The sequence below is a fragment of the Cellulosimicrobium sp. SH8 genome, from assembly GCF_025818875.1.
Classification (GTDB): Bacteria; Actinomycetota; Actinomycetes; order Actinomycetales; family Cellulomonadaceae; genus Cellulosimicrobium; species Cellulosimicrobium cellulans_D.
The window spans coordinates 287756-328173 of sequence record NZ_JAMXMH010000004.1; the positions used below are offsets into that span (position 1 = coordinate 287756).

The window sequence follows — 40418 nt, forward strand, 5'->3', positions numbered from 1 at the left end:
CCCGTCGTCCTCGACGTCGATCGCCACCCAGGCGCCGGCGTCCGACGCGCGGACCGTCACCCGGGCTCGTCCGTAGCGCAGCGCGTTCGCCACCAGCGGCGAGAGCGCCCTCGTGGCCACGTCCAGCGGGGTGGACGTGACGAGGCCGGGGGAGCCGTGCACGACCACCGCGGGGCCGCGCCCGGTCGTCGTGGGTCCGCTCGTCGCGGCGTCGAGAACCTCGTCGACCGGCGTGCGCACGTGCGCCGCGACCGAGCCGCGCGCGGCGGACATCAGGGTGTCGATGACCGCGTCCATGTGCGTCGTGGCGTCCACGATCCGCTCGAGGCGGTCGCGGTCGCGGTCCGCATCCTGGCCGGCGACCTGCTGCGCCAGCTCTGCCTCGGCGCGGACCACGGTCAGCGGGGTTCGCAGCTCGTGCGCGAGCTCGGCGGTGAGGCGCTGCTCCGCGCGCACGACCTGCGCGACGCGCTCCAGGAGCCGGTCGAGCACCGCGCCCAGCTCGGTGATCTCGTCGTGCGCCGGGCCGAGGGCGAACCTGCGGTCGAGATCGTGCTCGCTCCACCGCGACGCGTCCTGCGCCATGGACCGGACAGGCTGCAGCGCGCGACCCACGGCCGCCGCCGTCAAGGCCGTGACCGCGGCGACCACGAGGACCCCGAGCAGGCCCGACGTGAGCAGCGACAGGTGGCGAGTGGTCTCGTAGGGCTCCAACGACGTCGCTGCGACGATCGAGCCACGCCCCGCGGGCAGGTCGTCGCTGAGCAGCAACCACTCGTCGACCTCCCGGACCGTGCCGGACGGTTCCTGCGCCATCCGGGAGGCGGCGTCGCCCAGCGCCGTCGTCGGCGGGCCAGACCGCAGGTTGCCGACGGGATCGAAGAACCACACCAAGGGCCCCGACGCCTCGTCCGAGGCTGCCGGGTCGCCGTCCGCCGCCGCGTCGACGCGGGCCTGCAGCAGCTCGGCGACGCTGGCGTCGACGGAGCGGTCGAGGGCGAGGTCGACGAGCACGACCAGCACGGCCATGCCGACGAGGCTGAGGACAGCCGTGGCACTGACGATCCGTGCCCGGATGCTCCAGGTGCGCCACGAGAGCAGGCGCGAGGTAGCGCGTGTCACCGGAGCGTGTACCCGACGCCGCGCACCGTCTCGATCCGCACCGGCGAGCCGACGGAGGCGAGCTTCGCGCGCAGCCGACGGACGAACGAGTCGATCGTGTTCTCCTGCACCATCGCACCCAGCGGCCACCCCGCGGCGACGAGCTCACGGCGCCGGACGACGGTGCCCGGGCGTGCGGTGAGCGATGCCAGCAGACGGAACTCGGTGGGAGTGAGGGTGCACGCGCGGCCGTCGTAGCGCACCGCGAAGGTCGCGGGGTCGAGGACGAGGCCCGTGGTCGGTGCGGTCGCGAGGCGGCGTTGCGCGAGGGCCGCGACCCGGACCTGGAGCTCTGCCACGGCGAACGGCTTCGTCAGGTAGTCGTCACCGCCGGCGCTGAAACCCGAGACCAGGTCCGTGAGCGTGTCCCGGGCCGTCAGGAACAGGACCGGGACGCTCTGCCCGGCGGCTCGCAGCGCCTGGCAGACGTCGCGTCCGTCCGCGTCGGGAAGGCCGATGTCGATGACGAGGACGTCGAGGCCGGCGCCGGGCCCGAGGACGCGCATGGCTTCCGAGCCTGTGTGTGCGAGCACGACGCGGTGATCCGCACGCCGGAGCGTCTCTGCGACGGCGCGCCGGACCGCGGGGTCGTCCTCGCACACGCCTACTGCGGCCATCGGCTTCTCCTCCAGCGCTCATCGTCGCACCCGCTGCCGGCGCTGGCTCTCAGGGCCCGACGACGCGCCCGCACCGGACCGCACGATCAGGAGCGTCGCCACGGAGGTGTGTCGGGTGGGCGTGCCGCGCGACGCAGCCTCGTCGCGGCGGCCTCGAGGAGGTCGCGGAGCTCGGTGGGCTCCTCGACGCGCACGTCGGCACCGATCGCGGCGATGACGGGCGGGATCCACTCGAGGCTCTTCGCGCGGATCTCGATGCGGTGCCACGGGACCTCGTCCTCGGGCGGGACGCCGAGTGCCGCGACCGTCGCGACGGACCGGGGTAGGTGGGAGCGGACGAGCGTTTCTGTCGCGTGCACGTGGAGCACGACGTGCCACGGGTAGTCGGCCTGGGCGAAACGGCGGACGAGATCGTCTGCCGTGGGGCGTGACTCCGGCTCCGGGAAGACGGCGCCGGTCTGACGGACGCTGTCGATCCGGTCGATCCGAAACGTGCCCTCGGCTCGGAGCGTCACGTCGTGAGCGGCCAGGTACCACCGTCCCGCGTGCTCGACGACCCGGAGCGGGTGCAGCGTCCGCAGAGAGTGCGCGCCGTCGGCGTCACGGTAGGTGATCTCCACGGTCTGCCGGCTCGCGACGCCGTCCACGAGCGTGAGGAGCGTCTCCCCGGCGGGGCTCTCGGTGTCGCCCGCGGAGGTGACGGCCGCGTCCCCGAGGAGCGCGGCGACACGTCGCGACGCCTGGGCAGGAAGGACGCGACGGATCTTCGACAGCGCCGCGTGCGCGGCCTCGTCGTGCTCGCGGCTGGTAGCCCTCGCCCGGACGATGCTGGCGACGACGGCGGTCGCCTCGTCGGCGGACAGGACGAGAGGCGGGACGTGTCGGCCGGCGGTGAGGCGATAGCCCCCGTAGCGTCCTCGCACGGACTCCACGGGGATGTCGAGGTCCACCAGCCTCCGGACGTCGCGGCGGACCGTGCGCTCGTCGACCAGGAGGCGGTCGGCGAGCTCGGTCATCGTGCGCGAGGGCGCGGACTGCAGCAGCTCGAGAAGCAGGAACAGGCGGGGGGCGGAAGACACCCCGCCATCGTCGACCCATTCCGGTCAGTATCTGTCCAGAATCATTCGTACGGTGTGTCGGGTCAGTCCGTCCCGCGCATCCTCGAGGAGCCCCGCATGCAGCTCGCCGCAACCCGCATCGTCACCGACGACGTCGATCGGCTGATCGGCTTCTACGAACGCGTCACCGGACTCACGGCGGTCCGCCTCCACCCGCTCTTCGGCGAGCTGCGCACGGAACACGGCACCCTCGCGATCGCGAGCTCGGCGACGGTGTCGCTGCTGGGCGAGGGGGCTGCCGAGGGCGCGTCGAACCGCAGCGTCGTGCTCGACTTCCTCGTCGACGACGTCGATGCGGTCTACCCGGTCCTCCAGAGCGTGGTCGACGTCTTCGTGAACGAGCCGACGACGATGCCCTGGGGGAACAGGTCGCTGCTGTTCCGGGACCCCGACGGCAACCTCGTCAACTTCTTCACGCCGACGAGCTCCGCGGCCACCGAGCGCTCCGGGCAGGTGCCGAGGCCCTGAGCCGATCCCCGACGACCGCACGACGGTCACGGGGAGTCGAAGACGGTGACCGTGAGCGCTCGGTCCCACCGGGCGACCGCCAGATCGGCGCGACGGATCAGGAACCTCGTGCAGTGCTCCTCGTAGGCTCGACCGTGGTGGGCGAGCGGGGTCCACTCGCTCGCCGTGGTGACTGCGCGAGCGGATCGGGGCGCTCGCCGCGCAGGGGCTGGTCGTCCGCGTGACCGGACGATCCGTCCCGCCGCGCGGAGGCCTCTCGCGCCGAAGCCGTGGCCCGCGCGTCGTCCGCACCCGACAGCGGACGCGCCTACGCTCAGGACATGCCGACCGTCCTCCTCGTCCGCCACGGCCGCACCACCGCGAACTCCCGAGGCGTCCTCGCCGGGCGGACCGCCGGGGTACGACTGGACGCGGTCGGGCGTGACCAGGCGGCCCGCGCCGCCGCGCGCGTCGCGGGGGTGCCGCTCGCGCGCGTCGTGACGAGCCCGCTGGAACGGTGCCGGCAGACCGCGCGAGCCCTGCTCGACCGCCAGGCGGCCACGCCGGAATCCGTCACCGAGCACGGCATCACCGAGTGTGACTACGGGCGGTGGCAGGGGCGCGCGCTGAAGGACCTGGCGAAGGAGGCGCTCTGGACCGTCGTGCAGACGCAGCCGTCGGCGGCGACGTTCCCCGGCGGAGAGTCACTGGCCGCGATGCAGGCACGGAGCGTCGCGGCCGTCCGCCGCCACGACGCCGAGGTCGCGGAACGCCATGGCGCCGACGCGGTCTGGGCGGCCGTCTCGCACGGGGACGTGATCAAGTCCGTGGTCGCGGATGCGCTGGGGATGCACCTGGACCTGTTCCAGCGCGTCGTCGTCGGCCCGGCGTCGATCTCGATCGTCCGGTACGGCCCGCACCGCCCGGACGTGATGGCGGTCAACACCGACGCGGGCGACCTCTCGTGGCTGGGCGGTGCCGCGCCCGCCGGTGACGCCCCGGTCGGGGGTGGCGCCGGGCACGGACGGCCCGACGACCCGAGCGGTGACCCGCCGTCCTGACGCCCGGCCCGCGATCTTCTGACACGAAGGCGCCGACCGCTCGTAGAGTGGTCGCATGCCCACTCTCGTCCACGAGCACGACTGGCCCGACCGCGTCGTCGTGGGGACCGTCGGGATGCCCGGCTCCCGCACCTTCTACCTGCAGGCCCGGACGGGCACCCGGACGACCAGCGTCGCCCTGGAGAAGGAGCAGTCCGCCGTCCTCGCCGACACCATCCAGCGCCTGCTCGACGAGCTCATGGAGCAGACCGACAACCGGTACAGCGTCCCCGTCGACGTGGCGGCCGAGCTCGTCGACGACGACCCGCTGGACCTCCCCGTCGAGGAGGAGTTCCGCATCGGGTCGATGCGGCTGAGCTGGGACCCCCGCACCGCGCAGGTGGTCGTCGAGGCGTTCCCGCTCGTGGACGACGACGAGCTCGACCCCGACGCACCGGAGCCGGAGCCCGCCGAGTCGCTCCTCGTCCGCATGCCCGTCGGGACGGCCCGCGCCTTCGCGCAGCGCACGCGCTCCGTCGTGCAGGCAGGCCGACCGGCCTGTCCCCGCTGCGGTGCTCCGGTCGACCCCGACGGGCACGAGTGCGTGCTGCTCGACGAGGCGTGACGACCCCGCACGACGACGTCGCCACGACGCCGCCCGACACCGCGCCGCTCGACATCGTCGGACGCCTCCGCGCCGCCTCCAACGCGACGTTCCTGGCCCGGATCGGTGAGGTCGAGGTCGTGTACAAGCCGGTGGCGGGCGAGAAGCCGCTGTGGGACTTCCCGGACGGCACGCTGGCGTCCCGGGAGGTCGCCGCGTATCTCGTGTCGGAGTCGCTCGGCTGGGGCATCGTGCCGCGCACGTGGCTGCGTGACGGACCGTTGGGACCGGGCATGGTGCAGCTCTGGCAGGAGGTCGACGGCGCGCAGTCGCCGGTCGACGTCGTCCCGACGGACGAGCTACCCGGGGCCGGCGTGCGGACGGTGCTGGAGGGCGTCGACGAGGAGGACCGACCGGTGAGCGTCGTCCACGAGGACACGCCGGCGCTGCGTCGCATGGCGGTGTTCGACGCGGTCGTGAACAACGCCGACCGCAAGGGCGGGCACGTGCTGCCGCTGCCTGACGGGCGTCGGCTCGGCGTCGACCACGGCGTCACCTTCCACGTCGATCCGAAGCTGCGGACGGTGCTCTGGGGCTGGCTCGGGGAGAGCCTGGACGACGACGAGCTCGCGGGCGTCGAGCGCGTGCGCGCCGGCCTCGGCACCGGCGACGGGACCACCCACGACGGCGACCTCGGCCGTCGGCTGGCAGGGCTGCTGGCTCCCGACGAGGTGACCGCACTCGCCGAGCGCTGCGACCGGCTCCTGCGGGCGACGCGGTTCCCCGCACCGGCGGGGGACATGCTCGCCGTCCCGTGGCCGTTGTTCTGACACGCATCTCTCGGCGCCCCTCAGCAGGTCACGCTCCGTAGACTCGCGCGATGAGTCTTCTTGCTGCGGAGCACGCACTCCAGGCCGCCCAGCGGGCCGGCGACGTCGATGCCCTGGACGCCCTGTTGCACCCGCGGTGCGTCGGCGCCGGCCCGGACGGGTCGGTCTTCTCCAAGGAGGACGACCTGGAGGGCTACCGCTCGGGTGCGCTGCGGATCACCCGCCTGGAGGAGGCGTCTCTGGACGTCCAGGAGGACGTCGCGACCGGAGTGACCCGGCTCGTCGCCGCGGTGGAGGCGATCCAGGGTGGCACCGCGGTGTCCGCGCGGCTGGTCTACACCCGCCTCTGGGTGCGTGCCGACGAGCGGTGGCAGGTTCTCGCGGCCACGCTCGCACCGGCCGCCGAGACCGCCTGACCCGCTCGGCGAGCGTCACTCTCGCCGGAGCGCTCCGGCGAGCTGGTCGCGGCTCGTGATGCCGAGCTTGGCGAACGCCGAGTACAGGTGGGCGCCGACGGTACGGGGCGAGAGGAAGAGCCGCTCGGCGATCTCGCGGTTGCGCAGTCCCTCGACGGCGAGCCCGCACACGCGCAGCTCCTGCGGCGTCAGGACGTGCTTGCCCGACGGCGCGGCGTCGGGGAGGCGCTCGCCGGTCGCCCGGAGCTCGTCGAGGCACCGCTGGGCCCAGCGGGGAGCGGGGAACGCGGTGAAGGCCTCCAGCGCGAGGTGCAGGTGCCGCCGCGCCTCGTCGGGGCGACGGGCACGGCGCAGCCGTCGCCCGACGAGCAGTCGCGCCCGCGCCTGGAAGAACGGCATGGCGAGCGGTTCGCGGTCGAGCGCAGTCGCCGCAGTCTCCAGCCCCGCGTCCTCGACGAGCGCGAGGCGGGCGTACCGGAGCGCCGTCACGAGGACGGGAGCGTGCCACGTCGGGGCGAGGCGGGCCAGCTCCTCGACGTGCGACGACGCCTCGCGGCGGTGCCCGGCGAGCACGGCGGCCTCCACGAGGTCAGGGAGCGAGACGACGCGCCAGACGAGGGTGTGCGCGGCGTCGTCGGGGTCGGCGACGCGCAGGAACGCGCGCTCGGCGTCACGGGGCCGCCCGGAGACGAGCGCCGCCGTCGGCGAGGGTGAGCGTCGCGCGGAGCTCCCGTGCGGCCAGACGCTGGGCCCCGAGGTCGGAGCCTCCCGTGATCGCGTCGAGGTCGGGCGGAGACCCGTCGAGGGCGTCGAACCACGCGAGCACGGCATGCGCGGCGGCGAGGAGGCCCGGGTCGTCGACGTCGACGGCGACGGCTGCGCAGTCCTCGACCTGGGCGCGGGCCTCCGCGAAACGCCCGCGCAGGTAGTCGATCCACGAGAGGCCCAGGAGCGCGTGCGGCAGCAGCGCGACGTCCCCGCTCCGGCGCAGGCCGTCGACGGCGCGCTGCAGGTACGCCGCGGACGGCTCGATCTCGCCGCACCTGTTCAGCGCGTAGCCGAGCTGCCAGTCCCGCTGGGCGTCGGCGTCGTCCACGTCGGGGAGCGCACGGATCCGCGCGACGATCTCGTCGCCCCGTGCGACCGGCTCCGTCACGGCGGCGAGGAACAGCGCGCGCGGGTCGTCCGCGTCGAGGACGAGGCGCCGCGCGGCGTCGACGAGCGGACGGCCCGACTCGGCCTCCGTCGAGTGGTCCCACGCGATCGAGGCGAGCCGGAGCAGCGCGTCGAGCGCGCGGTCGGTCTCCCCGGCGCGCCCCAGGTCGTCGATCGCGCGCAGCGCCGGGCCGAGGTCGCCGCGCGCGAGGGCCGACGCCTCGACGGGCAGGAGCTCGCGCAGCCACGTGACGCGCGCCCGGACGGCAGGGTCGGCGGTGTCGGTCTCCACGCGGTCGAGCAGCGCGACGACGACGTCGGTCGCACCGGTCCCCGCGGCGGCCTCCGCGGCGCGCACGAGACGCACGGCGCGGACGCCGGGATCGGCGGTGAGCGTCGCCGAGCGACGCAGCGCCCGCACGGCCTGGGAGGCGTCCCCGGCGGCGAGGCTCCGGTCGGCGAGGGCGTCGAGCTCGTCGGCGAGCGCCGCGTCGGGCCCACCGGCGAGCTCCGCACGCCACCACACGGTCCGCTCGGGGCCTTCGCCACGGACCGCGAGGAGGGCGCGCAGCACGGCGGTGCGCTCCGCCGTCGTGCTCGCGCTCGTGACGGCGGACCGCACGAGCGGGTGGCGGAACGTCACGCGCCCCTCGTCGCGGCGCAGCAGGCCGGCGTCGAGCGCGGTGTCGAGCCAGCCCGGTCCGACGGCGCGGCCCAGCGCGTGGGACGCGACCCGGGTCGCGTCGTCGGCCGACGCGTCGGTGTCGAGGGCGACGGCCAGGACGGCGAGGCGCGCCGGCTCGGGGAGGTCGGCGAACCGCCCCGCGAAGGCGAGCTCGAGCCGGTCGGTGAGGGGGACGCGGCCGGGTTCGGTCAGCCCGGCGTCCGACGCCGTCAGCTCGACCAGGGCGAGCGGGTTCCCGTCGGCGAGCTCGAGGAGCGCCCGGCGGGTGGCGCCGCGGGGCGCGTCGGCCCGGGCGTCGAGCACCGCGTTGGAGTCGATGAAGGGCAGCGGTCCCAGGTGCAGGTGCCGGACGCCGACGGAGGCCGATTCGTGGTCACCGCCTCGGGTCGTCATCACGACGAGCACCGGGTCGGACGCGAGGCGGCGCGCGGCCATCTGCAGGGCCGACCGCGAGATCGGGTCGAGCCAGTGCAGGTCCTCGGCGACGACGAGGATCGGCCTGTCCTTCGCCGCGTCCGACAGCAGGGTCAGCGTCGCGAGACCGACGAGGAAGAGTGTCGGCGGGTTGCCCTCGCGCGCGCCGAACGCGACGTCGAGGGCCTCGTGCTGGGGTCGGGGCAGCTCCGTGAACCGGTCCCGGAGCGGGCGGAGCAGCAGGTGGAGCCCGGCGTACGGGACGGTGGACTCCGCGAGCGTGCCGGCGGTCCGCAGCACCCCCATGCCCCGCGCGCGGGCGCGGCGTTCCAGCTCGTCCACGAGCGCCGTCTTCCCGACTCCCGGGGCGCCCTCGACGAGCAGCGCGGCGCCGCCGTCGTCGATCCCCTCGCAGAGCGCGTCGACGAGCGCGAGCTCCGCGCGGCGGCCCACCAGCCCAGGTGTCACGCGAGGAGTCTCGCACCGGGGATAGGTACGCGGTAGGTCGGAACTCGGTAGGCGCGGCCGATGCGCCGCGCACCGCCCGGCTCCTAGCGTGCCGGTGGGCGCGGTCGCACGGCCACGCCGCGGGGGCACCGGACCGGGACACGACACGAGGCGGAGGCGACGACATGGCGCTCACCGAGCACGAGGTGGCCGAGATCGAGCGGGCGAACGCGAGCGGGCTGCGCCCCGTGCTGTTCGTCCACGGGCTGTGGCTGCTGTCGAGCAGCTGGGACCGGTGGCGCGCGCTCTTCGAGGAGGCGGGCTACACGACCGTCGCGCCGGGCTGGCCCGACGACCCGGCGACGGTCGCCGAGGCGCGCGAGCACCCCGAGACGTTCGCCCGCAAGATGGTCCAGGAGGTCACCGACCACTACCTCGAGGCAGCCTCCGCCCTCGACCACCAGCCGGCCGTCGTCGGGCACTCGTTCGGCGGTCTCATCGCGCAGAAGATCGCGGGGGAGGGTGTGTCCGTGGTGACCGTCGCCGTCGACCCCGCGCCCTTCCAGGGCGTCCTGCCCATCCCGGCGTCCGCGCTCAAGAGCGCGTTCCCCGTCGTCAGCAACCCGGCCAACACGCGGCGCGCGGTCACGCTCACGTTCGAGCAGTTCACGTTCGGGTGGGCGAACGCCCTCGACGAGCCCGAGGCCCGCGAGCTCTACGAGACGTTCCACGTCGCGGCGGCGGGGAACCCGATCTTCCAGGCGGTCACGGCGAACCTCAACCCGTTCTCCGAGACCAAGGTCGACACGAAGAACCCCGACCGCGGCCCGCTGCTGATCGTCTCCGGCGAGAAGGACCACACCGTCCCGCACGCCATCGCGCACAGCGCCTACACGATCCAGGCGAAGCACAACGAGGCGCTCACGGAGTTCACCGAGCTGCCGGACCGCGGGCACTCGCTGACCATCGACCACGGCTGGCGCGAGGTCGCCGCGACGGCGCTCGAGTTCGTCGACCGGGCCGACGTGAAGCACGTCGCCGCGGTGTCCGACACACCCTGAGCGCCCGGCCCTCGACCCGTACGCTGGTGCTCAGGATCGACGGGCGCGAGGACGTGGCGCTGGGGCGGGGGTCGGCGACGAGGTCGAGACCGTGGAGCGCAGCGTCACGGAGCCGTGCTGCCGCTACGAGAGGTCGTCTGGCGCGGACTGACCCGCGCCCGCGTCCGTGCCCGCCCCGGTACCCGCGGCAGCCCGTCGGGGCGGGAGGAGCGCGAGCGCCAGCGCACCCGCGGCGACCGCGACGACGGCCGCGAAACCGAAGCCGGCCTCGATGCCCTGGACCGTGCCGCCCGCGATGCCTGCCGCCGCGACGCTGGAGATCACCGCGGCGCCGAGCGCCGCGCCGAACTCGTGGAACGTGCTCACGATGCCGGACGCGACGCCCGCCTCGTGCGGCGCGACCTGGCCGAGCGCGGTCGCCGACGCCACGACGAAGAGCGCGCCGATCCCGGCGGACCCGACCACCATCCCGGTGACGGCGGCGGCGACCCCGTCGACGAGCGCGGGCAGCGCGAGACCCGCGGCCACCACGAGGGCCGCGACGAGCGTCATCGCCCGGGCCCCGGTCCTCCCGAGGAGAGTGCCCGCGAGCTGGGACCCGGCCATGGTCGCCGCCGCCACCGGGAGGAAGAGCAGCCCCGTGGTGATCGGGCCGAGGTCGTGGACGCGCTGCAGCAGGAACGAGCCGAGGAAGAGCACGGCGATCATGAGCGCGGTCGCCACCAGGATGAGGAACGTGCCCGCTCGGACGGGGCGACGGACCAGCAGCCGCAGGTCCATGAGGGGCGCGGCGGCGACGCGCTGCCACAGCGCGAACACGAGGTAGAGCACCAGGCCGGCCACGAGCCAGAGCACCGTGGTGGCGTCGGACCAGCCCCGGTCGCCCGCGCCGATCAGCGCGTAGAGGACCGCACCCGTCGCCGCGGTCACCAGCGCGGCGCCGAGCAGGTCGAGGCGACGACGGTCGGAGCCCACCGGCCCCGCGGGGAGGAGCCGCAGGAGCGCGGCGAGGAGCACGAGCCCGAGGGGCACGTTGACGAAGAAGATCCACGGCCACCCCGGACCGCCGGTGAGCAGACCACCGAGCAGCACGCCGAGCACCGCCCCGCCGCCGCTCAGCGCGGACCAGACGCCGAGCGCCCGGTTGCGCTCCTCGCCGTCGAACGTCGTGACGACCGCCGAGAGCGCGGCGGGGGAGAGCAGCGCGGCGCCGACGCCCTGGGCGACCCGGCCCGCCAGCAGCAGCTCCGGGCCGTTCGCGAGCCCGGTGACGAGCGAGGCGAGCGTGAACACCGTCAGCCCGGTCAGGACGAGCCGCCGCGACCCGAACCGGTCCGCGAGGCGACCGCCCAGCAGCATGAGCCCGCCGAAGGCGAGGGTGTACGCGCTCACGACCCAGGTCAGCGCCGCGCGCTCGAGCCCGAGGTCGTCCCCGATCGCCGGGAGCGCGATCGTCACGACCGTGATGTCGAGGATGAGCATGAGCTGGGCGGTCCCGAGCAGCGCGAGGACCCGCCACCGCGCCGGGTCGGGGGTCGTGCGTGGGCTGGCGACGTCCAGGTCGTGGTCCGTCATGACGCCTCCTCAAGTCGAACATGCATGTTCGGGTTGACGTGGCTACGTTAACTCGTACAGTGGTGTTCGACAAGGGAGGTCTTCATGCCGAGCAACGCCACCCAGCACCAGGCCAAGCGGGCCGACGCCCGCCGCAACGTCCAGGCGATCCTGGACGCCGCCGCACTCTGCCTGAGCCGCGACCCCGACGCGAGCATCGCGGAGATCGCGAAGACCGCGGGCGTCGGCAGGGTCACCCTCTACGGGCACTTCGCCGGCCGCGCCGAGCTCGTCGACGCCGTCGTCGCCCGCGCGATCGAGGAGGGCGACGAGGCGCTCGACGCGCTGGACCTCAGCGGCGACCCGCGCGAGGCGCTGGTCCGCCTCGTCCGGCAGAGCTGGCTGACGATCGTCCAGATCGGTGCGCTCATGACCGCGGCGACCGAGGTCCTCTCGCCCGAGCGGATGCTCGAGCTCCACGAACGACCCGCGACGCGCGTCGAGCGCCTCGTCGAACGGGGACGCGAGGCCGGGGCGTTCCGGACGGACCTGCCCGCCTCGTGGCTCGTCGGGACGCTCCACCGGGTGATGCACGGCGCCGCGGCGGAGATCGAGGCGGGTCGCCTCGCGCCCGACGACGCCGCCGCGACCATCGCCGCGACGGTCCTGGCCGCCTTCACCCCGCCCGGTCGTCCGGTCCCGCACGTGCCCGGCGGGGCGACGTCGTGACCGCCGCCGAGCACGCCGCCGTCCGGCAGCCGCCCCGGGCGTCCGCGTGGCCCGCGCGGTGGCCGACCGTCGCCGGGATCGCCTTCGGGGCGGCGCTCGCCGCCGCGTTCTGGTTCGGGGTGTCCGACACGGCGCAGGTCGCGCAGGTGCTCACCGCGGCGGGCTTCGTCTACCTCGGCGCCGCGGCGCTGGGCCGCCGCTCGGCCGCCTGGCCCCTGTTCGGTCTGACGTTCGTGCTCCTCGGCGTCGGGTTCGCCGTCCCCGGGTTCGACCCGTCCTGGGCGCTGCTCGCGCTCGTCGTGGTGGTGGGGGTCTACGGGCTGGTCCGCGGCAAGGTCCGACCCGGGTGGGGCCTGCCGCTGCAGGCGGCGGCGATGGCCGTCGTCGTCGGTGTCGCCGTGGCGGTCGCGCTGCTCGGGCAGCCGTGGGCCGGGCTGGTCGTGGGCGCCGGGCTGCTCGCCCACGCCGCGTGGGACGTCCACCACCTGCGCGCCCGGCGCGTGGTCTCCTCGTCCCTCGCCGAGTTCTGCTGCGCGCTCGACGCGGTCCTCGGGGTGGGTGTCGTCGTGATGTCGTTCGCCGGCTGAGCCCGGCACCCGGCCTCAGCGGCCGTGCGGGTCCGACGCGTTGAGCACGCGCACGACCTCGTCGTAGTCGCCGCGTGCCTCGCCGAACCGGAGGAACTTCACGCGCTCGACGAGGACCTCGGGTGCGTCGGGCTGCGTGCGCAGCAGGTCGACGACCTCGGTGACGAACTCGTCGAGCGGCATGGCGAACGAGCTCTCGCGCTGGCCGGGCATGAGATCGGTCGCCACCGACGGCGGGACGAGCTCGACGACGTCGACGTTCGTGTCCGCGAGCTGGAGCCGCAGCGCCTCGCTGAGCATGTGGATCGCGGCCTTGGACGCGTCGTACGTCGGGGTGACCGCGAGCGGGGCGAACGCCAACCCGGACGACACGGTGAGGATGGTCGCGCGCGGCCGGGTCTGCAGGTGCTCGACGAAGGCGCCGACGAGCCGGATCGGCCCGAGGACGTTCGTCGTGACGATCTCCTCGGCGGTGTCGAGGAACCCCTCCGGGTGGTGCCAGTCCTCGGCGCGCATGATGCCGGCCATCGTGACGAGGGTGTCGAGGTCGGGGTGCCGGTCGAGCACCTCCTTGGCGGCGGAGGCAATGCTCTCCGGGTCGGTCGTGTCGACGCGCACGGTGTCGATGCCGGGGTGCTCGGCCGCGATCCGGTCAAGCAGCGCGGCGCGACGGCCGCCGACGACGACGGTGCTGCCCTGCTCGTGGAGCGCGACCGCGAGCGCCAGGCCGATGCCGCTCGTCGCGCCGGGGATGAAGACGGTGCTGTTCGTGAGGTCCATGCCTCGATCCTGGGCGTGCGGGCAGACGCGCGGCAGAGTCCGTCGAACGGGGGACCGGCGATCCCTGGCACGTGCGCCGTGCACCCCGGACGATGAGAGGCATGGACCGTGCCGCGCTCGCCGACTTCCTCCGCCGCCACCGGGAGGCGCTGCAGCCGGGCGACGTCGGCCTCCCGCCCGGGCTGCGCCGTCGGGCACCGGGCCTGCGCCGGGAGGAGGTGGCGCAGCTCGCGCTAATGTCCACCGACTACTACACGCGCCTGGAGCAGCAGCGCGGGCCGCAGCCGAGCACGCAGATGCTCGCGTCGATCGCGCGGGCGCTGCGCCTGTCCGACGACGAGCGCGACTACCTCTTCCGGGTCGCCGGGCACGGGGTGCCCGACCGGGCGACCGACCCGGGGCACGTCGCGCCCGCCCTCCAGCGCGTGCTCGACCGTCTGGGCGACACCCCGGCCCTGATCCTGAACCCGCTCGGGGAGACACTCGCGCAGAACGACCTGGCCCGTGCGCTGTACGGCGACGCGACGGCGTACTCGGGCTGGGACCGCAGCGAGATCTACCGGTGGTTCGCGCACCCAGGGACGGCGCGCGAGATCTACCCGGCAGATGACCGGGACCGGCAGGGTCGGGCGCTCGTCGCGAGCCTGCGCTCCGCCGTCGCGGTGCTGGGTCCGGCGTCGCGCGCGGGCGAGCTCGCGCGCGTCCTGCGGCGAACCAGCCCGGAGTTCGCGGCGCTGTGGGAGCGGCAGGAGGTCGCGCGCCGGTTCGTGGACCACAAGACGCTCGTGCACCCGGTGGTGGGGGAGATCGAGGTGGACTGCCAGGCGCTCGTCACCGAGGACCAGCTCCAGGTGCTCCTCGTGCTCACGGCGGCGCCGGGCACGGAGGCGGCGGAGAGGATCCGGCTGCTCGGCGTCGTCGGGACGCAGGACCTCGTGGGCGGCGGTGCCCCGGGGCGCCGATGAGCAGGCGGGGGGTGGTCTGAGTCAGGTGGCGCAGGCCAGCCTCGGGCGTGTGGCCCGACTGGATGGACGAGTGGGAGGTGCCCTTCGCCGAGGCCATCGACCGGGCGAAGACGTACGTCGTGTCGAGCACGTTGAGCGAGGTCGACTGGAACGCCGGGCTCGAGCAGGGCGACCTGGGGGAGGCGGTGCGACAGCTCGAGGACGAGCCGGGCGAGGGCCTGTGGTTCGGCGGAACTCGTTCCCCTCGGGGTCAGCGAGCACGTGCCACGGCTCGTCGCCCGCCTGTCCGACGTCGGCGGGCCGCGCCCCGAGGGCGAGGAGCTCCGGGTCGGCGCAGTCGAGGACCAGCTCGCTGATGCGGGATGCCATGCGACGCACTCTACGGAGCCTGCGGTGCCGGCACCCGGCGGGTGAGTCGCGATCGTGAAAGCCTGACCGTCACGTGCGGCGCGAGGGAGTCGGGATGGGGCTGGGCAGACGGCGGTCGGGGAAGCGGACGGGCGAGCCCTCCGAGGCGGAAGGCGCGGGAGCCGTCGCGTCGCGCGACGAGACGGACCGCGACATCCCGGTGGCAGAACCGGGCACACCCGAGGCCCGCACCTCGGCCGCGCCGTCGGTCTCCGCGCTGTGGTCGGACGGCGTCGGGCGCGCGGGCACGCGCTCGGTCCAGGTCCTCGCGATCGTCGCTCTGGTCGCCGTCGCGGTGTTCGCGATCACGCGGCTGACGCTCATCGTCATCCCGGTGCTCATCGCGCTCGTCCTCGCCGCAGCGATCTCCCCGCTCGTGAGCCTGCTGCGACGCAAGGGCGTGCCGTCGTTCCTCGCGACGGTCGTCGCGCTGCTCGCCCTGGTCGCCGTGCTCGGGGTGGTCGTGTGGCTGGTCGTCGCGGCGGTCGTCAACCAGTGGCCCGAGCTGCGCGACCAGGCGATCGACGGTTTCGACGAGCTCCAGGCCTACGTGCAGGACCTGCCGTTCCAGATCACCGAGGAGCAGATCGCGTCGGTGCGCGACTCGCTCGTCGGCCTGCTCCAGTCCGACGCCGTGGGCGCCGGCGCGCTCGCGGGCGCCTCGCAGACGGTCGACTTCGTCGCCGGGTTCTTCGTCATGGTCGTCGTGCTGTTCTTCTTCCTCAAGGACGGCCCGGCGATCTGGGAGTTCATGCTGCGCCCGTTCGAGGGCGCGCGGTACGAGCGGGGGCAGCGGATCGGCGACACGACGGTCCGCACGCTCGGCGGCTACGTCCGCGGGACGGCGATCGTCGCGGCGGTCGACGCCGTCGCGATCGGCATCGGCCTCGCGATCGTCGGGGTGCCGCTCGTCATCCCGCTCTCGGTGCTCGTGTTCCTGCTCGCGTTCATCCCGCTCGTCGGGGCGACGCTCGCCGGCATCCTGTGCGCGCTCGTCGCGCTCGTGGCCGTCGGGCCGGTCGAGGCGCTGATCGTGGTCGCGATCGTCATCGCGGTGAACCAGCTCGAGGGCGACCTGCTCCAGCCCGTCGTCATGGGCCGCACGCTGCGGCTGCACCCGCTCGTCATCCTCGTCGCGCTGACCGCGGGCACCGTGCTCGCCGGTCTGACCGGCGCCGTGCTCGCCGTCCCGATCGCGGCCTCGATCTGGCGCGCGATCCAGGTGTGGGACGGGCCGGACCTCCCGGCGCGGTTCGCGCGGCAGAAGCGGCACGAGGTGGTCGACGGCGCGCCCGCGTCGTCGTAGGTCTGGCGGCCGCGGCGGCTCAGCCGGTCCCGTCGCCGGACCGCTCCCAGAGCGCGGCGAACTCCGCCGGGTCGAGCAGGTGGACGTCGCCCGTGCCGGCGAGGTCGTCATCGCCGAACGCCTGGTCGGTGAGGAACCCCGCGTCGTCCTCGACGACCTCGTCGTACGCGTACCGGCGCCACGTGCCGTCCTCGAGGCCCACGACCTGCCGGACCGCGACGACCTCGCCGGCGAGCGGGACGCACGCCCACGCGTAGGCGCGCCCGTCGAGCTCGCGGCCGCCTGCGAGGAACCACCAGCGCTCGGCGTGCTCGGCCGCGGTGCGGCGCGCCTCGATCGAGGCGGTCAGGGCGTCCACGACGGCGGGGGGCACACCGGGACGGAGCTGCTCCGCGGGGGTGCGCCACCGGGAGGGCGCCCCGCTGACGACCCCGCCGTCACCGGGCGGGCCGGGGACCTGTTCCTCGTCACGCACGGGGCCAGTCTGCCAGCGGCCCGGTCGGCCTGCCGGAGCGCGAGACGCCCCTCGCTAAGGCTGCCCCCCGGTCGCGCGCCGTCCCAGCCGTCCCAACCGTCCGGCGACGGCCGCGCACGCAGCGACGAGCTCGGCCGGTCCGGCCGCGAGCACGTCCGCGTCGAACGAGGCGACCCGGGCGGCCAGCGCGACCCAGGACCACGAGCCCAGCCCGACCCGGCAGCGGTCGTGCCCGAGGACCTCGACCGTGCCGTCCTCGACGAACGGCACGACGGCCCGCGCCGGCGCGGCGAGCTCGACCCATCCGTGGCACGGCCACCTCGCCTCGCCCGCGGGCGTCGCTGACCCGGAGGACGGCGTCGACCCGGCGAAGCGGGCACCGACGAACGCGCCCACGTCACCCCCGGGCAGCTCGCGGCGCACGAAGCGGGGCCCCGTCGGGTCCCGCGGCGTCGTGCGGTCGAGGCGGAACGTGCGCCAGTCCGCGCGGTCGAGGTCCCACGCGACGAGGTACCAGCGTCCGTCGCGCACGACGACGTGGTGCGGCTCGACGCGCCGGGGCGGCGTCGCGGGACGGCCGGGGCGGACGCCCGGGCCGTTCGCGCCCTCGTTCTCGGCTCCTGCTCCGGTGGCGGCGAGAGGTGGCGCGTAGTCGAGGCGCAGCACCTCGCGACGGCGTACCGCGGTGCTCACGGCGAGCAGGACGTCGAGGGCGACCGACGGCACCGGGCGACCGGGGCCGCCGGGGACCGGGACGACGTCGACCGCGTCGACCCGGTGGTGCAGCCGTGAGGGCAGCACCTGGCGCACGGTCGCGAGCGCCCGCACCGACGCCTCCGTGATCGCGTCGCCCGGACCGCTCGCCGCGACGGTGCGCAGCGCGACGGTCAGCGCGACGACCTGCTCGTCGTCGAACAGCAGGGGCGGGAGCTCGGCGCCGGAGTCGAGGCGGTACCCGCCGTCGCGCCCGCGCGTCGCGACGACGCGGTACCCGAGGTCGCGCAGGCGCTCGACGTCGCGGCGCACCGTGCGCGGGTCGACGCCGAGCCGGCGGGCGAGCTCGGGGCCGGTGCGGTCGGGCCGCGCCTGGAGGAGCGAGAGCAGCAGGAGGGTCCGGCGCGAGGTCTCGGTCATGCGCCCATGCTCGCGCACAATGCGGACACTCATCGTCCTGATGGGCCGAGAAGGTGGTGGTACGAGCCCGGGCGACGCCCGGGAGCGACGGGTGCCGCGACCGCGGGCCCGACGACCGACCCGGAGGAGACGCCATGTCCGTCCAGACCACCCCGCACCTCAACTTCCGCGGCGACGCCCGTGCCGCGCTCGAGCACTACCGCGCCGTGTTCGGCGGCGACCTCGTCCTCACCACGTACGGCGACCTGGGCCAGGCGTCGGACCCGGCCGAGGCCGACCTCGTCGTCTGGGGCCAGGTCAGCGCGCCGAGCGGCTTCCGCGTCATGGCGTACGACGTCCCGGCGGGACGACCCTGGAGCCCGGGAGAGGCGCCGTTCTTCGTCTCCGTGCGTGGCGACGACGTCGAGGAGGTCCGCGGCTACTGGGACGCGCTCGTCGACGGCGCGACCGTCGTCGCGCCGCTGGCGTCCTCGCCGTGGGCGCCGGTCTACGGGATGCTCACCGACCGGTTCGGCGTGACCTGGGTCCTCGACGTCGCGACCGCCGGCTGAGGTGCGGCGCGGCCGGGCGGCTGCCCGGCCGCGCCGTTCCGGTCAGGCGCGGCGTCGCAGGAGCACGACCGTCGCAGCGCCGCCCACCACGAGCAGGAGGGCGAGCACCAGGAGCGACGCCGTGTCCGCGCCGGTGGAGGCGAGCCCGCCCGGGCCCGCGCCGCCCGGCGTGGTGGGCGTGGGGGTGGGGGTGGGGGTGGGCGCGGTGTCGTACGTGTTGGACACGAGCACCTCGGCGGTCTCGTCCTCGGTGATCGTCACGCTCTCGGGGGTCACCGTGGTCTGGGTGAGGAGCGTGCTCCCGGTCGCGCCCCCCGCGGTCTCCTCGACGGTGCAGGTCGTGCCGGCGGGGATGCCTTCGAGCTCGAGGGCGACGTGGTCGCCGCCCGCGAGCCGGCCCGGGAGCTCGACCTGCTGGTCGTACGCTCCCTCCGGGTCGTCACAGGTCAGGACGAGCGTGATCGGTCCCTGGGAGCCCGCGGCGGGCCCGGCCACGGACTTGCTCACGCGCAGCCCTCCGGTCGCGACGTCGTACGTGTTGGTCACCGTGACCTCGACGGTGTCGCCGTTGCTGATCAGCACCGACTCGGGCACGGTGCTGGTGCTCGTGACGACGACGAGGCCGTTGTCGCCGTCGTCGGTCTCCGTCACCACGCACGACCACTCCACCGGCAGGCCACCGATGACCTGGGCGTGATCGCCCGACGCGGCCCCCGCGGGGACCGTGAGCGTGTGCTCGACGCTGTCCTCGCCGTCGGGGGAGGTGCACACGACGTCGAGGGTGACCTCGGACTGGAGGCCGGCCCCGTCGCCGGTGACGACCTTGGTCACCTCGAGCGAGCCCGCGGCGAACGGTTCGAGCAGCGCCCCGGCCCGGCGGGTCAGCTCGCTCGGCTGAGCGAGGATCAGCTTCTGCGCGGCTTCTCGTCCAGCGTTCGTCCCGTCGTACAGGTAGACCGTGCTCTCGAGGACCGTCACCTGTCTCTCGAGGACGAACCCGTGCGGCCCCGTCTCCGAGGCGATCCGCGCCCAGAGCGTCGCGCCGGGCTCGACGGTGGCCCCGTCGGCGAGCGGGCTCGTCCCGTCCGGGTCGGTGAACACCTCGACGCCGAACGACCGGATGGTCGCCGGGCCGTCGGACTCGACGGTGAAGGGACCCACGATCTCGCCCGTCGCGGGCGCGGCCAGCGTCTCCGGCGTCACGTCGAGCGTCGGGGGCGTGGGCTCGGGGGCGGGTCCGTTCGCGAGCGCGTCGGCGACGATCTGGGCGACGAGGGGGCGTAGCGGGTCGGTCGTGGCGAGGACGTACGAGTCGGAGAAGAACCAGATCGCGGACTGGACGGCAGCCGCGCGTGCCGCGTCGGTCGGGGCCCCGGCAGGCTCGGCCGTGATCGGGTAGTAGCCGTCGAGGACGTAGCCGATGTAGCCGAGGTTCGGGACGTTCGCCTCGTCCCACGTCCCGAGCTCGTAGTTGACCCCGACCTCCGTGTCGGTGAGCAGGTCGATGCAGTAGGTGAATGCCGTCTGGCCCGACACGGTGTCGGTCACCTGGATCGTGCCCGCGAAGGAGGCGTCGTCCTGCGTCGAGCCAGCGGGCACGTCCGTCGGATAGCCCGCGAGCGGGTCGAACCCGTCCGGTGCCGTGAAGCCGGCCACGGCCTGTCCCGCTCCGAGCGCGGTGATGGACAGCTCCGTGAAAATGCCGCGCGGCCCGGCGGCGCCGCCGTCCGGGTTCGGCATCGCGCGCGCCGTCGGGGCGGCGGCCACGACCAGGGCGACGAGCAGCGAGAACGCCGTGAGCCAGGCGAGGAGCCGCGCACGGCCGCCTCGGGTGGTCGAGAACGTTTCGTCGCGCACAGCGGTTCCCCCTCGCGTCCCAGCACTCAGCGCTTCCCACAGTCCCACCGCGCTCGCCGGGCCGCCAGTGGTCACGGGGCCGTCGAGGCACGGGGCGCGCCCGGCGGGGGGCGAAGACCGGCACCGCGGCCGACGGGGAGTTCACCCGCCCGGTGCTCGCACCAGACGCTGGTCCGCCCGCTCCCTCCAGGTGCAGGGGGACCGAACCGAGGGGGAACCCGATGCCTGGAACCAGGAAGTCGACGTCCCGGAAGCCGACCCGGCGCGAGGTGCCGGAGACGCCGGACACCGTCGACGCGCTCTACCCGCCGCTCCCCGAGCGGATCCCGCTGACGCTCGAGTCCATCGCGGGCGACGAGCCCACGTACGCCGAGATGCTCGAGTCCATCTGCGGCGCCACCGACGACTCCCAGCCCGTCGAGCAGTACGACGGCACCCTGGGCGTCACGCAGGCGTACGTCAACGCCCACCAGAAGCAGGCCGTGCAGGTGCAGTGGAACACCGGGCTCGGCGGCGTCTTCACCAACCCCGGCAACGTCGACGGCGTCCGCTGGGGCAGCGGCACGCTCATCGCCCCGGACCTGGTGCTCACGTGCGGGCACCTCTTCGACCAGACCGCCGACGGGTGGGTCCTGCCCCGCCAGAACGGCTCGATGCAGGTCGTCACGCCGCAGCAGATCGCGACGAGCATGCACATCAACGTGCTCTACCAGGTGGACCCGGGCGGGGTGCTGCGCGCCGAGGTGAGCTTCCCGATCCTCGCGCTCGTCGAGTACCGCCTGGGCGGGCTCGACATGGCGATCGTGCGTGTCGGCGGCAACCCGGGGAACACCTACGGGTTCACGGCCGTCGCGACCGCCAACCCGGCCGTCGGGGACATGCTCGCGATCATCGGCCACCCGGCGGGGATGCCCAAGCGGGTCGAGGCCGGGCCCGCGACCACCGTCACGACGAACCAGGTCCGCTACAACGACATCGACACGCTCGGCGGCAACTCCGGGTCGGGGATCCTCGGGCCGACGGGCGAGCTCGTGGGCGTGCACACCAACGGCGGCTGCAACGCGTCGGGCACCGGCTCCAACTTCGGGACCGCGATCGCGGGCATCCGGGCGGTGTCGCCGACGCTCCAGGCGCTGCCGCACGGGTCGCGCACCGCCGTCGCCGACGACGTCCTCACGTCGCTGGCGCAGGACGTCATCGCGACCGTCCGGGCAGCCGACCAGGTCGGCACGCTCCGCGCGGCCGACACGGCGCGGGCGGTCGACGTGCTCACGATCAAGCAGGCCGACTCCCACACGGTCGCCGACCAGATCGGGACGGCGATCCTCCGGGACCAGGGCGGCACCCCGCGCGCCCTGGACTCGATCTTCCAGGCCGACACGCGGTTCGCCACGGACACCCCGGTCGCGACCGGGTTCGCGGGCGACGTCGGCACGGGACCTGGGGACACGCTCCAGGAGGGGATCTTCGACCCCGGCGACCTCTTCGACCCGGTCGTGAACCCCGCGATCGGCCGGCTCGTCCAGGCGGGTGCGCTCGCCGGGGCGCGGCCGTTCGTCCAGGGTGCCGAGTCGCTCGTCGACGAGGAGGACGAGGGCGCCCCCGTCGACGTCGTCGGTGCGCTGGTGGAGGCCGTCGCCGAGGCGCGGGCGACCCTCGAGGCCGTCGAGGCGGCCCTGACCCAGCTCCAGGCCGGGCAGTGACCCGATGATCGGCATCGTGTCCCACGCGGACGACCTCCACACCACGGAGGTCGTCCGCCACCTGGGCGCGCTCGACGCTCCCCACGTCCTCCTCGACACCGGGCACGCCCCGCGCGCGGTGTCGCTCACGTCCGCCCAGGACGCGACCGGGTGGCGCGCCGACTGGGTCGACACCGACGGCGACGGCGTGAGCGCCGTCGACGCCACCGGGCTGCGCGCCATGTGGTGGCGTCGCCCGCAGCCGTTCGCCCTGCACGACGACGTCCGCTCGCCCCAGGACCGCGGGTTCGCCCACGGGGAGGTCGCCGCGGCGGTGTCCGGGCTGTGGTCGTGCCTGCCCGCGACGTGGGTCAACGACCCGGACCGCGACGAGGCGGGCTCGCGCAAGATGTGGCAGCTCCAGGTGGCCTCGCGCCTCGGCCTGCGCGTCCCGCGCACGTGCATGACCAACGACCCGGCCCGCGCGCGCGAGTTCCTGCGCCGCGAGCCGGGCCGCGTCATCTTCAAGCCGTTCAGCGGCACGCCCGCGACGTGGCGCGAGACCCGTCCCGTGCGCGAGGCGGACCTCGACCTCATCGAGAGCGTGCGATACGCGCCGGTCATCTTCCAGGAGGCGGTCGCGGGCTCGGACGTGCGGGTGACGGTCGTCGGCACCGACCTGTTCGCGGCCGAGCTGCGGACCGAGGAGTCGGGGTACGCGTACGACTTCCGGGTCGACACCCATCACTGCCCGACGACGGCCCATGATCTCCCGGACCACGTCACCACGGGGCTCCTGCGCCTCATGGAGGTGCTCGGGCTCTGGTACGGCGCGGTGGACCTGCGCCGCACGCCCGAGGGCGACTACGTGTTCCTCGAGATCAACCCCGCCGGGCAGTGGCTGTTCGTCGAGTACGCGACCGGACAGCCGATCGCCGCGGCGCTCGCGGCCCTCCTCGCTCGCCTCGACCGGGAGGGGGACGGCGGGGCGAGCCGCCCGGTGCGGCGTGCCGACCGCGTGCGACGGCAGGCGTGAGGGCGCGCGACGTCGGCCGCGCGCCACGCGGTCAGGGCGCCGGTCTGCTCAGTGCCGGAAGCCGGCGAGCGCGGCGTCCAGCGCCGCGAGCATCCCCGAGCGCAGGGCCGCGGGGTCGCCCGTCTCGCGTGCGAGGGCCAGCCCGGCGCCCTCGACGGCGCCGACCGCGGCACCGACCATCGGGGCGACGTCGCGCAGCGGGCTCCGCGTCCCGCGTGCGACGCGGTCGGCGAGCCCCGCGGCGAGCGACGAGAGCCGGGCGACGAGGGAGGCGGGCACGCGACCGCTCCCGCCCAGGGCCGCACGAGCGCGCGCCTGGGCGACGAGGGCGCCGTCCGACGTCGCGGCGTCGACGAGCGCTCGCACCGCGGCGTCGACCCGGGCGGCGGCCGACGGCGCGCGCGACTCCTCCGCGACCCGCCACGCGAGCTCGGTGAACGCGTGCACGTGGTCGAAGAGGAGGTCCTCCTTGGTGGGGAAGTGCAGGTAGAACGTGCGCTCCGAGACGTTGGCGGCGCGTGCGACCTCGGCGACCGTCGTGCCGGCGAACCCCTGCGCCGCGAAGAGTCGTCCCGCGCTCGCCAGGATCGCCTCGTGGGTGCGTCGTCTGCGGGCGTCGTGGCCGTTCTCGCTCGTCACGCGAGGAGCCTAGCCGCCAGAGGCACAGTATGCAGATCTGTAGTTTGTGGCAGAGTGGGTCCATGGAGCCACCGAACCGCCCCCGTCGCTACGTCGTCACCGGCGCGGACTCCGGCCTCGGGCGCGAGGTCGCCCGACTGCTCGCCCGGACGGGCGACGTCGTCGCGTGCGGGGTGGGCCCGGGCGCCGACGTCCGCGCCGACCTCACGACCCGGGAGGGGCGCGCGGCGCTGGTCGAGCAGGTCTGTCGCCTGACGGACGACCGGTTCGACGCCGTCGTCGCGGTCGCGGGGTCCGGCGCGCCACGACCGGAGACCGTCGCCCTGAACTACTTCGGCACCGTCGAGGTGCTCGACGGCCTCCGGCCCGTGCTCGCGTCCGGCACCGCACCGGCCGTCGTCGTGGTGTCGTCGTCCTCGACGCTCCACCGGGGGAGCGGCACGCTGGTCCGGGCCTGCGCGCGCGGCGACGAGGAACGGGCGCTCGCGACCGCACGACACCTGGTACGGACCAGACGGGCGAGCCAGCTCTACCGGTCGAGCAAGATCGCGCTGAACCACTGGGTGCGGACGACGGCCGTGCGCGAGGAGTGGGCCGGTGCGGGGATCGTCCTCAACGCCGTCGCGCCGGGCATCGTCGCGACCGAGACGGTCACCCGGACCTGGGAGCGCGACCGGGCGCTCCTGGAGACGGCGCTCCCGCAGCCGCTCGGGGCGCCCGGCCCGGTCGCGCCCGTCGCGCACCTGCTCGCTCACCTGGTCGCGGCGGAGAACCGCTTCACGACGGGACAGGTCGTGTACGGCGACGGCGGCACGGACGCGCTGGTGCGCGGCACCCGGCCGCAGCGGTCCTACCTGCGCTACGGAGCGCGCGACGTCGTCGCGATGTGGCGCGCGGCGCGGTCGGGAGCGTCGTAGCGGGCGTCGAGGCCGCGATCCTGCGGCCAGCGTGGGCACTGACGTCGCGTGAGGGTCAAGCGCCGCCGCGCGGCTCGTCGGCGAGGAGCGCGTACGTCACGCCGTCGACCCAGCCGAGGTCGCGGTGCAGCGAGTCCCGCACGCCGACGCCCTCGCGCCGCATGCCGACGCGCTCCATGAGCCGCCACGACGGCTCGTTGTCCGCGAACGCGTTCGCGACGACCCGGCGCAGGCCGAGGTCGTCGAAGCACACCGTCAGCAGGGCCCGGACGGCCTCGGTCGCGTACCCGCGCCCCTGGTGCGACGGCGAGAACGCCCACCCGATCTCGGCCTCGTCCGGGCGGGGGCGGTCGACGACGTCGCGCTGGCCCCAGCCGTCGCGCACCGCGAGGTAGAGGTCGCCGACGACGTCGCCGTCGCGCTCCACGACGAGCGTGGTCGCGAGCCGGTCGGGGTCACCGTGATGCGCGCGCCACTCCTCGGCGCTCGTGAAGCGCTGGGAGAGCCGTCGGTCCACCGCGGGCAGGCTGCGGTAGTCGAAGAGCGCGTCGGCGTCCTCGGGACGAGCCCGGCGCAGCGTGAGGCGCGGGGTCGCGACGGGCCAGGCGACCCGCGCCAGAGGGTCGTCACGGACGGCGGCGGTCTCGGGCATGAGGTCCACCTTGGCACGCGTCGCGGCCCCGGGCCGAGTCCGATGCGGAGGCGTGGAGGGCTCAGAGCTCGAGGACGACCTTGCGGGTGCCGAACGCGTTGAGGACCTCGTGCCAGTGGGAACGGAATCTCTCGGCGCCGCCACCGGACGCCGCGCTCACGTTGATGACGACGATGTCCCTGTCCTCGGGGTCGGGTGCCAGCGGGCGGGACTCGGTGTACAGGACCGCGGTGCCGGGGTCCGTCTCGGCGTCGACGGCGATCGAGAGCACGTCGGACGGTAGCAGGGGAGAGGTCGCGAAGACCTCGACGAACACGGTCTCGGTGGCGACGACCGTGCGCAGGTCGACACCAAGCTCGTAGAGGTCGTCGGCGACGGCAGCCACCGATGTGACGACCGACTCCGTCTCAGGAGCCTGCCAGGTCGGGACCCGGACGGTGGCCGTGGCGACGTAGCCCGCATCCGCCGTGCCACCGAACTCGTCGAGGCTCGCTTCCAGGACGCCAGGTGCCACCCGCAGACCATCGAGGGCCGCCTCCACCTTCGCCCGGGGGTCGGGGCGGGGCGCCTGGTCGGGCTCGAGGTCATACCCGCCGTAGGAGCACGCGGCGATCGCAAGGCTCAGTGCGGCCGCCACGAGGGCCGCCGTGGCGCGGCGAGCGCCCCGTCGCGTGCTCGTCGACCCGACGACTGCCCGGTGCACGGTCATCCGGCGAGGCTACGGGGCATCCCTCGACGTGTCACAGGAGGCGCCCCCGCCCGGTCGACAGGGGTGACAGGGCGGCACGCGCCGCACGCAGCGACAGGAGGACACCATGAAGATCGTCGTGATCGGCGGTACGGGGCTCATCGGCTCGAAGCTCGTCACCGTGCTGCGGGACCGCGGCCACGAGGCCGTGCCCGCCTCGCCCAACTCGGGCGTCAACACCCTCACCGGTGAGGGCGTCGCGGCGGTGCTCGAGGGCGCGGACGTCGTGGTCGACGTCTCGAACTCGCCGTCGTTCGAGGACCAGGCGGTCCTCGAGTTCTTCCGCACCTCGACGGGCAACCTCCTGGCGGCCGAGGAGAAGGCCGGCGTCCGCCACCACGTCGCGCTGTCCGTCGTGGGCACGCAGGGCCTGACGGAGAGCGGGTACTTCCGCGCGAAGATCGCGCAGGAGGAGCTGATCACGGGCTCTCCGGTGCCGTACTCGATCGTCCACGCGACGCAGTTCTTCGAGTTCCTCAAGTCGATCACGGACGGCGCCACGCAGGACGGCGTCGTGCACCTCGCGCCGGTCCTGTTCCAGCCGATCGCCGCCTCCGACGTGGCCGTCGCCGTCGCGGACGTCGCCACGGGCGCGCCGGTGCGCGGCATCGTCGAGGTCGCGGGGCCCGAGGTCTACCGGCTCGACGAGCTCGTCCGGACCACGCTCGTGTCGCTCGACGACCCGCGCGAGGTGGTCGCCGACCCGGAGGCACGGTACTTCGGTGCGCCGCTCTCCGAGGGCTCGCTCGTGCCGGGCGACGGCGCGGTGCTCGGCGGCACCCGGCTCGCGGACTGGCGCACGCAGCAGTCCGTGGCGACGCGGTAGCGGACGGGGCGGCCGAGAGCACTCGGCCCATATCGCCGGGCGGGCGTCCTCGCGCGAGGACGCGTGGGGGTCGCCCGCCCGGCGCGACGACGTGTCACCCTGCGGGACGACGGCGAGGAGCGCATGGACACGGAAGCACTCGGCCCGACGGTGCGCCGGCTCCGGCTCGCCGCCGACCTGACCCTGGAGCGGCTCTCCGAGCTCTCCGGCGTCAGCGACCGGGCCCTTAGCGACATCGAGCGCGGCGCGGCCCGCGGCCCCCAGCACCGGACGATGCTGGCCGTCGTCGACGCGCTCGGCCTCGGTGAGCACGACCGGGCGCTCGTCCTGCGAGCCGCGCGCGAGGGACGTCGCCGGGCCCGTCCCGAGCCGGGGTGGCGCCTGCCGCTGCCGCGCGGGGCGGCCGACTTCACCGGGCGCGAGGCGGAGCTCGACCGCGTGACGCGGGCGCTGCGCGCGGAACCCGGCGAGCAGCCGCCCGTCGTGGTCGTCACGGGTCCACCGGGGTACGGCAAGACGAGCCTGGCCGTGCGCGTGGCGCAGCGGCTGCAGGCCGAGTTCGACGACCAGCTCTTCCTCGAGCTCGCGGGGACCGCGCCCGACGTCGTGCGCCCGGGCACCGTGGTCTCCCGGCTCGTCCAGGCCCTCGTCGGCACGGGCACCCGGGGCAGCGACGACCCTGGCCGGCTGCGGGCCCTGCTCGCGGGTCGGCGCGTCCTCGTCGTGCTCGACGACGCGCACGACGAGGCGCAGGTGCGCGCCGCGCTCCCGTCGACGGGCCCCGCCGCGGTGCTCGTGACGAGCCGGCGACGCCTCGAGGGCCTCGAGGACGTCGTGCGGGTCGACCTCGAGCGGCTCACCTCCGGCGACTCGCGTGCCCTGCTCGCGCGGATCATCCCGGAGCAGCAGGCGTCCGCGGCCGACCTCGCGCGACTCGCCGAGCTGTGCGACGACGTCCCGCTCGCGCTGCGCATCGCGGCGAACCGGCTCGCGAGCAGGGCGACCTGGACCGTGGACGCGCTGGCCTCGCGCCTCGCGGTCGCGGACCGTCGCCTCGACGCCCTGGCGGCCGGCGACCTCTCGGTGCGCGCGGCGATCGACCTCTCGTTCGACCAGCTCGGACCGGCCGCGCAGCGGCTGTTCCGCCGCCTCGCGCTCGCCGACGGGCGCGACGTCGGCACCGGGCTCGCCGCGACCCTCGCGCAGGAGCCGGCCTGGACGACCGAGGAGCTGCTCGACGAGCTCGTGTCGCTCAGCCTCGTCCGCCCGGCCGAGCACGACCGGTACGCGCTGCACGACCTGCTGCGCCTCTACGCGCAGCGCGCGCTCGCCGACGAGGAGCCGGCCGAGGTCCGCGCCGGCGTCCGCGACGCCGCGGACGCGTGGCTCCTGCGCACCGCGGTCCGGGCGGGCCGGTGGTTCGAGCCCGACGTCCTGGGCGACGGGTCCGCTGACGCGGAGGACGTCGTCGGGCTGGCGACGGGCGAGGAAGCCCGCGCCTGGCTCACCGACGAGTCGGCGGCGTGGTTCGCCGCCCTGGGCCGCGCGGGCGGGAGCGGTGACCATCAGGTCGTGGTCGAGGTCGCCGAGGCCCTGCACTGGTTCTCGGACCTGTGGCCCTACTGGGGACACTGGCACGAGGTCTACGCGGCGTCGGCCGCGGCGGCCGAGGCGCTCGGCGACGACGCGCTCCTCGCGACCCACCTCGGCTACCTCGCGTGGGCGCAGGTCCACTGCCGGGGCGACGTCGCCGCGGGCACGGCCGCGGCCGAGCGTGGGCGCGAGGTCGCTGACCGGGTCGGCGACCCGGACCTGCGCGCGTGGGCCGCCTACTACGTCGGCTGGTGCGCGAGCTCCGGGGGCGACCACGCGCTCAGCGTCGCCGCGTCGGAGGACGCGATCGCGCTCTTCCGGCGCGCGGAGGACCGCGAGGGGCTGCCGCAGGCGCTGTTCCAGCGGGCGCAGGGGCTCGCCGCGCTGGGACGCGCGGACGAGGCGATCGCCCACCTGCGCGACGTCGTCGCGCTCGTGCGCGACCCGCGCACCGCGCCGCGCGGGCAGGTCGCCGAGTTCACCGCCCTGCACGCGCTCGGCACGATCGCGCGCATCAGCCTCGACCGGCAGGACTGGGCGACCACGCGCCGCGTCGCGGACGAGGCGATCACGGGCTTCCTCGCGCAGGGCGCGCACCCGTCGGCGGCGCACATGCACGTGTTCCGCGCCCACGCCCGGCGCGCGCAGGACGACCACGCGGGCGCGCGCGCCGACCTGGCCCGGGCGGTCGAGCTCTTCGAGGGGTCGGGCGACACCGAGGGACTCGCCGCGGCGCGGGCCGCGGGCGCGCTGGTGCGTGGCGCGGTCGACGGCGGCCCCCGTCGCCGGGGCGACGGGGGCCGCACGGGTCGGACCGTCAGGAGACGGCGGCGACCGCGTCGATGATCGTCGCCGCGACCTCCGCGGGGCGCGAGACCGACAGCGCGTGGGACGCGCCCACGACGGCGGTGCTCGCGCGCGCCCCGGCACGCTCGGCCATGAAGCGCTGGAGCTCGGCGGGGATGTTCTTGTCCTCCTCGCCGTAGACGAACCACGACGGGACGTGCCGCCAGGCCGCCTCGGCGCCGGGCAGGCCCTCGCTCAGCGCGAGCTCGGTGACGGGACGCTGCTCGGCCGCCATGACGACGGCGCGCTCGACCGGGACGTCGTGCGCGAACTGCGACGGGAACGCGTCGCCGCGGATCCGCAGCTCGTTCCCGCCGCTCGTCAGCGGGTAGCCGATCAGGGTCTCGCCGAGCGTGCTGCCGGGGAACTTGCCCGAGAGCTGGAGCGCGGACTCCCCGGCGTCGGGCGCGAACGCCCCGACGTAGACGAGCGCCCTGACGGCGTCGACGCCCGCCGCGGCACCGGTGACGACGATGCCGCCGTACGAGTGCCCGACGAGGACGACGGGGCGGCCGATCGCCGCCACGACGTCGCGGACGTACTCGGCGTCGCCCGTGACGGAGCGCAGCGGGTTGGCGATCGCGACGACGTCGACCGACTGCGCGAGGAGGCGCTCGACGACGCCGTCCCAGCTGTCGGAGCCGGCGAACGCGCCGTGGACCAGGAGGACGATGGGCTTCGTGGTGGACATGGTTCTTCCTTCTCTCGGGGTGGTCAGAGGGTGCCGAGCGCGGTGCGCAGCACGTGGACGGCCTGCTCGACGGCGGCCGTGGCGGCACGCGTCGGGCGCAGCGGGTTGAGCATCATGAAGTCGTGGATCGTGCCGTTGTAGCGCAGGCTCGTCGTGGGGACGCCGGCCTGGAGCAGGCGCCGCGCGTACGCCTCGCCCTCGTCGCGCAGGACGTCGTTCTCGTCGACGACGACGAACGCGGGCGGCAGCCCGGCGAGGTCGTCGAGCGAGGCGCGCAGCGGCGACGCGGTGATCTCGGACCGGCGGTCGACGTCGGGCAGGTAGCTGTCCCAGAACCACGCCATGGCCCGCGCCGTGAGGTGCGGGCCGTCCTTGAACTCGCGGTAGCTCGCCGTGTCCTGCGCGGCGTCCGTCACGGGGTAGTACAGCGACTGGTGGACGAACGTCACGTCGCCCCGCTGCTTGGCGAGCAGCGTGAGCGCGGCCGTGAGGTTGCCGCCCACCGAGTCGCCCGCGACGGCGAGGCGGGACGCGTCGAGACCGAGCGCCGCGCCCTGCGTCGTGATCCAGCGGGCCACCGCGTAGCCCTGCTCGAGCGCGACCGGGTAGCGCGCCTCGGGCGAGCGGTCGTACTCGACGAACGCGACCGCCGCGCGGGCGCCGACGGCGAGCTCGCGCACGAGGCGGTCGTGCGTGCCGGCGTCGCCGAGCACCCAGCCGCCGCCGTGCAGGTAGAGCACGACGGGCAGCGTCCCGGTCGTGCCGCGAGGCGTGACCACGCGGACGCGGACCGATCCGTCGCCCGCGGGGACGGTCACCCAGGTCTCCTCGACCTGGGCCATCTCGATGAGCTGCGCCTGCAGGTCGTCGAGGACCTTGCGGGCGCGTTCCGGGCCGAGCTCGTCGACGAACGGTGGGGTCGCGACGGCGTCGGCGAACGCCTGCGCCTCCGGTTCCAGGACGGGTTCGCTCATGGTCTTCTCTCCTTCGGTGCGATGGATCCCCTGCTCCTCCAGCCTGCGAACCCGCGGGCCCGGGCACCACGAAGAACGCACGCAGGACTCGCGCTCCGCGCACGCGTGTCACAGGACGGGCGCGCGCCCGGTCGAACGGGTGCAGCAGGACGACGCACGTCGGAGGGGTCCGGTCGAGTCGTGAGGTAAGAGCGGGAGCACCGGGTTTCAGGCGGCCCTCCGCGGGTACGCGCCAAGCAGATCGCGGCTGGTCCCACCCGCCGCCGGACCCGTGCGCGACGGTGCGTCCTGCCCTGTCACAGATCACGGCCCTGTCCGGTCGGGTGGGGGAAGGGCGTCCGGCCGAGCGGCCGGGGGTGACGGCGACACGAGGGCGGGGCGAGGATGGCGGACGTGGACGGGCGGGCGGCGGACCTGACGGTGGCGGAGCAGCAGTTCAGCGCGGCGCGGCGCAGGCTGTTCGGGATCGCGTACCGGATCCTCGGCAGCGCGGCGGAGGCCGACGACGTGCTCCAGGACGCGTGGGTGCGCTGGCAGACGTACGACCGCTCGACCGTGCGCAACCCCGACGCGTTCCTCACGACGACGGTGACGCGGCTCGCGATCAACGTCGCCCAGTCGGCGCGCGTGCGCCGCGAGACGTACATCGGCCCCTGGCTGCCCGAACCCGTGGACACCAGCGCCGACCCGACGCTCGGCGCCGAGCGGGGCGAGGCGCTCGAGGTCGCGCTCCTCATGCTCCTCGAGAAGCTCACCCCGACCGAGCGCGCGGCGTACGTGCTGCGCGAGGCGTTCGACTACCCGTACGAGCAGATCGCGGAGATCATCGGGCACTCGCAGGCGAGCGTGCGCCAGCTCGTGAGCCGCGCGCGCCGGCACCTGGGGGAGGAGCGCCGCGCGCCGGTCGCCCCGGAGGCCCAGCGCCGCCTGCTCACCGCGTTCGTCGCGGCGGCGAAGGCCGGTGACGTCGCGCTCCTGGAGCAGCTCTTCGCCGAGGACGTGATCTCCTACTCCGACGGCGGCGGCGCGGTCCGCGCGTCGAAGTTCCCGGTCGTGGGGCGTCCGCGCGTCGCGAAGTACCACCACGCGTTCGCGGCGCGCTTCTGGGAGGGCGTCGACGTGGAGCCCGCCGACGTCAACGGCCACCCGGCCGTCAAGCTCTCGCACGACGGGCAGCTCTTCGCCGTGCTCACGGTGCGCGCCACCGTCGACGGCATCGACCGCGTGCTGTGGATGATGAATCCGCAGAAGCTCGCGGCCGTCTCCGCGTAGTCGGCGCATGTCTCAGCGAGACGGGTCGAGGAGACCTGGTGCGGCCGGGGCGGAGCACGCTCGCGTCGTCGCCGCGCTCCACCGCGCGACGGGCGAGGGAGACCGCGACGCCGTGCGCGCCCTCGTCGAGCCCGCTGCGACCCTGTGGGTCGACGCCGCCGGCAGCGACGACGCGACGCCCGGGTTCGCCGAGGGCGGCGACGAGACGGCGCGGGCGCTGTGCCGGGTCCTGCGCCCCGGGCCAGGGGTCGTGGTCGCGGTGCGCTCGGTCAACGGCGCGGACGGCCTCGTGGTGCGCCAGGACGGCGTCGTGACGGGCGTCGTGAGCGTGGCGGTGCGGTCGGACCGGGTCTGCGAGGCGTGGGTCGTGCTCAGCCCGTCCAAGCTCGCACGGTGGAATCGCGACTGAGACGCCCGGACCGGCAGGGGTCTAGTGTCTCCCCATGACGCTCTACCTCGACGACCGCGACGAGGGCCTGTCACCCACGACGAGCCACCCCGCGTTCGTGTCCCTCGCGCCCGAGCCGTTCTACGACGAGGGCGAGGACTTCTCGCCGTTCGGCAACGACTCCGGGCACGACGCGCTGCGGGACCTCGAGGAGTGGTACGCGGCCGACGGCCGCGACGACGCGCTGCCCGCGTTCGTCGACGGTCTCCTCGCGGCCTGGGACCTCGGGGTGCCGGAGGACGTCTGGGTGGCCGGGCGCGCGGCCGCGTCCGACGGGCTCCGCTCCGGGGCGCTGGACGAGGCGGCGCTCGCGGCGGAGGCGCGGGCGCAGGTCGCGATCGTGCTCGGCCAGCTCAAGATCCGGGGCGGACTCACGCCGCAGGCCCGCGCCGTGGGCACCCGGGCGCTCGACGTGCTGGGCGCGCTCAACGACCACGCGCGCGCGGCGTGCCCGGACTGGCCGTACGCGGACGACGACGCCGCCGCCACGGCCGCGATGGCCGCCGTCGTGCGGGACGCGCCGGACCTGGCCTGACGCCGCGCTACGCCGCCGGTCGCGACGGGTCGTCGTCGGCACGACCGCCCACGAGGGTGCGCACCCGCTCCCACCGCGCCCGGTACCGCGCACCGAACCGTGCCTGTGCGCGGGCGAGCCGGTGGGGCCGCTGCGCGTACCGCCGTCGGGCCCAGGGCGACGTCGGCTTGGCGAGCCGGACCGCCCCGACGAACGCCACGACCGGGACGACGATCCCGACGAGGCCCGTCGCGAGCTTGCCCTTGAGGATGCACACGAACGCGAGCGCGAGGTGGACGACGACGGTCACCGTGTACGCGAGCCAGCCGCCCTGCGAGCCGTCGGACGTGACCCCGATCGGCGAGGCGGACAGGAGCAGCGCACCTCCGAGCGCACCGCCCACGAGGATCGCGTCGATCGAGCGCTGGCCCTCCTCGGACCAGTAGACGTCGTCGACGAACAGCCAGAGCGCGAACTCGTCGAGCGCGAGCGCGGCGCCCGCCCCGAACAGGAGCGCGAGCACCTCGGACCACGGGTGCCCGGGCGAGTACCGGAACTCGAGCATCCCCGTGAGCAGGACGAGGAGGATGCCCCAGACCTGGTGGTGCACGTGGACGCCCCCGACGGACACGTCGCCCAGGAGGGCGCGCCGGGGTCGTGCGGCCGGACCGGGGTCGGGAGGCGGTCCCGCCTCGCGGCGCGCGCGGATGCGGCGCGTGATCGACCGCACGACGACGAACGTCACGACGAACCCCACGAGCGCGAACAGCGCGGGCGCGCGCCCGGTGTCGACGACGTGCTCGGTGTACCAGTCCACGGGTGCACCTCCCCGGCGCGGCCGACCGTCTCTCGGCCCATCGTCGCCGGTCCCGGGGCGCCCCGGCGAGCGGGACGCCCCGGGGCCGGGCTCAGCGGCCGGGCACGGGGACGCGGCGGAGCGCCCCGTCCGAGCCCAGCTCGAGCGCGACGTCGACGCCGAGCCGGGCGAGGAAGCCGTCGTCGTGGCTGACGACGAGCAGCGCGCCGGCGTAGCCGGACAGGGCCTCGACGAGCCGGTCGACGCTGCGCACGTCGAGGTTGTTCGTCGGCTCGTCGAGCACGAGGAGCTGGGCGGGCGGGTCGGCGAGCAGGAGCCGGGCGAGCGAGACGCGGAAGCGCTCGCCGCCCGACAGCGTCGACACCGGGCGGTCCACGCTCGACCCCCGCAGGAGCAGGCGCGCGAGCTGGTTGCGGATCGTGCCCGGCGCCGCGCCCGGTGCCCCGTCGCGCACGTTCTCGAGCGCGCTGCGGGCGTCGTCGAGCCCGTCCAGCCGCTGCGGCAGGTAGCCGACGCGGTCGGTGAGCAGCGTCCCACCCGCGCGCCCTGGCTCGGGTGCGCGGGTGGCGAGCAGGTTCTCCAGGAGCGTCGTCTTGCCGGTCCCGTTGGCACCGACGAGCGCGACCCGCTCGGGCCCCTGCACGACGACCGTCCCGTTCGACCCGTGCAGCTCGGCGAGGCGGCGACCGCGCGGCACGTCGGGGTCGGGGAGCACGAGGTGCACGTGCTCGTCGTCGCGCACGCGGGCCGCCGCGGCGTCGAGCGCGTCCTGCGCGGCCTGGACCTTCGCGTCCAGGCCCTGACGCATCGAGCCGGCGGACACCTGCGCGGCGGACGCGCGCAGTCCCATCGAGATGCGTGACCCGGTGCGGTTCGCCTGCGCGGTGCGCGCGGTCCGCTCGCGGCGCGCGAGCTTGGTCTCGGCCTCGACGCGCTGGCGCTTCTCGGCGCGCAGCGTCTGCTCGGCGGTCCGCGCGGCCTGCGCCGCGGCGGCCTGGTCCGCGTCGAGCTGCGCGCGCCACGCGCTGTACGGCCCGCCGAAGGTGGTGAGGCGGCCGCCGTGCAGCTCCGCCGTCTCGTCCATGTGCTCGAGCAGCTCGAGGTCGTGGCTCACGACGACGAGCGTCCCGGGCCAGTCGTCGACGAGCGCCGCGAGCCGCGCCCGGGTGCCACGGTCCAGGTTGTTGGTCGGCTCGTCGAGCAGCGTGATCGCGCTGCGCCGCACGCGCAGCCCGCTGATCGCGACGAGCATCGCCTCGCCGCCCGACAGCTCGCCCACGCGCCGGTCGAGGCCGACGCCGTCGAGCCCGATCTCGGCGAGCGCCTGCGCGGCGCGCGCCTCGACGTCCCAGTCGTCGCCGACGGCGTCGAAGTGGCGCACGTCCACGTCCCCGGACTCGATGGCGCGCAGCGCGGCGAGCGTGCCGTCGATGCCGAGGAGGCGCGCGACGCTCGCGTCCTGCCCGAGGGTCAGGGTCTGGGGCAGGTAGGCGACGTCGCCGGTGGTCGTGACGCGGCCCGACGTCGGCGTGAGCAGGCCGGCGACGAGGCGCAGGAGGGTGGACTTGCCGGCGCCGTTGTCGCCGACGAGGCCCGTGCGGCCGGTGCCGAACGTGCCGGTGAGGTGCGAGAGCGCGACGGTGCCGTCGGGCCACTCGAAGGTGAGGTCGGTCAGGGTCACCGCGGAGCGGTGCGGGGTGGACATGAGGTGCTCCTCGTGCCCGCGGTGGAGCGGGCAGGGTCGTGCCGGGGAAGGACAGGGCGGCGCGGGAGCGGTGCGGCGGGTCCGGGCACGACGAGTCCACGGCACGAGCCGGGAAGGGTCGCCCACGGGGGCTCCGTCACGGAGCCAGGGGCGAGAGGGTGCGCTGGGACGGGCCGCCGACGGCTCGGCGGCTAGAGTCTGTCGACCTCGATGAGCACGTGCCGATGCTATCAGCGACCCCGGTCAGCGCGGCGTCGTCGCAGTCCCGAGCGCGTGCACGAGCCCGGCCACCAGGGCGGCGGCAGCCGCGCTCGAGTGCGGCCGGGTCACGAGCCCGAGGGACCACGTCTCGGGCGCGTCGAGCGGGACCGCGACCGCGCCGTCGGCGGGCTCGTACATGTCGGCCGGGACCACCGCGACCCCGAACCCCGCGGCGACGAACGCGGGCAGGTCCCCGACGTCCGCGACCTCCGTGTCGGCGCGCGGCGCGACGCCCGCGTGCGCGAACGCGCGCTCGGCGACCACGCGGTTGCCGAACCCGCGCGGCGTCGTCACGACGCGCTCGTCGGCCAGGTCGCCCGGCGCGACCGACGCGGCCCCGGAGAGCGCGTGCCCGGTGGGCAGGACCGCGACGAACGTCGCGGACGTGAGGCGCGTGTACCGCAGGCCCGGATGGTCCTGCGGGTCCAGCCCCGTGAAGGCGACGTCGACGACCCCGCGGCGCACGTCCTCGCCGAGACCCGTCGAGCCGGCGGGGCTCGGCGTCAGGCGCAGCTCCACGCCCGGGTGACGCTCGCGGAACGCCGCCAGCACGCGCGGCAGGCCGAGGTAGCCGAGATTGGTGAAGACCCCGAGCCGGACCGTGCCGCGCACGAGGTGCGGGCCGGGCGCGACGGCGGCGCGCGCCTCGTCGACCGCGTCGAGGACCGCGCGAGCCCGGGGGAGCAGCGCCTCGCCCTGCGAGGTGAGCGCGACGGCGCGCTTGGTGCGCTCGAACAGCCGGGCACCCAGCTCGGTCTCCAGCGCGCGCACCCCCGCGGACACGCTCGACTGCACGGCGAACACGCGCGCCGCCGCGCGTGTGAAGCTCAGCTCCTCGGCGACGGCGACGAAGTACTCGAGCTGGCGCGTCTCCATGGGGCGACGCTACCCGAGAAATCGGCATAGGCGATCAGGAGTATCGAGACAAGTCGTTGGACACGATCACTCGACCGGGCGCACGGTGGTGCGCATGACCTCGACCTCGACGCAGACCCCGAGCCTCGCACGAACCTCCCCGCGGGCGACCCGGCGGCGTCCACTCGTCTCCCACGGCTCCGGCTTCCTCGTCGTGGCGCTCGCGTTCGCCACCGCCATGGCGTTCTCGACCGTCCCGACCCCGCTCTACCCCCTCTACCAGGTGCGCGACGGGCTCCCCACGGTCGCCGTGACCGTCGTCTTCGCCGCCTACGCGGTCGGCGTCGCGGCGAGCCTGTACCTCGTGGGTCACCTCAGCGACCGGTTCGGACGCCGGCGCGTGCTGCTCCTCGGTCTCGCGGCCGAGCTCGTGGCGGCGCTGCTGTTCCTCGCGCTCGACGGGCTCGGCGGGCTCGTGGCCGCGCGGCTCGTCTCCGGGGCGGGGATCGGTGCCGTCACCGCGACGGCGACGGCCCACCTCGCCGAGCTGCGCGCGGTCGCGCGCCCGGACGGCTCGCGCGACGCGAGCGCGGTCGCCGGCCTGGCGAACATCGGCGGCCTCGCGCTCGGCCCGCTCGTCGGCGGGCTCCTGGCCCAGGCCGCACCCGCCCCGCTCACGACGCCGTATGTCGCGTTCGCCGTCCTGCTCGCGGCCGCGATCCTCGCCGCGGCGGCGGTGCCCGAGACGGTCGCGCCCACCGTCGGTCGGTACGCCTACCGCCCGCAGCGTGTCGCGGTGCCCCGGTCCGGGCGCGGCACGTTCGTCGCCGCGGCCGCGGCCGCGTTCGCCGGCTTCGCCGTGTTCGGGCTCTTCACGTCGCTCACGCCGAGCGTCCTCGCCACGGTCATGCACGAGGAGTCGCGACTCGTCGCCGGCCTCGTGTCCGCTGCGGTGTTCGCGTCCGCCGCCCTCGCCCAGCTCGCCTCCGGGCGGCTCGCCCCCGCGCGGCAGGTGGCGCTCGCGGTCGCGCTGACGCTGTCCGGGCTCGTCGTCCTCGCCGTTGCGGTCGCGCTCGCGTCCTTGCCGGGCTTCGTCGCCAGCGCGGTCGTCGCCGGGGCGGGTGTCGGCATCCTCTTCCGCGGCGCGCTCGCGACGGCGGGGTCGCTCGCCGAACCGCAGCGGCGCGGCGAGGTGCTCGCGGGGGTATTCCTCGTCGCCTACGTCGGGCTCGCCGTCCCGGTGCTGCTCCTCGGGCTCTCGCTGACCGTCGAGCCGCTGCGCCTGATGGTCGTCGTCTTCGCCGCCGCGACCGCCGTCCTCGTCGCCGTCGCAGCGCCGGGGCTCGCGCGCCGGCGCTGAGCGGACGGCCGAACCCGGGCTCGCTCCGCACCTGGGACGTCGGGTGGGGGTGGATCCCGGGTTCGGCCGCGCGGGTAGCGCTTTCCGGTCGCCGTGTGCCAAACTCGGCCCGACCGGCGAGAAACCGGTTTCTTGCACCGACGAAGGAGTTGGGTGATGGCAGGACGGTGGGTCAGAGGTTCGCTGGCCGCGGCGACCGCGGTCGTGATGGCGGTGACCGGGACCGCGCTGACGAGCAGCGCGGCGACGGGTCCAGCAGGGGAGGACGGCACGCCCCCGGGCCTTCCGGGCGCGGCGGACCTCGGCCGGCAGGTGCTCGGGGCGAACGACGGCTGGGGTGCCGCGAACGGCGGCATCACGGGCGGGAGCGCGGCGAGCGCCGAGCGCGTGTACGTCGTCGACACCTGGGAGGAGCTGCGCGCCGCGCTGGGCGGGGCCGGCGCGCGGACCGACACGACGCCCCGCATCGTGTACGTCGACGGACGCGTCGACGCGTTCGCCGGGACCAGCTGCGAGGCGATCGCCGCGACCGTTCCCGTCGCGGGGAGCGACGTCCCGTTCTCGATGGACGACTACGTCGCGGCGTACGACCCCGCGACGTACGGGTGGGTGGACCCGGCCGGTCCGCTCGAGGACGCGCGCGTGGTCGCTGCCGCGGAGCAGGCGACGCGCACGCTCCAGCACGTGGGGTCGAACGTGACGATCGTCGGCCTGGGCACGGACGCGCAGGTCGTGGGCGCGAGCCTGCGGATCCGGGACGCGCGCAACGTCATCGTCCGCAACGTCACGTTCTCCGACGCGCGCGACTGCTTCCCCGCCTGGGACCCGGGCGACGGCGACTCGGGCAACTGGAACTCGGCGTACGACAACGTGTCGGTGTGGTCGTCGGAGAACGTGTGGGTGGACCACAGCACGTTCGACGACGGCGAGCACCCGCCGTCGTCGCTGCCGACGGTGTTCGGCCGCCCGTACGAGATCCACGACGGCCTGCTCGACGTCACGCACGGCTCGGACCACGTGACGGTCTCGTACAACCACTTCTCCGACCACGACAAGACGGCGATCCTCGGCTCCTCGGACAGCCGTACCCAGGACGCGGGCAAGCACAAGGTGACGTACCACCACAACCGGTGGACCGACGTCGGGCAGCGCGCCCCGCGCGTGCGGTTCGGGGACGTGCACGTCTACAACGAGCTCTACGAGCAGACGCGCGAGGGCATCTTCCAGTACTACTGGGGCGCGGGCGTCGACTCGAGCATCTACGCCGAGAACAACGCGTTCGAGCTCGCCCCGGGCGTCGACCCGGCGCGGATCGTCGCACGGTGGAAGGGCGAGCGGCTCTTCGAGGCCGGCTCGACGGTGAACGGCGAGCCGGTCGACCTCGTCGCCGCCTACAACGCCTCGGTGGCTGAATCGGATCGGCTCGCGGACGAGGCGCGCTGGACCCCGACCCTGCACGGCACGGTCGACCCGACGTGGGCCGTGCCCGCGATCGTCCGTTCCTCCGCGGGAGCGGGGCGGCTCGGCCCGATCGACGCCCCGGCCTACGACCCGCGCGCGACGTACGGCGCGGGCGACGTCGTCGTCCACGACGGCGCGGTGTTCCGCGCCCAGTGGTACGCGCGGGGAACGACCCCGGGCGCGGCGTGGGGACCGTGGGAGGAGCTGGCCGCCGACGTGCGCGGTGTGCCCGTCTGGACCCCGACGCGTGTGTTCCGGTCGGGCAACGCGGTCGTGCACGACGGCGCGGTGTGGGTCGCGCAGTGGTGGTCGCGCGGGCAGGAGCCGGGCACCGGCTCGTGGGGCCCGTTCCGCGCGGTCGGCTGAGACGCGCGGTCGTGAGGACGAGCTCACGGGGACGACGAGGGTCCGGTCGGCACGACGCGCCGGGGGTGTCGTGCCGACCGGCCGCTTCGCGCGCTCGGGGTGTCTCTCGACGTCCCGGCGTGGTCAAGCGGTGCGCGGACGATCCTGCGGCTCTGGAGAACGCGGCGTTCACGGGGTCCGACTACTGGGCTGGTCACGCACGGGGATGGCTCGAGCAGGGGCTTGCGCCCGGTTCTGTGGCCGCCCGCCCTGGCCGCTGGAGGCAGACCTGTCCCGCTCGCCGCCCATCCGGCACCGCGCGCGTCGACTGCGCATGCGCGCCACCGAGAGTCACGCCCTAGGTGTGATGTCCAGGGAGGTTGGTCAGCCGGCTGACCGGCGGCTGGTTGCCGATCGCGCTGTGGAGCCTGTGGT

39 protein-coding genes and 2 pseudogenes (1 of these 41 cut by a window edge) are annotated in these 40418 nt (G+C 75.0%); 22 read left to right on the plus strand and 19 right to left on the minus strand.

Annotated features, from left to right (window positions below; genetic code table 11):
- The 3 genes from NF338_RS07900 to NF338_RS07910 form a co-directional block, all read right to left on the minus strand.
- Positions 1 to 1122, minus strand: partial view of a sensor histidine kinase gene (locus NF338_RS07900; protein WP_264030250.1) — the 5' portion only. 183 nt of this gene lie to the left of the window's left edge; 1122 of the gene's 1305 nt are visible here — the first part of the coding sequence; it begins with the start codon at positions 1120 to 1122; its stop codon lies off the left edge, out of view.
- Positions 1119 to 1778, minus strand: coding sequence for a response regulator transcription factor (locus NF338_RS07905; RefSeq protein ID WP_264030251.1), 660 nt, complete (start codon positions 1776 to 1778; stop codon positions 1119 to 1121). Before NF338_RS07905 ends, NF338_RS07900 begins: the two co-directional genes overlap by 4 nt.
- Before the next feature lie 86 nt (positions 1779 to 1864).
- Positions 1865 to 2857 carry a helix-turn-helix transcriptional regulator gene (locus NF338_RS07910; RefSeq protein WP_264030252.1) on the minus strand — a complete coding sequence of 331 codons (993 nt, stop codon included), beginning with the start codon at positions 2855 to 2857 and terminating at the stop codon, positions 1865 to 1867.
- A 96-nt stretch (positions 2858 to 2953) separates the two neighbouring features.
- Between NF338_RS07910 and NF338_RS07915 the strand changes: the two genes are divergently transcribed.
- From NF338_RS07915 to NF338_RS07935, 5 genes are all read left to right on the plus strand, one after another.
- Complete coding sequence (locus tag NF338_RS07915) at positions 2954 to 3364, plus strand: VOC family protein (RefSeq protein ID WP_264030253.1); 411 nt, start codon at positions 2954 to 2956, stop codon at positions 3362 to 3364.
- A gap of 320 nt (positions 3365 to 3684) precedes the next feature.
- Complete coding sequence (locus NF338_RS07920) at positions 3685 to 4404, plus strand: MSMEG_4193 family putative phosphomutase (protein WP_264030254.1); 720 nt, start codon at positions 3685 to 3687, stop codon at positions 4402 to 4404.
- 55 nt (positions 4405 to 4459) lie between these two features.
- Complete coding sequence (locus NF338_RS07925; RefSeq protein WP_264030255.1) at positions 4460 to 5008, plus strand: DUF3090 domain-containing protein; 549 nt, start codon at positions 4460 to 4462, stop codon at positions 5006 to 5008.
- Positions 5005 to 5817, plus strand: a complete 813-nt coding sequence (locus NF338_RS07930) for an SCO1664 family protein (protein WP_264030256.1) — start codon at positions 5005 to 5007, stop codon at positions 5815 to 5817. The genes NF338_RS07925 and NF338_RS07930 overlap by 4 nt, the downstream gene beginning before the upstream one ends.
- A gap of 50 nt (positions 5818 to 5867) precedes the next feature.
- Positions 5868 to 6233 carry a nuclear transport factor 2 family protein gene (locus NF338_RS07935; RefSeq protein WP_264030257.1) on the plus strand — a complete coding sequence of 122 codons (366 nt, stop codon included), beginning with the start codon at positions 5868 to 5870 and terminating at the stop codon, positions 6231 to 6233.
- Between the two features lie 15 nt (positions 6234 to 6248).
- On the opposite strand, the gene NF338_RS07940 is transcribed toward NF338_RS07935, so the two are convergent.
- On the minus strand, positions 6249 to 6818 hold the full coding sequence (locus tag NF338_RS07940) for a helix-turn-helix transcriptional regulator (protein ID WP_264030258.1): 570 nt from the start codon (positions 6816 to 6818) through the stop codon (positions 6249 to 6251).
- An 85-nt stretch (positions 6819 to 6903) separates the two neighbouring features.
- Positions 6904 to 8955, minus strand: coding sequence for an AAA family ATPase (locus NF338_RS07945; protein WP_264030259.1), 2052 nt, complete (start codon positions 8953 to 8955; stop codon positions 6904 to 6906).
- A 164-nt stretch (positions 8956 to 9119) separates the two neighbouring features.
- Here NF338_RS07945 and NF338_RS07950 point away from each other — a divergent pair, with 164 nt between their 5' ends.
- A complete protein-coding gene (locus NF338_RS07950; RefSeq protein WP_264030260.1) occupies positions 9120 to 9995 on the plus strand; it encodes an alpha/beta hydrolase in 876 nt (291 codons plus the stop codon).
- Positions 9996 to 10118: 123 nt separating this feature from the next.
- On the opposite strand, the gene NF338_RS07955 is transcribed toward NF338_RS07950, so the two are convergent.
- Positions 10119 to 11570, minus strand: a complete 1452-nt coding sequence (locus tag NF338_RS07955) for an MFS transporter (protein ID WP_264030261.1) — start codon at positions 11568 to 11570, stop codon at positions 10119 to 10121.
- A gap of 84 nt (positions 11571 to 11654) precedes the next feature.
- Here NF338_RS07955 and NF338_RS07960 point away from each other — a divergent pair, with 84 nt between their 5' ends.
- Together NF338_RS07960 and NF338_RS07965 are read left to right on the plus strand one after the other, a co-directional pair.
- Positions 11655 to 12278 carry a TetR/AcrR family transcriptional regulator gene (locus tag NF338_RS07960; RefSeq protein WP_264030262.1) on the plus strand — a complete coding sequence of 208 codons (624 nt, stop codon included), beginning with the start codon at positions 11655 to 11657 and terminating at the stop codon, positions 12276 to 12278.
- On the plus strand, positions 12275 to 12865 hold the full coding sequence (locus tag NF338_RS07965; RefSeq protein ID WP_264030263.1) for a hypothetical protein: 591 nt from the start codon (positions 12275 to 12277) through the stop codon (positions 12863 to 12865). The genes NF338_RS07960 and NF338_RS07965 overlap by 4 nt, the downstream gene beginning before the upstream one ends.
- A gap of 15 nt (positions 12866 to 12880) precedes the next feature.
- On the opposite strand, the gene NF338_RS07970 is transcribed toward NF338_RS07965, so the two are convergent.
- The gene (locus NF338_RS07970) at positions 12881 to 13645 is read right to left on the minus strand and encodes an SDR family oxidoreductase (RefSeq protein WP_264030264.1); all 765 of its coding nucleotides are present in this window, start codon (positions 13643 to 13645) and stop codon (positions 12881 to 12883) included.
- Between the two features lie 101 nt (positions 13646 to 13746).
- On the opposite strand from NF338_RS07970, the gene NF338_RS07975 reads away from it, so the two are divergent.
- Complete coding sequence (locus NF338_RS07975) at positions 13747 to 14610, plus strand: helix-turn-helix transcriptional regulator (RefSeq protein ID WP_264030265.1); 864 nt, start codon at positions 13747 to 13749, stop codon at positions 14608 to 14610.
- 26 nt (positions 14611 to 14636) lie between these two features.
- Positions 14637 to 14855: pseudogene (locus tag NF338_RS07980) on the plus strand (deaminase); the annotation flags it as partial.
- Here the strand turns inward: NF338_RS07980 and NF338_RS20980 are convergent.
- Positions 14842 to 14931, minus strand: a pseudogene (locus tag NF338_RS20980) (VOC family protein); the annotation flags it as partial. The pseudogenes NF338_RS07980 and NF338_RS20980 sit on opposite strands and share 14 nt — an antisense overlap.
- A gap of 142 nt (positions 14932 to 15073) precedes the next feature.
- Between NF338_RS20980 and NF338_RS07985 the strand changes: the two are divergent.
- The gene (locus NF338_RS07985) at positions 15074 to 16324 is read left to right on the plus strand and encodes an AI-2E family transporter (RefSeq protein WP_264030266.1); all 1251 of its coding nucleotides are present in this window, start codon (positions 15074 to 15076) and stop codon (positions 16322 to 16324) included.
- 19 nt (positions 16325 to 16343) lie between these two features.
- On the opposite strand, the gene NF338_RS07990 is transcribed toward NF338_RS07985, so the two are convergent.
- Together NF338_RS07990 and NF338_RS07995 are read right to left on the minus strand one after the other, a co-directional pair.
- Positions 16344 to 16799, minus strand: a complete 456-nt coding sequence (locus NF338_RS07990) for a hypothetical protein (RefSeq protein ID WP_264030267.1) — start codon at positions 16797 to 16799, stop codon at positions 16344 to 16346.
- 54 nt (positions 16800 to 16853) lie between these two features.
- The gene (locus NF338_RS07995; RefSeq protein ID WP_264030268.1) at positions 16854 to 17933 is read right to left on the minus strand and encodes a helix-turn-helix transcriptional regulator; all 1080 of its coding nucleotides are present in this window, start codon (positions 17931 to 17933) and stop codon (positions 16854 to 16856) included.
- 134 nt (positions 17934 to 18067) lie between these two features.
- Here NF338_RS07995 and NF338_RS08000 point away from each other — a divergent pair, with 134 nt between their 5' ends.
- Positions 18068 to 18484 carry a VOC family protein gene (locus NF338_RS08000; RefSeq protein WP_264030269.1) on the plus strand — a complete coding sequence of 139 codons (417 nt, stop codon included), beginning with the start codon at positions 18068 to 18070 and terminating at the stop codon, positions 18482 to 18484.
- A gap of 42 nt (positions 18485 to 18526) precedes the next feature.
- Here NF338_RS08000 and NF338_RS08005 read toward each other — a convergent pair whose 3' ends face one another.
- A complete protein-coding gene (locus tag NF338_RS08005; protein WP_264030270.1) occupies positions 18527 to 20341 on the minus strand; it encodes a thioester domain-containing protein in 1815 nt (604 codons plus the stop codon).
- A 221-nt stretch (positions 20342 to 20562) separates the two neighbouring features.
- On the opposite strand from NF338_RS08005, the gene NF338_RS08010 reads away from it, so the two are divergent.
- Both NF338_RS08010 and NF338_RS08015 read left to right on the plus strand, forming a co-directional pair.
- Complete coding sequence (locus tag NF338_RS08010; RefSeq protein ID WP_264030271.1) at positions 20563 to 22044, plus strand: trypsin-like serine peptidase; 1482 nt, start codon at positions 20563 to 20565, stop codon at positions 22042 to 22044.
- Positions 22045 to 22060: 16 nt separating this feature from the next.
- A complete protein-coding gene (locus NF338_RS08015) occupies positions 22061 to 23059 on the plus strand; it encodes a hypothetical protein (protein ID WP_264030272.1) in 999 nt (332 codons plus the stop codon).
- A gap of 48 nt (positions 23060 to 23107) precedes the next feature.
- Here NF338_RS08015 and NF338_RS08020 read toward each other — a convergent pair whose 3' ends face one another.
- Positions 23108 to 23698 carry a TetR/AcrR family transcriptional regulator gene (locus NF338_RS08020; protein WP_264030273.1) on the minus strand — a complete coding sequence of 197 codons (591 nt, stop codon included), beginning with the start codon at positions 23696 to 23698 and terminating at the stop codon, positions 23108 to 23110.
- A 62-nt stretch (positions 23699 to 23760) separates the two neighbouring features.
- Between NF338_RS08020 and NF338_RS08025 the strand changes: the two genes are divergently transcribed.
- Complete coding sequence (locus tag NF338_RS08025) at positions 23761 to 24615, plus strand: SDR family oxidoreductase (protein ID WP_264030274.1); 855 nt, start codon at positions 23761 to 23763, stop codon at positions 24613 to 24615.
- Between the two features lie 55 nt (positions 24616 to 24670).
- Here the strand turns inward: NF338_RS08025 and NF338_RS08030 are convergent, their stop codons facing one another.
- Positions 24671 to 25267 (minus strand): GNAT family N-acetyltransferase, encoded by a 597-nt coding sequence (locus tag NF338_RS08030; protein WP_264030275.1) that lies wholly within the window; start codon positions 25265 to 25267, stop codon positions 24671 to 24673.
- A 61-nt stretch (positions 25268 to 25328) separates the two neighbouring features.
- Positions 25329 to 25976: a hypothetical protein gene (locus tag NF338_RS08035; protein ID WP_264030276.1), complete on the minus strand. Its 648-nt coding sequence runs from the start codon at positions 25974 to 25976 to the stop codon at positions 25329 to 25331.
- Positions 25977 to 26082: 106 nt separating this feature from the next.
- On the opposite strand from NF338_RS08035, the gene NF338_RS08040 reads away from it, so the two are divergent.
- Positions 26083 to 26841: an SDR family oxidoreductase gene (locus NF338_RS08040; RefSeq protein WP_264030277.1), complete on the plus strand. Its 759-nt coding sequence runs from the start codon at positions 26083 to 26085 to the stop codon at positions 26839 to 26841.
- 123 nt (positions 26842 to 26964) lie between these two features.
- A complete protein-coding gene (locus NF338_RS08045) occupies positions 26965 to 29280 on the plus strand; it encodes an ATP-binding protein (RefSeq protein WP_264030278.1) in 2316 nt (771 codons plus the stop codon).
- On the opposite strand, the gene NF338_RS08050 is transcribed toward NF338_RS08045, so the two are convergent.
- Both NF338_RS08050 and NF338_RS08055 read right to left on the minus strand, forming a co-directional pair.
- On the minus strand, positions 29252 to 29971 hold the full coding sequence (locus NF338_RS08050; protein WP_264030279.1) for an alpha/beta fold hydrolase: 720 nt from the start codon (positions 29969 to 29971) through the stop codon (positions 29252 to 29254). The genes NF338_RS08045 and NF338_RS08050 overlap by 29 nt on opposite strands.
- Before the next feature lie 23 nt (positions 29972 to 29994).
- A complete protein-coding gene (locus NF338_RS08055; RefSeq protein ID WP_264030280.1) occupies positions 29995 to 30945 on the minus strand; it encodes an alpha/beta hydrolase in 951 nt (316 codons plus the stop codon).
- A gap of 393 nt (positions 30946 to 31338) precedes the next feature.
- On the opposite strand from NF338_RS08055, the gene NF338_RS08060 reads away from it, so the two are divergent.
- From NF338_RS08060 to NF338_RS08070, 3 genes are read left to right on the plus strand one after another with little or no spacing between them, the layout of a single operon-like run.
- Complete coding sequence (locus tag NF338_RS08060; RefSeq protein ID WP_264030281.1) at positions 31339 to 32217, plus strand: RNA polymerase sigma-70 factor; 879 nt, start codon at positions 31339 to 31341, stop codon at positions 32215 to 32217.
- A 7-nt stretch (positions 32218 to 32224) separates the two neighbouring features.
- Positions 32225 to 32626 (plus strand): hypothetical protein, encoded by a 402-nt coding sequence (locus NF338_RS08065; protein WP_264030282.1) that lies wholly within the window; start codon positions 32225 to 32227, stop codon positions 32624 to 32626.
- Between the two features lie 34 nt (positions 32627 to 32660).
- Positions 32661 to 33200, plus strand: a complete 540-nt coding sequence (locus tag NF338_RS08070; RefSeq protein WP_264030283.1) for a hypothetical protein — start codon at positions 32661 to 32663, stop codon at positions 33198 to 33200.
- A 7-nt stretch (positions 33201 to 33207) separates the two neighbouring features.
- Here the strand turns inward: NF338_RS08070 and NF338_RS08075 are convergent, their stop codons facing one another.
- The 3 genes from NF338_RS08075 to NF338_RS08085 all read right to left on the minus strand — a co-directional run bounded on the left by NF338_RS08075 (position 33208) and on the right by NF338_RS08085 (position 36838).
- A complete protein-coding gene (locus NF338_RS08075; protein WP_264030284.1) occupies positions 33208 to 33996 on the minus strand; it encodes a hypothetical protein in 789 nt (262 codons plus the stop codon).
- 91 nt (positions 33997 to 34087) lie between these two features.
- The gene (locus tag NF338_RS08080) at positions 34088 to 35701 is read right to left on the minus strand and encodes an ABC-F family ATP-binding cassette domain-containing protein (RefSeq protein WP_264030285.1); all 1614 of its coding nucleotides are present in this window, start codon (positions 35699 to 35701) and stop codon (positions 34088 to 34090) included.
- Between the two features lie 243 nt (positions 35702 to 35944).
- The gene (locus NF338_RS08085) at positions 35945 to 36838 is read right to left on the minus strand and encodes a LysR family transcriptional regulator (protein WP_264030286.1); all 894 of its coding nucleotides are present in this window, start codon (positions 36836 to 36838) and stop codon (positions 35945 to 35947) included.
- A 94-nt stretch (positions 36839 to 36932) separates the two neighbouring features.
- Between NF338_RS08085 and NF338_RS08090 the strand changes: the two genes are divergently transcribed.
- Together NF338_RS08090 and NF338_RS08095 are read left to right on the plus strand one after the other, a co-directional pair.
- Positions 36933 to 38177: an MFS transporter gene (locus NF338_RS08090; protein WP_264030287.1), complete on the plus strand. Its 1245-nt coding sequence runs from the start codon at positions 36933 to 36935 to the stop codon at positions 38175 to 38177.
- 156 nt (positions 38178 to 38333) lie between these two features.
- Positions 38334 to 40004, plus strand: coding sequence for a carbohydrate-binding protein (locus NF338_RS08095; RefSeq protein ID WP_264030288.1), 1671 nt, complete (start codon positions 38334 to 38336; stop codon positions 40002 to 40004).
- The last annotated feature ends 414 nt before the right edge of the window (positions 40005 to 40418 follow it).

Coding starts and splice junctions, on each gene's coding strand:
- NF338_RS07905 (WP_264030251.1), bottom strand. CDS start 1,778: ATGGCCGCAGTAGGCGTGTGCGAGGACGACCCCGCGGTCCGGCGCGCC.
- NF338_RS07915 (WP_264030253.1), top strand. CDS start 2,954: ATGCAGCTCGCCGCAACCCGCATCGTCACCGACGACGTCGATCGGCTG.
- NF338_RS07920 (WP_264030254.1), top strand. CDS start 3,685: ATGCCGACCGTCCTCCTCGTCCGCCACGGCCGCACCACCGCGAACTCC.
- NF338_RS07925 (WP_264030255.1), top strand. CDS start 4,460: ATGCCCACTCTCGTCCACGAGCACGACTGGCCCGACCGCGTCGTCGTG.
- NF338_RS07935 (WP_264030257.1), top strand. CDS start 5,868: ATGAGTCTTCTTGCTGCGGAGCACGCACTCCAGGCCGCCCAGCGGGCC.
- NF338_RS07950 (WP_264030260.1), top strand. CDS start 9,120: ATGGCGCTCACCGAGCACGAGGTGGCCGAGATCGAGCGGGCGAACGCG.
- NF338_RS07955 (WP_264030261.1), bottom strand. CDS start 11,570: ATGACGGACCACGACCTGGACGTCGCCAGCCCACGCACGACCCCCGAC.
- NF338_RS07960 (WP_264030262.1), top strand. CDS start 11,655: ATGCCGAGCAACGCCACCCAGCACCAGGCCAAGCGGGCCGACGCCCGC.
- NF338_RS07970 (WP_264030264.1), bottom strand. CDS start 13,645: ATGGACCTCACGAACAGCACCGTCTTCATCCCCGGCGCGACGAGCGGC.
- NF338_RS07975 (WP_264030265.1), top strand. CDS start 13,747: ATGGACCGTGCCGCGCTCGCCGACTTCCTCCGCCGCCACCGGGAGGCG.
- NF338_RS07985 (WP_264030266.1), top strand. CDS start 15,074: ATGGGGCTGGGCAGACGGCGGTCGGGGAAGCGGACGGGCGAGCCCTCC.
- NF338_RS07995 (WP_264030268.1), bottom strand. CDS start 17,933: ATGACCGAGACCTCGCGCCGGACCCTCCTGCTGCTCTCGCTCCTCCAG.
- NF338_RS08000 (WP_264030269.1), top strand. CDS start 18,068: ATGTCCGTCCAGACCACCCCGCACCTCAACTTCCGCGGCGACGCCCGT.
- NF338_RS08010 (WP_264030271.1), top strand. CDS start 20,563: ATGCCTGGAACCAGGAAGTCGACGTCCCGGAAGCCGACCCGGCGCGAG.
- NF338_RS08025 (WP_264030274.1), top strand. CDS start 23,761: ATGGAGCCACCGAACCGCCCCCGTCGCTACGTCGTCACCGGCGCGGAC.
- NF338_RS08030 (WP_264030275.1), bottom strand. CDS start 25,267: ATGCCCGAGACCGCCGCCGTCCGTGACGACCCTCTGGCGCGGGTCGCC.
- NF338_RS08035 (WP_264030276.1), bottom strand. CDS start 25,976: ATGACCGTGCACCGGGCAGTCGTCGGGTCGACGAGCACGCGACGGGGC.
- NF338_RS08040 (WP_264030277.1), top strand. CDS start 26,083: ATGAAGATCGTCGTGATCGGCGGTACGGGGCTCATCGGCTCGAAGCTC.
- NF338_RS08045 (WP_264030278.1), top strand. CDS start 26,965: ATGGACACGGAAGCACTCGGCCCGACGGTGCGCCGGCTCCGGCTCGCC.
- NF338_RS08050 (WP_264030279.1), bottom strand. CDS start 29,971: ATGTCCACCACGAAGCCCATCGTCCTCCTGGTCCACGGCGCGTTCGCC.
- NF338_RS08055 (WP_264030280.1), bottom strand. CDS start 30,945: ATGAGCGAACCCGTCCTGGAACCGGAGGCGCAGGCGTTCGCCGACGCC.
- NF338_RS08065 (WP_264030282.1), top strand. CDS start 32,225: ATGTCTCAGCGAGACGGGTCGAGGAGACCTGGTGCGGCCGGGGCGGAG.
- NF338_RS08070 (WP_264030283.1), top strand. CDS start 32,661: ATGACGCTCTACCTCGACGACCGCGACGAGGGCCTGTCACCCACGACG.
- NF338_RS08080 (WP_264030285.1), bottom strand. CDS start 35,701: ATGTCCACCCCGCACCGCTCCGCGGTGACCCTGACCGACCTCACCTTC.
- NF338_RS08085 (WP_264030286.1), bottom strand. CDS start 36,838: ATGGAGACGCGCCAGCTCGAGTACTTCGTCGCCGTCGCCGAGGAGCTG.
- NF338_RS08090 (WP_264030287.1), top strand. CDS start 36,933: ATGACCTCGACCTCGACGCAGACCCCGAGCCTCGCACGAACCTCCCCG.
- NF338_RS08095 (WP_264030288.1), top strand. CDS start 38,334: ATGGCAGGACGGTGGGTCAGAGGTTCGCTGGCCGCGGCGACCGCGGTC.